Origin of the sequence: Brevundimonas sp. (genome assembly GCF_041911375.1) — a bacterium.
Classification (GTDB): Bacteria; Pseudomonadota; Alphaproteobacteria; order Caulobacterales; family Caulobacteraceae; genus Brevundimonas.
Map to the genome: position 1 here is coordinate 1 of NZ_JAYRPA010000043.1, position 43,396 is coordinate 43,396.

At 68.4% G+C, this 43,396-nt stretch carries 45 protein-coding genes; 32 read left to right on the top strand and 13 right to left on the bottom strand.

From position 1 onward, the window contains the following. The coding region (locus tag ACE3PU_RS08550; protein WP_374388791.1) for an NTP transferase domain-containing protein at nucleotides 1-161 on the bottom strand (161 nt) is incomplete at its 3' end. 64 nt (nucleotides 162-225) lie between these two features. Between ACE3PU_RS08550 and dusB the strand changes: the two genes are divergently transcribed. From dusB to ACE3PU_RS08585, 7 genes are all read left to right on the top strand, one after another. After that, nucleotides 226-1,281, top strand: coding sequence for a tRNA dihydrouridine synthase DusB (gene dusB, locus ACE3PU_RS08555; protein ID WP_374388701.1), 1,056 nt, complete (start codon nucleotides 226-228; stop codon nucleotides 1,279-1,281). Continuing rightward, the gene (locus ACE3PU_RS08560; protein WP_374388703.1) at nucleotides 1,278-3,542 is read left to right on the top strand and encodes an ATP-binding protein; all 2,265 of its coding nucleotides are present in this window, start codon (nucleotides 1,278-1,280) and stop codon (nucleotides 3,540-3,542) included. Before dusB ends, ACE3PU_RS08560 begins: the two co-directional genes overlap by 4 nt. Before the next feature lie 9 nt (nucleotides 3,543-3,551). Further along, nucleotides 3,552-4,958, top strand: a complete 1,407-nt coding sequence (locus tag ACE3PU_RS08565; protein ID WP_374388706.1) for a sigma-54-dependent transcriptional regulator — start codon at nucleotides 3,552-3,554, stop codon at nucleotides 4,956-4,958. Then, the gene (locus ACE3PU_RS08570; RefSeq protein ID WP_374388708.1) at nucleotides 4,958-5,821 is read left to right on the top strand and encodes a D-amino-acid transaminase; all 864 of its coding nucleotides are present in this window, start codon (nucleotides 4,958-4,960) and stop codon (nucleotides 5,819-5,821) included. The genes ACE3PU_RS08565 and ACE3PU_RS08570 overlap by 1 nt, the downstream gene beginning before the upstream one ends. 104 nt (nucleotides 5,822-5,925) lie before the next feature. Beyond that, nucleotides 5,926-6,171: an RNA chaperone Hfq gene (gene hfq / locus ACE3PU_RS08575; protein ID WP_003164861.1), complete on the top strand. Its 246-nt coding sequence runs from the start codon at nucleotides 5,926-5,928 to the stop codon at nucleotides 6,169-6,171. Then, the gene (gene hflX, locus ACE3PU_RS08580) at nucleotides 6,172-7,485 is read left to right on the top strand and encodes a GTPase HflX (RefSeq protein WP_374388710.1); all 1,314 of its coding nucleotides are present in this window, start codon (nucleotides 6,172-6,174) and stop codon (nucleotides 7,483-7,485) included. It begins immediately after the preceding gene. A 3-nt stretch (nucleotides 7,486-7,488) separates the two neighbouring features. Further along, the gene (locus tag ACE3PU_RS08585; RefSeq protein ID WP_374388712.1) at nucleotides 7,489-9,126 is read left to right on the top strand and encodes a Na+/H+ antiporter; all 1,638 of its coding nucleotides are present in this window, start codon (nucleotides 7,489-7,491) and stop codon (nucleotides 9,124-9,126) included. A 4-nt stretch (nucleotides 9,127-9,130) separates the two neighbouring features. On the opposite strand, the gene ACE3PU_RS08590 is transcribed toward ACE3PU_RS08585, so the two are convergent. Genes ACE3PU_RS08590 through ACE3PU_RS08600 form a run of 3 tightly spaced genes read right to left on the bottom strand, consistent with a single transcriptional unit; the run spans nucleotide 9,131 to nucleotide 11,915 of the window. Next, entirely contained in the window at nucleotides 9,131-9,787 is a 657-nt protein-coding gene (locus ACE3PU_RS08590) for an HAD family hydrolase (protein WP_374388716.1), read from the bottom strand. Further along, entirely contained in the window at nucleotides 9,784-10,572 is a 789-nt protein-coding gene (mazG, locus tag ACE3PU_RS08595) for a nucleoside triphosphate pyrophosphohydrolase (protein WP_374388719.1), read from the bottom strand. Before mazG ends, ACE3PU_RS08590 begins: the two co-directional genes overlap by 4 nt. Then, on the bottom strand, nucleotides 10,569-11,915 hold the full coding sequence (locus ACE3PU_RS08600; RefSeq protein WP_374388721.1) for an MFS transporter: 1,347 nt from the start codon (nucleotides 11,913-11,915) through the stop codon (nucleotides 10,569-10,571). Before ACE3PU_RS08600 ends, mazG begins: the two co-directional genes overlap by 4 nt. 121 nt (nucleotides 11,916-12,036) lie before the next feature. Between ACE3PU_RS08600 and ACE3PU_RS08605 the strand changes: the two genes are divergently transcribed. From ACE3PU_RS08605 to ygiD, 4 genes are all read left to right on the top strand, one after another. Further along, nucleotides 12,037-12,882 carry a D-alanyl-D-alanine carboxypeptidase family protein gene (locus tag ACE3PU_RS08605; RefSeq protein ID WP_374388723.1) on the top strand — a complete coding sequence of 282 codons (846 nt, stop codon included), beginning with the start codon at nucleotides 12,037-12,039 and terminating at the stop codon, nucleotides 12,880-12,882. Continuing rightward, nucleotides 12,858-13,316 carry a hypothetical protein gene (locus ACE3PU_RS08610; protein WP_374388725.1) on the top strand — a complete coding sequence of 153 codons (459 nt, stop codon included), beginning with the start codon at nucleotides 12,858-12,860 and terminating at the stop codon, nucleotides 13,314-13,316. The genes ACE3PU_RS08605 and ACE3PU_RS08610 overlap by 25 nt, the downstream gene beginning before the upstream one ends. A 98-nt stretch (nucleotides 13,317-13,414) precedes the next feature. Continuing rightward, nucleotides 13,415-14,017, top strand: coding sequence for an NAD(P)H:quinone oxidoreductase (wrbA, locus tag ACE3PU_RS08615; RefSeq protein ID WP_374388727.1), 603 nt, complete (start codon nucleotides 13,415-13,417; stop codon nucleotides 14,015-14,017). Between the two features lie 6 nt (nucleotides 14,018-14,023). Continuing rightward, nucleotides 14,024-14,782 carry a 4,5-DOPA dioxygenase extradiol gene (gene ygiD, locus ACE3PU_RS08620; protein ID WP_374388730.1) on the top strand — a complete coding sequence of 253 codons (759 nt, stop codon included), beginning with the start codon at nucleotides 14,024-14,026 and terminating at the stop codon, nucleotides 14,780-14,782. On the opposite strand, the gene ACE3PU_RS08625 is transcribed toward ygiD, so the two are convergent. Then, nucleotides 14,783-16,336: an AMP-binding protein gene (locus ACE3PU_RS08625; RefSeq protein ID WP_374388732.1), complete on the bottom strand. Its 1,554-nt coding sequence runs from the start codon at nucleotides 16,334-16,336 to the stop codon at nucleotides 14,783-14,785. It abuts the gene before it with no gap. 172 nt (nucleotides 16,337-16,508) lie between these two features. On the opposite strand from ACE3PU_RS08625, the gene lipA reads away from it, so the two are divergent. The 14 genes from lipA to lpdA all read left to right on the top strand — a co-directional run bounded on the left by lipA (nucleotide 16,509) and on the right by lpdA (nucleotide 28,685). Then, the gene (lipA, locus tag ACE3PU_RS08630) at nucleotides 16,509-17,471 is read left to right on the top strand and encodes a lipoyl synthase (protein WP_374388734.1); all 963 of its coding nucleotides are present in this window, start codon (nucleotides 16,509-16,511) and stop codon (nucleotides 17,469-17,471) included. A gap of 7 nt (nucleotides 17,472-17,478) precedes the next feature. Further along, nucleotides 17,479-17,931, top strand: a complete 453-nt coding sequence (locus ACE3PU_RS08635; RefSeq protein WP_374388736.1) for a type II toxin-antitoxin system RatA family toxin — start codon at nucleotides 17,479-17,481, stop codon at nucleotides 17,929-17,931. Further along, a complete protein-coding gene (locus ACE3PU_RS08640; RefSeq protein ID WP_374388738.1) occupies nucleotides 17,928-19,043 on the top strand; it encodes an NAD(P)/FAD-dependent oxidoreductase in 1,116 nt (371 codons plus the stop codon). The genes ACE3PU_RS08635 and ACE3PU_RS08640 overlap by 4 nt, the downstream gene beginning before the upstream one ends. After that, a complete protein-coding gene (locus ACE3PU_RS08645; protein WP_374388740.1) occupies nucleotides 19,040-19,600 on the top strand; it encodes a sugar O-acetyltransferase in 561 nt (186 codons plus the stop codon). The genes ACE3PU_RS08640 and ACE3PU_RS08645 overlap by 4 nt, the downstream gene beginning before the upstream one ends. A gap of 144 nt (nucleotides 19,601-19,744) precedes the next feature. After that, nucleotides 19,745-19,927, top strand: a complete 183-nt coding sequence (gene rpmF, locus ACE3PU_RS08650) for a 50S ribosomal protein L32 (protein WP_054765894.1) — start codon at nucleotides 19,745-19,747, stop codon at nucleotides 19,925-19,927. Nucleotides 19,928-20,039: 112 nt separating this feature from the next. Beyond that, a complete protein-coding gene (locus ACE3PU_RS08655) occupies nucleotides 20,040-20,657 on the top strand; it encodes a hypothetical protein (RefSeq protein ID WP_374388743.1) in 618 nt (205 codons plus the stop codon). A gap of 149 nt (nucleotides 20,658-20,806) precedes the next feature. Then, a complete protein-coding gene (gene eno / locus ACE3PU_RS08660) occupies nucleotides 20,807-22,087 on the top strand; it encodes a phosphopyruvate hydratase (RefSeq protein ID WP_374388745.1) in 1,281 nt (426 codons plus the stop codon). A gap of 214 nt (nucleotides 22,088-22,301) precedes the next feature. Next, nucleotides 22,302-22,622 carry a septum formation initiator family protein gene (locus ACE3PU_RS08665; protein ID WP_374388747.1) on the top strand — a complete coding sequence of 107 codons (321 nt, stop codon included), beginning with the start codon at nucleotides 22,302-22,304 and terminating at the stop codon, nucleotides 22,620-22,622. Nucleotides 22,623-22,747: 125 nt separating this feature from the next. Beyond that, on the top strand, nucleotides 22,748-23,776 hold the full coding sequence (pdhA, locus tag ACE3PU_RS08670) for a pyruvate dehydrogenase (acetyl-transferring) E1 component subunit alpha (RefSeq protein ID WP_374388749.1): 1,029 nt from the start codon (nucleotides 22,748-22,750) through the stop codon (nucleotides 23,774-23,776). Nucleotides 23,777-23,779: 3 nt separating this feature from the next. Next, a complete protein-coding gene (locus tag ACE3PU_RS08675; protein ID WP_374388751.1) occupies nucleotides 23,780-25,156 on the top strand; it encodes a pyruvate dehydrogenase complex E1 component subunit beta in 1,377 nt (458 codons plus the stop codon). Beyond that, nucleotides 25,153-25,470, top strand: coding sequence for a DUF5076 domain-containing protein (locus ACE3PU_RS08680; RefSeq protein ID WP_374388753.1), 318 nt, complete (start codon nucleotides 25,153-25,155; stop codon nucleotides 25,468-25,470). Before ACE3PU_RS08675 ends, ACE3PU_RS08680 begins: the two co-directional genes overlap by 4 nt. Beyond that, nucleotides 25,470-26,786 (top strand): pyruvate dehydrogenase complex dihydrolipoamide acetyltransferase, encoded by a 1,317-nt coding sequence (locus tag ACE3PU_RS08685; protein WP_374388755.1) that lies wholly within the window; start codon nucleotides 25,470-25,472, stop codon nucleotides 26,784-26,786. Before ACE3PU_RS08680 ends, ACE3PU_RS08685 begins: the two co-directional genes overlap by 1 nt. Nucleotides 26,787-26,799: 13 nt before the next feature. Beyond that, entirely contained in the window at nucleotides 26,800-27,279 is a 480-nt protein-coding gene (locus tag ACE3PU_RS08690) for a glutathione peroxidase (RefSeq protein WP_374388757.1), read from the top strand. A 2-nt stretch (nucleotides 27,280-27,281) separates the two neighbouring features. After that, complete coding sequence (gene lpdA, locus ACE3PU_RS08695) at nucleotides 27,282-28,685, top strand: dihydrolipoyl dehydrogenase (RefSeq protein ID WP_374388759.1); 1,404 nt, start codon at nucleotides 27,282-27,284, stop codon at nucleotides 28,683-28,685. A gap of 2 nt (nucleotides 28,686-28,687) precedes the next feature. On the opposite strand, the gene ACE3PU_RS08700 is transcribed toward lpdA, so the two are convergent. The 4 genes from ACE3PU_RS08700 to ftsY all read right to left on the bottom strand — a co-directional run bounded on the left by ACE3PU_RS08700 (nucleotide 28,688) and on the right by ftsY (nucleotide 32,390). After that, nucleotides 28,688-30,016, bottom strand: coding sequence for a mannanase (locus tag ACE3PU_RS08700; RefSeq protein ID WP_374388761.1), 1,329 nt, complete (start codon nucleotides 30,014-30,016; stop codon nucleotides 28,688-28,690). Between the two features lie 75 nt (nucleotides 30,017-30,091). Next, nucleotides 30,092-30,709, bottom strand: a complete 618-nt coding sequence (locus ACE3PU_RS08705) for a MarR family winged helix-turn-helix transcriptional regulator (protein WP_374388763.1) — start codon at nucleotides 30,707-30,709, stop codon at nucleotides 30,092-30,094. An 89-nt stretch (nucleotides 30,710-30,798) separates the two neighbouring features. Continuing rightward, nucleotides 30,799-31,452: an inner membrane-spanning protein YciB gene (locus ACE3PU_RS08710; protein ID WP_374388765.1), complete on the bottom strand. Its 654-nt coding sequence runs from the start codon at nucleotides 31,450-31,452 to the stop codon at nucleotides 30,799-30,801. Between the two features lie 2 nt (nucleotides 31,453-31,454). Then, nucleotides 31,455-32,390, bottom strand: a complete 936-nt coding sequence (gene ftsY / locus ACE3PU_RS08715) for a signal recognition particle-docking protein FtsY (protein ID WP_374388767.1) — start codon at nucleotides 32,388-32,390, stop codon at nucleotides 31,455-31,457. A gap of 421 nt (nucleotides 32,391-32,811) precedes the next feature. Here ftsY and ACE3PU_RS08720 point away from each other — a divergent pair, with 421 nt between their 5' ends. From ACE3PU_RS08720 to ACE3PU_RS08730, 3 genes are all read left to right on the top strand, one after another. After that, complete coding sequence (locus ACE3PU_RS08720; protein ID WP_374388769.1) at nucleotides 32,812-33,126, top strand: YdeI/OmpD-associated family protein; 315 nt, start codon at nucleotides 32,812-32,814, stop codon at nucleotides 33,124-33,126. Between the two features lie 128 nt (nucleotides 33,127-33,254). Continuing rightward, the gene (locus ACE3PU_RS08725; RefSeq protein WP_374388771.1) at nucleotides 33,255-33,542 is read left to right on the top strand and encodes a hypothetical protein; all 288 of its coding nucleotides are present in this window, start codon (nucleotides 33,255-33,257) and stop codon (nucleotides 33,540-33,542) included. A gap of 182 nt (nucleotides 33,543-33,724) precedes the next feature. Next, complete coding sequence (locus tag ACE3PU_RS08730; RefSeq protein ID WP_374388773.1) at nucleotides 33,725-35,770, top strand: NAD(+) synthase; 2,046 nt, start codon at nucleotides 33,725-33,727, stop codon at nucleotides 35,768-35,770. 6 nt (nucleotides 35,771-35,776) lie between these two features. On the opposite strand, the gene ACE3PU_RS08735 is transcribed toward ACE3PU_RS08730, so the two are convergent. Then, nucleotides 35,777-38,170, bottom strand: a complete 2,394-nt coding sequence (locus tag ACE3PU_RS08735; RefSeq protein ID WP_374388775.1) for an ATP-dependent helicase — start codon at nucleotides 38,168-38,170, stop codon at nucleotides 35,777-35,779. Nucleotides 38,171-38,288: 118 nt separating this feature from the next. Here ACE3PU_RS08735 and ACE3PU_RS08740 point away from each other — a divergent pair, with 118 nt between their 5' ends. Continuing rightward, on the top strand, nucleotides 38,289-38,513 hold the full coding sequence (locus ACE3PU_RS08740; RefSeq protein ID WP_374388777.1) for a hypothetical protein: 225 nt from the start codon (nucleotides 38,289-38,291) through the stop codon (nucleotides 38,511-38,513). Between the two features lie 9 nt (nucleotides 38,514-38,522). Here the strand turns inward: ACE3PU_RS08740 and ACE3PU_RS08745 are convergent, their stop codons facing one another. From ACE3PU_RS08745 to ACE3PU_RS08755, 3 genes are read right to left on the bottom strand one after another with little or no spacing between them, the layout of a single operon-like run. Beyond that, a complete protein-coding gene (locus ACE3PU_RS08745) occupies nucleotides 38,523-39,320 on the bottom strand; it encodes a TrmH family RNA methyltransferase (RefSeq protein ID WP_374388779.1) in 798 nt (265 codons plus the stop codon). Then, nucleotides 39,317-40,213, bottom strand: a complete 897-nt coding sequence (locus ACE3PU_RS08750; protein WP_374388781.1) for a class I SAM-dependent methyltransferase — start codon at nucleotides 40,211-40,213, stop codon at nucleotides 39,317-39,319. The genes ACE3PU_RS08745 and ACE3PU_RS08750 overlap by 4 nt, the downstream gene beginning before the upstream one ends. Nucleotides 40,214-40,231: 18 nt before the next feature. Continuing rightward, the gene (locus ACE3PU_RS08755; protein ID WP_374388783.1) at nucleotides 40,232-41,641 is read right to left on the bottom strand and encodes a glycosyltransferase; all 1,410 of its coding nucleotides are present in this window, start codon (nucleotides 41,639-41,641) and stop codon (nucleotides 40,232-40,234) included. Nucleotides 41,642-41,758: 117 nt separating this feature from the next. Here ACE3PU_RS08755 and ACE3PU_RS08760 point away from each other — a divergent pair, with 117 nt between their 5' ends. The 3 genes from ACE3PU_RS08760 to ACE3PU_RS08770 all read left to right on the top strand — a co-directional run. Then, nucleotides 41,759-42,379 (top strand): TetR/AcrR family transcriptional regulator, encoded by a 621-nt coding sequence (locus ACE3PU_RS08760; protein WP_374388785.1) that lies wholly within the window; start codon nucleotides 41,759-41,761, stop codon nucleotides 42,377-42,379. Beyond that, nucleotides 42,376-43,173, top strand: coding sequence for an ABC transporter substrate-binding protein (locus ACE3PU_RS08765; protein ID WP_374388787.1), 798 nt, complete (start codon nucleotides 42,376-42,378; stop codon nucleotides 43,171-43,173). Before ACE3PU_RS08760 ends, ACE3PU_RS08765 begins: the two co-directional genes overlap by 4 nt. Beyond that, a partial coding sequence (locus ACE3PU_RS08770) for an iron chelate uptake ABC transporter family permease subunit (protein WP_374388789.1) occupies nucleotides 43,170-43,396 on the top strand: 227 nt, incomplete at its 3' end. The genes ACE3PU_RS08765 and ACE3PU_RS08770, both read left to right, overlap by 4 nt.

A 43,396-nucleotide genomic window follows, 5' to 3' on the forward strand; every position in this document is an offset into this window, starting at 1 on the left:
GCGCCGGCCGCGACCACCACGACCAGTTCGCCCGCGCCGGCCGCCAGCAGGGTCTCGGCCGACCAGCGCAGCACGGGCTTGCCGCCCAGCGGCCTCCACTGCTTCTCGCCTCCCGCGCGGGAGCCCGAGCCGGCGGCGACGATGATGGCGGAAAAGGTCATGCCGGCCTTCTAAGCGCCGCGGTCCTGCTTGACGAGAGGGTGTCGAATGCGGCGAAAGGCGCGGATGAGCAGAACCCTCCAGATCGGCGCCGTGACCGTGCCCGGCCAGGTGCTGATGGCGCCGATGACGGGCGTCACCGACCTGCCGTTCCGGTTGCTGGCTTCCCGGCTGGGCGCAGCCTATGTCGCGACGGAAATGGTGGCGGCCAGGGAGCTGGCCCGCGCCCGCCCGGACGTGGTGCGCCGCGCCGCCGTGGGCGAGGGCCTGCCGCTGACGGTCATCCAGCTGGTCGGGCGCGATCCCGAGGCCATGGGTGAAGGCGCGCGCGTGGCCGAGAAGGCCGGCGCCGACATCGTCGATCTGAACTTCGGCTGTCCGGCCAAGGAGGTGACGGGCTCCGCCGCCGGGTCCGCCCTGATGCGGACGCCGGACCTGGCCTGTCGCATCATGGAGGCGGCCGTGCGGGCGACGACGCGGCCCGTCACCGTCAAGATGCGCCTGGGCTGGGACGACGACAGCCGCAACGCCGCGGACCTCGCCCGCCGCGCCGAAGAGATCGGGGTGAAGGCCGTGACCGTGCACGGCCGCACCCGCAAGCAGTTCTACACCGGTCAGGCCGATTGGGACGCGGTGGGAGAGGTCAAGGCGGCGGTCGGCGTGCCGGTCATCGTCAACGGCGACATCATCACGGCCGAACAGGCGCGGGAGGCGTTGGACCGATCGGGCGCGGACGGCCTGATGCTGGGACGCGGCGTCTATGGGCGCCCGTGGCTGGCGGCGCATCTGGAGCGGGCGCTGATCGACGGCGTGGCCCTGGCCGAGCCGGACCGCGAGGAAAGGCTGGCGATCGTGGTCGAGCACCTGCGCGCGTCGGTCGCCTTCTATGGTTTGCCGCTGGGCCTGCGCATGTTCCGCAAGCACCTGGGCTGGTACATCGAACAGGCCCCCTGGCCGGCCGATCCGCAACACCGCCGCGAGGCTAAGGCAAGAATTTGCCGGATCGACGATCCCCAAGCCGTAGAGGCGGCGATGGCGGCGCTTTGGCGACGGAATATGCCGCGGGTCGGCGAGTCCTCTGTTGAAATCGCGCCACAGTTTGTGGAGAGTGCCGTGGCATGACGGATACGCCCTCCAGCCCGGCTCCTCGCGCCGACCTCGCGTCGGGAGACGAGCCGTTCTGGGGACGGCTGGATTCGGAGCGGGCGCGGGCGGCGTTCGGCCTGGCCTATATCGTGGCCATGGCCGCGACCGCGGCGTCGGTCTGGCTGACCGCCATCGCGCCGGGCGCCGACGGCGGGGCCGGATCATCCGGCCGGCTGGCACTGGGCGTCCTGATCGCCAATCTGGTCCTGATCGCCGTCCTGGCCTTCGTCATCGGCCGGCGGGTGCTGGCCCTCGCGCGCGGGGCCTATGAGGCGGGTTCGCGCCTTCACCTGCGTTTCGTCGCCCTGTTCTCGATGGTGGCGGTGATCCCGGCGGTGCTGATCGCCCTGGTGTTCGGGGTTCTGGTCAACCGCGGCGTCGATCAGTGGTTCAGCCAGAACGTCAAGGCCTCGGTCGAGAACGGCGCCGACATCGGCCGGGCCTATATCGCCGACGTGGGCAAGGGACTGGAGCGCGACCTGGGGACCATCACCAACGAGCTGGGCGGCGTCCGATCCGCCTTCGGCAACCGCATCCAGTTCAACGGCGCCCTGGCCCAGATCGCCGACTTCTTCGACTATCCGGCCATCTACATCCTGGACGGTAACGGTCAGGTTCTGGCCCAGGCCGAGCGACCCGGCGCGCCGCCCTATCTCGCCCCGCCGAAATCCGCCCTGGAGGTCGCCGCCGAGGGCGCCGAGGCGCCGGTCGAGGTCACCGAGAACCCCGACACCGTTCGCGCCGTCTATCCCCTGCCGGAATACGGCGACGCCTATCTCTATGTCGTGCGTCCGCTGGCGCCGGGCCTCGTCGCCCAGATGCGCACGGCCCTCGACGCTATCCAGAGCTACCGGGAGGCTCAGGAAAGCCGCGCCCGCATCCAGTCGGCCTTCATCCTCAGCTATCTGGAGACGGCGCTGCTGGTCCTGGTCGGCGCCGTGTGGATGGCCATGTCGGCCGCCAGCAGCATCTCCGCGCCCATCGGTCGTCTGGTCAAGGCGGCGGACCAGGTCGCCGGCGGCGACTTCAGCGCGCGCGTGGACGGGGAGGGCGCCCCGGCCGAGATCGCGGACCTTTCGGCCGCCTTCAACCGCATGACGGGCGACCTGCAGGCCCAGCAGACCGCCCTGAAGGCCGCCAGCGACGAGGCCCAGGACCGCAGCCGCTTCATCGAGACGGTGCTGTCCGGCGTCAGCGCGGGGGTCATCGGCCTGGACCGCCACGGCCGCATCTCCGCGATCAACGACAGCGCCCTTCAACTGCTGCACATCGACGGCGCGGAGGTGCTGGGCCATGAGCTGGCCACCCTGTCGCCGGAACTCAGCGACCTGGTCCGACGGGCCGAGGCGCATATTGAAGAGGATATCGACGTCAGTCGCGACGGCGAGACGCGGCGGCTGCGCGTCCGGATCGAAGGCGGGCAGGGCGGCGAGATGGTCCTGACCTTCGATGACATCACTCGGCTTGTCACCGCCCAGCGGAACGCGGCCTGGCGTGACGTGGCGCGCCGCATCGCGCACGAGATCAAGAATCCGCTGACCCCGATCCAGCTGTCGGCCGAGCGGCTGAAGCGCAAGTACCGGTCCCGGATCGGCGAGGATGTGGAGGTGTTCGACCGCTGCACCGACACCATCATTCGCCAGGTCGGCGACATCGGCCGGATGGTGGACGAGTTTTCGTCTTTCGCGCGCATGCCGGCGCCGCGCTTCGCGCCCGAGAACCCGGCGGAGATGCTGCGCGAGGCGGTCTTTGCGCAGCGCGTAGCGGCGCCCGACATCGTCGTGGGTCTGACCGAGCCCTTGCCCAAGGCGACGCTGCAATGCGACGGCCGCATGGTCGGCCAGGCGCTGATCAACATTCTGAAGAACGCCGGCGAGTCCGTCGCGGCGCGTCGTCTGGCCGCCGGCGAACCTGCGGCGAACGATGGCGCCGGCGTTCTGGCGTCGCTGACGGTGAACGACGGCCTGGCGACATTCGTGATCGAGGACGACGGCGTCGGTCTGCCGGCCAAGGACCGCGATCGTCTGACCGAACCCTACGTCACAACGCGCGAGAAGGGGACGGGCCTTGGCCTGGCCATCGTCAAGCGCATCTGCGAGGACCATGGCGGCGAGCTGAAGCTGGCCGACGCGGAGACGCTGCGCGGCGCGCGCGTGTGCCTGATCTTCCCCCTGAACCCACCCGGCAAGACCGTCGGCGGGACGGAGCGCAAGCTCCAGACCGTCGCCGCCGAATAGCGAGGCAAGATGCGACCTACCGGTTCCGACATTCTGGTCGTCGACGACGAGGCGGATATCCGCGACCTGGTTTCGGGTCTTCTGGAGGACGAAGGCCATTCCGTGCGTGTAGCCTCCAACTCCGACGAGGCCTTGGCCGCCATCCGGGCGCGAAAGCCTTCCTTGGCCATCCTGGACATCTGGATGCAGGGCGGCGGGCTGGACGGGCTGGAGCTGCTGGAGGTGGTCAAGGAAATCGATCCCGACCTGCCGGTGGTGATGATCTCGGGCCACGGCAATATCGAGACGGCGGTGACGGCGTTGAAGCGCGGCGCCTACGACTTCATCGAAAAGCCCTTCAAGTCCGATCGGCTTGTGGTCGTGGTCGAGCGGGCCATCGAGGCCGCAACCCTCAAGCGGGAGAACCGTCGCCTGCGCGCGGCGACCATGACGCCGTCGGGCCTGATCGGTAAGTCCCAGGCCGCCCAGGCGCTGCGCAGCACCATCGGCAAGGTGGCGCAGGCCAACAGCCGCGTGCTGATCTCCGGGCCCGCCGGATCGGGAAAGGAGCTGGTGGCGCGCCAGATCCATGAGGGCAGCCCTCGGGCCAGGGCCGAGTTCGTCGCCATCTCCGCCGCCGGCATGACGCCCGAACGCCTGGATGTGGAGCTTTTCGGCGAGGAAGGTCAGGACGGCCGGCCGCGCAAGATCGGGGTGTTCGAGCGCGCCCACAACGGCACGCTTTATCTTGACGAGATCAGCGACATGCCGCGTGAAAGCCAGAGCCGCGTGCTGCGCGTCCTGGTGGACCAGCGCTTCCGTCGGGTGGGAGGCGAGCAGGACGTTCAGGTCGACGTGCGCGTCATCACCTCCACCTCTCGAGACTTGAAAGCCGAGATCGCCGAGGGACGGTTCCGCGAGGACCTGTTTCACCGGCTGAACGTGGTGCCGATCCGCGTGCCCGCCCTGTCCGAGCGGCGCGAGGACATCGCCGAGTTGATCGAATATTTCGTCGACACCATCAGCGCTTCCCAAGGCCTGCCGAGGCGGATCGTCGGCGACGACGCGGTGGCCGTGCTGCAGGTTCACCCATGGCCGGGCAACATTCGTCAGCTCCGGAACAATATCGAGCGGCTGCTGATCCTGGCGACCGGCGATCCGGGTGAGCCCATCACGGCCGACATGCTGCCGCAGGAGGTGGCGACGTCGAACGGGGCGACGCCGTCGCTGGGCGCCGAACGGACGATAGCCCTGCCGCTGCGCGAGGCGCGGGAAGTCTTCGAGCGGGAGTATCTGGCGGCGCAGATCATGCGGTTCGGCGGCAACATCTCCCGCACCGCGGCCTTCATCGGCATGGAGCGGTCGGCGCTGCACAGAAAACTGAAGTCGCTGGGCGTCTCGCCCGCCCGCGGCGGTGAAGAGGAAGAGACCGCCTGATGTCCCGCGTCGCCTACGTCAACGGAACCTACAGCCCGCACGGCGAGGCCGTCGTCCATATCGAAGATCGCGGCTTCCAGTTCGCCGACGGCGTCTATGAGGTGTGGTCGGTGTTCGACGGCCGGATGGCCGATTTCGACGGCCACATGACCCGGCTTCACCGCAGCCTGAACGAGCTGCGGATCGACATCCCGATGTCGGTGGCGGCCCTGACGCAGGTGCTGCGCGAGACGATCCGCCGGAACCGGGTCGTCAATGGGATCGTCTATCTTCAGGTCACGCGCGGCACGGCGCGGCGCGACCATCCGTTTCCCGCGCCGGGCACGCCGCCCAGCGTCATCGTCACGGCCAAGTCGATCCCCCTGTCGCGCGGCGACGCCCAGGCCAAGAAGGGAGTCGCGATCCTGACGCAACCGGACATCCGTTGGGGCCGATGCGACATCAAGACCGTGGGGCTTCTGCCGAACGTGCTGGCCAAGCAGGCGGCGCGCGAGGCGGGAGCCTACGAGGCCTGGATGGTCGACGAGATGGGACTGGTGACCGAGGGCTCGTCGACCAACGCATGGATCGTGGACGAGCACGGCAAGCTGCGCACCCGCGACACCCAGGCCAACATCCTGAAGGGGATCACCCGCACCGCCATCATGGATCTGATCGCCGAGCACGGGGTGGAGCTGGACGAACGGCCGTTCAGCGTCGAGGAGGCCAAGCGGGCGCGCGAGGCGTTTTTCACCGCCGCCGGCGCCTTCGTCACCCCGGCCGTCTCGATCGACGGGACGCGCATCGGCGACGGCAAGCCGGGCCCGATCACCACAAGGCTGCGTCAGCTCTATCTTGAACGGGCGCGCCGCGACGCCATTTAGGGCGTTGCCCGAGCGGGGAAGCGGCGGCTAAGGTCGTCGTCGGCTCCTTCGGCCCAGACGTCGCTCTCTTCGCGGCGAACAACCAAGAACAGGAAAAACCTGCCATGTCGCAAGACAAACGCCAGAACCTTCAGGACACCTTCCTCAACTCGGTCCGCAAGACCAAGACGCCGCTGACCATCTTTCTGGTGAACGGCGTCAAGCTGCAGGGCATCGTGACCTGGTTCGACAACTTCTGTGTGCTGCTGCGCCGCGATGGCCAGTCCCAGCTGGTGTACAAGCACGCCATCTCCACCATCATGCCGTCCGCGCCCGTGCAGCTGTACGAGCCCGACGCCGAAGAAGACTGATTGACCCAAAAACTCATTGATCACGCCGCCCCGGTTCAGCGAGCGGTCGTCATCCATCCCGACGGACGGTCGGACTCGCCGCGTCTGGCGCAGGAGCGGCTGGAAGAGGCGTCCGGCCTGGCCCGCGCGCTCGACCTGGACATCCAGGCCGAGGAGATCGTGCGTGTGCGCAAGGTCGCGCCCGCCACCCTGTTCGGCTCCGGCAAGGTCGAGGAACTGGCGGCCCTGATGCGCGCGGCCGAGGCCCATGTCGCCATCATCGACGACGCCCTGACCCCAGTGCAGCAGCGCAATCTGGAGAAGGAATGGGAGGTGAAGGTCATCGACCGCACCGGCCTGATCCTGGAAATCTTCGGACGACGCGCCCGCACCAAGGAAGGCCGGCTTCAGGTGGAGCTGGCGCGTCTGGACTATGAGCGGTCGCGCCTGGTTCGAACCTGGACCCACCTTGAACGCCAGCGCGGCGGCACCGGATCGACGGGCGGCCCGGGCGAAACCCAGATCGAGCTGGACCGGCGCCTGATCGCCGACCGTATCGTCAAGCTGAAGGCCGAGCTGGAAGAGGTGCGCCGCACGCGCGGCCTGCACCGGAAACAGCGCCAGAAGGTTCCGTTTCCGACCATCGCCCTGGTCGGCTACACCAACGCTGGCAAGTCGACGCTGTTCAATCGCCTGACGGGGTCCGAGGTGTTCGCCAAGGACCTGCTGTTCGCCACCCTGGACACGACGCAGCGGACCATTCGCCTGCCGCAAGGCCGGCCCGCGATCGTGGCCGACACCGTCGGCTTCATCTCCGACCTTCCTCACGAACTGGTCGAGAGCTTCCGCGCCACGCTGGAGGAGGTGGGCGAAGCCGACCTGATCCTGCACGTGCGCGACATCGCCTCGCCCGACAGCGCCGCTCAGGCGGCGGACGTCGAGGCGGTGCTGAAACAGATCGAGACGCCGGAGGGCAAGACGCGCCGGGTGCTGGAGGTCTGGAACAAGATCGACCTGCTGGACGAAGACGCCCGCGAAACGGTGCTGGGCCAGGCCGAGCGCCACCGGCGCGACGGAACCGCCGTCGCCGTCTCGGCCTGGACAGGCGAGGGGATCGAGCCGCTGCGCGAGACCATCGCCGGCCTGATCGACGACGATCCCGAAACCCGCCTTACGATCCAGCCTGAACAGGGCGAGGCGCTGGCCTGGCTGTACGAGCATGGACGGGTGACATTCCGGGACACGGACGAGCTTGGCCGTACTCACGTCACGGTCCGGCTGCATCCTGCGGCGCTCGGGCGATTCGAGCGCCTCTACCCCGACCTGGCCGGCTGACCCATGCATCTGATCGAGACCGTACTGCTTCTGCTTCTGGCCGTGGTGGTGTCGGGCTCGATCGCGCGGATCACCCGCATCGCGCTTCCGCTGGTCCAGATCGGACTGGGCGCGGTCATCGTGCTGGCCACGGGCAAGACGGTCGATCTGGAACCCGACATCTTCTTCCTGCTGTTCCTGCCCCCGCTGCTGTTCCTCGACGGCTGGCGGATCCCCAAGGAGGACCTGTTCCGCGACCGGGCGGTCATCCTTGAGCTGGCTCTGGGCCTGGTGATCTTCACCGTCGTCGGCCTGGGATTCATGATCTGGTGGATGATCCCGGAGATGCCGCTGGCGGTGGCTTTCGCCTTGGCGGCGATCCTGTCGCCGACCGACCCGATCGCGGTCCAGGCCATCGCCGCCCGCGCTCCGATCCCAAAACGGCTGATGCACATCCTGGAGGGCGAGTCGCTTCTGAACGACGCAACGGGCCTGACCTGCATGCGCATCGCCGTGATCGCGGCGACGACGGGGGTCTTCTCCCTGACACACGCCATCGGGAACTTCGCCTGGCTTGCGCTGGCGGGCGTGGCGTCCGGGGTGCTGGTGACGCTGGCCATCAGCACGGCCAAGGGATGGATCAGCAAGCGTTGGGGCGAGGATGTAGGCGCGCAGATCCTGATCAGCCTGCTGATCCCCTTCGCCGCCTATCTGGTGGCGGAGGAACTGCGCGCGTCCGGCATCCTGGCGGCGGTCGCGGCGGGCATCACCATGAGCTTCACCGAACGCGGCGGCGTCGGCGGCCAGTCGCTGGCGATGACGCGCATTCGTCGCGGCGTGGTCTGGGACACCGTCCAGTTCGTGGCCAACGGCATCATCTTCGTCATCCTGGGCGAGCAGATGCCGTCGATCATGGCGCGCGCGGCCGAGGTGGTCGCGGGCACCAGCCGGCCCGAGGTGTGGTGGCTGGCGGTCTATGTCTTCGCCATCGTCGCGGCGCTGGCGGCGTTGCGCTTCCTGTGGGTGTGGACGTCGCTGAAGCTGACGCTGTTCCGACGCCGCCATCGTGGCCCGCCGCCCAAGGTCGGCCTGCGTCTGACCATGGTGATGTCGCTGGCCGGGGTGCGCGGGGCGATCACCTTGGCGGGCATCCTGACCCTGCCGTTCGTGCTGGCGGACGGGTCGCCCATGCCGTCGCGCAATCTGGCCATCTTCCTGGCGGCGGGGGTGATCATCGTGTCGCTGCTGGTGGCCACCTTCGCCCTGCCGCGCTTGTTGAAGGATGTCGAGCTGCCGCCTGAGCCGTCGCACGAGCGGGAAGAGGACCGCGGCCGGGTCGCCGCCGCCTCGGCCGCCCTGCGCGCCATCGAGGACGTGTCCCACGCCATGGCCGAAGGCAAGCCCAACCCCGACCTCTATTCCGACATCGCCAGCCGGATCATGGAGGTCTATCGCCACCGCGTTGAGACCCACACGCGCACGGACGAGGATGACGCGGTCCTGGCCCGCAAGATCGACGATGTGGAGCGCCGGCTGCGGCTGGCGGGTCTGGCGGCCGAGCGCGAAGAACTGGGCCGAATGGCGCGGGCCCGTCAGATCGACGAGGTCACGGCGCGCAAGATGATCCGCGAAGTGGACCTGCAGGAACTGCGCTACCTCTAGGGGATCAGTGATCCATCAGGGCGGACACCGCGGCGTAGCTGTCGGCCAGGTGATGCGCGCCTCGGGCCGCCAGGCGCTCGGCGTGCCCCTCACGGACATGGGCGCCGGCGGTCAGGCCCACCACCGTCATTCCGGCCGCCACCCCGGCGGTGACGCCGGCCTCGCTGTCCTCGATGACCAGGGCGCGTGCGGGGTCGACGTTCATGCTGCGGGCGGCGTGCAGGAAGATGTCCGGGTGCGGCTTGCCGCGTTCGACGTTCAGGCCGGTGAAGACGGCGCCGTCGAAATGGTCCTTCAGGCCGAACAGCTCCAGGCCGACGCCGATCCAGTCGGGGCCGCTGGACGAGGCGATGCAGCGGGCCTCGGCGCGCGTGGCGATGAAGTCGATCAGGCCCGGGACAGGTTTGAGGTGAGACGGCGCGCGGGCGCGGCACGTCGCGAACCAGTTGGTGTGGAAGTCCTCGGGACAGGCGCGGCCCAGCGCGGCCTCGACCACGGGACGATTGTCGCGCCACCGCTTGCCCGTATAGGCGGCCAGCACCTGGTCCAGCGTGGTCGGCAGGCCGATGGCGGTCAGCTGTTCGGCCATGACGGTGCTGTTCAGCACTTCGCTGTCCGCCACCACGCCGTCGTAGTCGAAGATGATCAGGTCGTAGGTCACGCGGCCGGCTTCTCGGCGGCCTTTGCGGCGTTCCAGAGGCCGTCCATCTCCTCCAGCGTCGATTGTTCGGGCGTGCGGCCGTCCTTGGCCAGCTCGGCCTCGATGAAGCCGAAACGGCGAACGAATTTGGCGTTGGCTGCGCGCAGCGCGTCTTCCGGCTCGACGTCCAGCTTGCGCGCCAGATTGGCCACGACGAACAGCAGGTCGCCCAGCTCCTCGCGCGCCTTGTCCTTGTCGCCGGCGGCGATCTCGACGCGCAGCTCCTCGACCTCTTCGGCCAGCTTGTCGAACACCTCGTCGGTGGACGGCCAGTCAAAGCCGACGCGGCCCGCGCGCTTGGTCAGCTTTGCCGCGCGCGTGAGGGCGGGCAGGCCGACAGGCACGTCGTCCAGCACGCCGGGCTTCTGCCGATCCTTGCGCTCGGCGGCCTTGATGGCCTCCCAGGCGACGGTCTGTTCCTTCGACGACCGCTGCGCTTCGTTGCCGAACACGTGGGGATGGCGACGTTCCAGCTTCTCGGCGATGGCGGTGACGACATCGTCGAAGGCGAACAGACCCTGTTCCTCGGCCATGCGGGCATGGAAGACGACCTGGAACAGCAGGTCGCCCAGCTCTCCCTTCAGCTCGCCCAGGTCGTTACGCTCGATGGCGTCGGCGACCTCATAGGCCTCCTCGATCGTATAGGGGGCGATGGTGGCGAAGGTCTGCTCCACGTCCCAGGGGCAGCCGCCGTCAGGGTCGCGCAGCTTGGCCATTATCCCCAGCAGTCGGTCGATGGGTCTCAAGCGGGGGCTCCGTCGCGGGCTTCGAGTTGGGCGCGGATGGCGTCATGGCGCGCGGCCGTCAAGGGATAGCCCTTCAGGACCCAGGCGGCGGCGACCATCAGCACCGCGGGAAGGGCGATGAACAGCACCTGCAGCGCCAGCAGCGCCTCCGGCCCGTTTCCGCCCGGCGCCGCATCGGGGCGGAAGCCGATGATCTGGAGCAAGGCGTAGGGGACCAGGGCGAAGACGTGACCCAGCTTGGTCGTCGCCGACAGGATGGAGAACATCAGGCCGGTCCGGTCCACGCCTGTCTCCAGCCGCACCTCGTCGCCGGCGTCCGCCATCATGGCGCGCAGCAGCAGCAGGTTGGCGGCGTAGGGCAGGCCCGCGACGAACATGGCCGCCGCGCTCAACAGGAAGTTCCCGCCCGGCAGCAGGGTGGCCCCGACATAGGCGGCCGCGAAAATCAGGCTGGAGACCGCCAGGGCCCGGTCCTTGCCTATGCGCACCGCCAGCCATGTCCAGATCGGCGCGCCGAACAGGCCGGCGATGAAATAGACCAGCATCAGCAGCGACGCCTGGGCGTGGTCGTAGCCCTTGATCCAGCCGAAGAAGAAGAACACCAGCGCGCCGGTGACGCCGGGCGCGACGCCCAGCAGCAGGTCGGCGGCCAGCAGCTTGCGCACCGTCTTCAGACGGAAGAGCGCCAGATAGGCCGAGACGCCGCCGTGCGGCTGGGCGCCTGGATTGACGGGTTCGGGCACTGCCAGCATGGCCAGGCCGAAGGTCAGGGGCAGGGCGATGATGATGGCCCAGCCCATGATCCGGACGCCGTCGGCATAGTCGCCGAGGCCCGTCTGGATCACCACCGTCGGCAGAACCAGGATCAGGATCACCCCGATGATGTTGAACACCTGCCACCAGCCGTAGATGCGGCTGCGCTGGTCGTACTGCGGCGCCAGCACCGCCGCCCAGCCGAGCTGGCCCAGCGTGCCGATCGAGAAGCCCAGGTAGAGCACCAGCAGCCAGACGAAGAGATAGGCCGGGGGCGCGCCGGGCTGGACCAGGACGAACATCATCAGCGCGGCCAGCATCAGGATGGGAACGGAGACCATCATCCACGGCCGATAGCGACCCAGGCGCGTCCGTGTCCGGTCCATCCCCCAGCCGATGAAGGGGTCGAAGACGATGTCGATCAGCCGCACCGCCATGAACATGGCGGCGACCACGCCCAGCTCCAGCCCGACATGGGTGGCGTAGAACTCCGGCAGGGTGACCGGCAAGGCCACGCCGAAGGCCGCCAGCGGCAGGCAGGGGCCGGAGAAGGCGGCCAACACGGCGTTCGAGCGGCGGGGTGCGGTCATGCGGGCGGTCCGGCCAGGCCGCGAGTCGGCCCGCGCCAGCATTGCAGCTTTGGCGACGAACCACACCCTTGCCCGACGGGATCGGTTCAGGCTCAGTCGCCTCATGCCCTTTCGAATCCTCGTGGCCGCGATCGGACTTGCGGCGATCATCCTGACCGCCGGTCAGGCGCGCGCCCAGACCGATCCCTGCCAGACCAACGCCGACGTCTGGGCCGGGCAGGCCTTCGCCAACGGCGTGTCCGTGTATTCGCTGGAGTGGGCGCCGTTCGGCCCGGCGGAATGGGGTTGGGAGACCTATCTGCCGCTGATCCAGCGCGAGCTGAAGACCGGCTGTGCGCCCGGCACGCCGATCTTCGCCTCCCACATGGCGGCGTTTCAACAGACGCACGGCCTGGCCCCGACAGGCCTGTTCGACGCGGAGACCTTCCAGGTCTTTCGCGGGCTGTGGCAGGAGCGTCGGCCTTTCGTGATGGCGCGCGTGCGGGGGGAGTGTCCCAATCCGCCTCCGATCAGCCAGCTGGGCTATCTGGTCGAGTCCGAGGAGCACGCCGATCGCCTGACCCGCCTGCTGCGGCGCGATGTTCTGGACGCCTATCGCCGCATGATCGCCGAGGCCCGTGCGCAGGTTCCGGACGTCGCCGCCGATCCCGAACTGCTTCAGATATTCTCCGGCTTCCGTGATCCGGAGGCCGACGCCGCGCGATGCGTCCAGTTCGGCAACTGCGACGGCCTGCGCCGCGCGGTCTGTTCGCCCCATCGCACGGGAACGGCGGTCGATCTGTATGTCGGGCGCATCGTCGGCCTGGGCGTGGATTCGACCGACCCGGTCAGCCGCCAGCACATGGCCAAGGGCGCGACCTATCGCTGGCTGGTCGAGAACGCTGGCCGTTTCGGCTTCGTCCCCTATGTCTATGAGCCGTGGCACTGGGAGTATGTCGAGCCGTGGCGAGAGCCCTCCGCGCCCTGACCCAGGGCGAGATCGCATTGGCGCACGAAGCATTCGGCCAGGCGATACGCCTGGACACCGTGCGGCTGATCGCCTGGCCCTTCGCACGCGCCTTTGTCGCGGGCCGCTGGTTCGGCCGCGACTGGATCGTCTGGCCGCACCGCGCGCTGGCCGAGGACTTCACAAAGGCCCCCGTACGGACGCAGGGCGTTCTGGTCCATGAACTGACCCACGTCTGGCAGGCGCAACAGGGCGTCAACCTGCTGCTGGCCAAGCTGAAGGCGGGCGACCGCCGCGAGAGCTACGCCTACAGCGCCGACGCCGAATGCCGCTGGGACGCCTTGAACATCGAGCAGCAGGCGATGGTGATGGAGCACCGGTTTCGTCTCAGCCGGGGCGAACAGGCGCCCGGCAGCGCGGATTTCTACGCCACGATCTGCCCGTTCGGGCGTTGAGACCGCCAAGGGGCTTGCGCTCGTCGGGCGTCATCGCCAAGTTGGCAACGGTTGCTGTTGCAAATAGCGACCGTATTTGTTCAACGGAGCGCTTCCCCATGCCCAAGATTCTTGTCCTCTATCACTCCACCTATGGCCACATCGAAACGATGGCCCAGGCCGTCGCCGAGGGCGCGCGGGAAGTCGAGGGCGCCATCGTGGACATCAAGCGCGTTCCTGAAACCGTGCCGGAAGATCTGGCGAAGGCCTCGGGCTACAAGCTGGATCAGGCGGCGCCGATCGCCAAGATCGACGACCTGAAGGACTATGACGCCATCATCATTGGCGCCGGCACGCGCTTCGGCTCGGCCGCTTCGCAGATGCGCGCCTTCCTGGACCAGGCCGGCGGCCTGTGGTTCTCAGGGGCGCTGATCGGCAAGATCGGCGGCGCCTTCACCGCCACGGCGACGCAGCACGGCGGTCAGGAAACCACGTTCCAGGGTCTGCACAACTTCTTCATGCACCACGGCATGCCCGTGGTGGGCCTGCCCTATTCGTTCCAGGCGCAGATGACGCTGGACGCGGTCCAAGGCGGCTCGCCCTACGGCGCGACGACGATCACCGGCGGCGACGGCTCGCGCATGCCCAGCGACGTCGAACTGGACGGCGCCAGGTTCCAGGGGCGGCATATCGCCGAGCTCGCCAAGAAGCTGCACGGCTGATCCTCGATGCGCCAGCCCGCCGTCTTCTTCGGCCACGGTTCGCCCATGAACGCGCTTGGCGGTCCATTCGGGACCGCCTGGCGCGAGCTGGGCGAGGCGATCGGCAAGCCCAAGGGGGTCGTGATGATCTCGGCCCACTGGGAGACGCGCGGGTTGGGCGTCACCGCCCAGGACAATCCCGAAACCATCCACGATTTCGGAAACTTCCCTCGGGAACTTCACGAGATGCAGTATCCCGCGCCCGGCTCGCCGGAACTGGCGGCGCAAGTCTCGCGGCTGACCGGCGCGGTCCAGACGAGGCAATGGGGCTTGGACCACGGAACTTGGTCGGTGCTGTGCCACGTCTGGCCGGAAGCGGACGTGCCGGTGGTTCAGCTTTCGCTGAACCGCGACCTGACGGCGCGCCAGCACTACGACCTGGCCAGGGCCCTGCGGCCTCTGCGCGACGAGGGGATCGTCATCGCCGGCTCCGGCGACTTCGTGCACAACCTGCGCACCTGGAAGCGCGAGGCGGGGGCCCAGCCTTATGGTTGGGCGACCAGTTTCAACGAAGCGGTCAAGCACGCCTTCACGATCGGCGACCACCAGGCGCTGATCAACTGGATCGGGCTGGCGGAGGACGCCCAACTCAGCGTCCCGACCGACGAGCACTTTCTGCCCGTCCTCTACGTCGCCGCGCAGCAGCATGCGGGCGAACCCGTCAGCTTCTTCAACGACCAGATCGACGGCGGTTCGATCTCGATGACGGGCGTGCGGATCGGCTGATCAGGCGGCCTTGTCGGTCTCGACCATCTTCTGGATCGCGACATAGTCGGTCTTGCCGGTGCCTAGAACGGGCACCTCGGCGACCTTGACGATCTTCTTGGGCACGATCAGCTCGGGGGCGCCGTTCTCGCGCGCCCATTCGGCCAGCGGCGCGACCTCGGCCGCAGCGTGGTCGGTGACCAGCACCAGCTTCTCGCCCTTGCGGCTGTCGGGGATGGAGACGACGGCGTGGCGCTGTTCGGGCCAGACCGCGCCGGCGATGCCTTCGACCGCCGTCAGCGAGACCATCTCGCCGCCGATCTTCGCGAACCGCTTGGCGCGTCCCTTGATGGTGACATAGCCGTCGGCGTCCACGTCGACGATGTCGCCAGTGTCCAGCCACCCGTCCTCGACCGGTTCCCATTCCAGCGGCTCGGCGCCGGTGACGTAGCCGGACATGACGTTCGGGCCCTTCAGGAACAGCCGCCCGCCGGCGTCGATTCCCTCGACCGGCTCCAGCTTCCACTCCAGGCCCGGCAGGATCTGACCGACCGTGCCCGGGGCGTTGCGGTCCGGGTGGTTCACGGCGACCACGGGCGAAGCCTCGGTCGCGCCATAGCCTTCCAGCAGCTCCACGCCGCCGAACTTGCTGTTGAACATGGCGCGGGTCTCCTCGCGCACCTTCTCGGCGCCGGCGACCGCGAACTGAAGCGTGGCGAAATCGTCGGGTTCGGCCACGCGGGCGTACTGGCTCAGGAAGGTGTCGGTGGCGAACAGGATCGACGCCTTCACCTGGGGCAGCAGGTCGGTGATCTGCTTGGCGTGCAGGGGGGAGGGGTATTCGAACGCCTTCATTCCCTGCAACAGCGGCAGGATGACTCCGCCCGTCAGGCCGAAGCAGTGGAAGGTCGGCAGGGGGTTGAACATCACCCACTCCGGCTTCAGGTCGATGTGCGCCGCCACCTGGCGGGCGTTGGCGACCAGATTGCGCTGGCTCAGCACCACGCCCTTCGGCGTGCCGAAACTGCCGGAGGTGAACAGCACCACGCCCGGCGCGTCCGGATCGGTCTTGACGCGGAACCGCTTGGGAACCGCGCCGGCGGCCAGTCCGTACAGCTTGTCGGCCAGGCCGATCGTCTTGCGCACGTCGTCCAGCCAGACGATGTCCGCGACCGTCTTCAGTTCATCGACAAGGTCTTCAAGCTTGGCCTGTTCGATGAAGCGCCGGGCGGTCAGCACCTTCTTGACCCCGGCGGTCCGGATCGCGGCCTTGAGGTTCGCTTCGCCTGCCGTGAAGTTCAGCATCACCGGCACGCGGCCGTGCGCGTGCAGTCCGAAGAAGGTGACGACCACGCCCATCGACGACGGCAGCAGGATGGCGACCCGCTCGCCCTTCTCGGTCATGTTCGCGATCTTGCGGCCCAGCACGAAGGCGGCGCGGATCAGGCCGGTGTAGGTGAGAGGGTGACGGTCCTGGTCCTCCAGTATCTCCTTGTCGCCGAACCGCGTGCGCGCCTCGATCAGGGCGTCGATCAGCGACTCTTGGTACAGCGAGGGATCCAGGGCCTGGCGCAAACGCGTCTCCTACGGAGGGCGCGACGGGCCCTCTCTGTTGTCAGGGCGACCGTCATTAATGAGGCCGCGCGGACTTGAAAAGATGTGTTACCCCGCGTGAGTTCCGGCAAGGGCGGCGATCTGTAACCGGCCGTGCCTTGCCTTCGCCCCCCGGAAAGCCGAAATACCGGCCATGGTCACCCTGATCGACACCCTTCAGCGTAAGCCGTCGGAGCTGCGCCACCCGGAAAAGCAGAACCGTCCGGAGACGGTCGTCCTGAAGAAGCCGGACTGGCTGCGGGTCAAGGCGCCGGGCTCGGGCCAGTATAATGCGACGAAGGAGATCGTCCGCTCCAAGGGGCTGGTCACCGTCTGCGAAGAGGCGGCCTGCCCGAACATCGGCGAGTGCTGGAGCCAGAAGCACGCCACCCTGATGATCATGGGCGACACCTGCACGCGGGCCTGCGCCTTCTGCAACGTCAAGACCGGCCTGCCCCAGGCGCTGGACCCGGAAGAGCCGGCCAAGGTCGGCCTGGCCGTCCAGCAGATGGGCCTGAACCACGTCGTCATCACCTCGGTCGACCGCGACGACGTGTCCGACGGCGGCGCGGCCCACTTCGCCGAAGTGGTGCGCCAGATCCGTATTCAGGCGCCGCAGACGACCATCGAAATCCTGACGCCCGACTTCCTGCGGAAAGACGGCGCCGCCGAGGTGATGATCGACGCCAAGCCTGACGTCTTCAACCACAACCTCGAGACGGTCCCGCGCCTGTATCTGAAGATCCGGCCGGGCGCCCGCTACTTCCACTCGCTGCGCCTGCTGCAGATGGTCAAGGAGCGCGACCCGAACCAGTTCACCAAGTCCGGCATCATGGTCGGCCTGGGCGAAACCAAGGAGGAGGTCATGCAGGTCATGGATGACATGCGCTCCGCCGGCGTCGACTTCATCACCATCGGCCAGTACCTGCAGCCGACGCGCAAACACGCCGCCATCGACCGGTTCGTGACCCCGGAAGAGTTCAAGGCCTATGAGGCGATCGCCCGGGCCAAGGGCTTCCTGATGGTGTCGTCCTCACCGCTGACGCGTTCGTCGCACCACGCCGGCGACGATTTCGCGCGGCTGAAGGCGGCCCGCGAGGCGCAGCTGCGTCGCTAAGCCCCGCATGGCCGTCCACCGCGTCACGCGCATCCTCCCGTATGCGCCCCAGCAGCTTGCCGACCTTGTCGCCGACGTGCGCGCCTACCCGGACTTTGTGCCGTGGGTGACGTCGATGCGGGTCTGGAACGAACGCCCGGAAGGCGAGGGCGTCAGCGTCGTCGATGCAGAGGCGTCCGTCGGCTTCTCCTTCCTGAAGGAGCGGTTCTCGACCTGGGTCCGACATGACCGCAATGCGCCCAAGGTCGAGGTCGGTCTGCTGCGGGGTCCGTTCCGGCACCTGAAGAACCGCTGGGAGTTCCAGCCGCATCCCGAAGGAACGCGGCTGGAGTTCATGATCGACTTCGCCTTCAAGTCGAAGATGCTGGACCTGATGCTGCACGCGAACTTCGACCGAGCGGTGGAAAAGCTGATCGGCTGTTTCGAAGCCGAGGCGCAGCGGAGGTATGGCGGCCGATGAGTTTCGATTTCGACGCGACCGTCGTGGGCGCCGGGGCTGTGGGCCTGGCCTGCGGTCGGGCGCTGTCGAAGCGAGGCCTGACGGTGCTGGTGCTGGAGAAGGAAGGCCACATCGGCCAAGGCGTCTCCTCGCGCAACTCCGAAGTCATCCACGGCGGCCTCTACTATCCCACCGGGTCGCTGAAGGCGAAGTTCTGCGTCGAAGGCCGGCGGGCGCTCTATGCCTTCCTGGAAAGCCGCAAGATCGACTACCGAAAGTGCGGCAAGCTGGTGGTGGCGACCGAGGAGGCCGAGGTCGGGCGGATCGAGGCCATCTTCGACCAGGCGACGACCAACGACGTCGAGGGGCTGGCGCATCTGACCGGCGCCCAGGCCCGCGCGCTGGAGCCGGCGCTGAACGCCCACGCCGCGATCCTGTCGCCCGAAAGCGGGGTGTTCGACAGCCACGGCTATATGCTGGCCCTGCAGGGCGAGATCGAGGACGCGGGCGGGGCGGTGGTCGTCTCCGCGCCGTTCGACGGCGCCGAGCCTTTGCCGGGCGGAGGCTTCGCCGTTCGTGTGGGCGGGGAGGGGGCCATGGCCGTCACCAGCCGCCTGCTGGTCACCGCGCCGGGCCTGTCGGCCCAGGCCGTGGCGTCGATGATCGACGGCTATCCCTCCACGGCCGTCCCGGCGGGCCATTACGGCAAGGGGGTCTATTTCCGGCTGACGGGCAAGGCGCCGTTCGAGCGGCTGATCTATCCGCCCCCCATCGCCGGGGCCCTGGGCACCCACTATCGCAAGGATCTGGGCGGGCAGGGGGTGTTCGGCCCTGACCTGGCCTACGTTGAGACCGAGGACTATTCGGTCGATCCGGCAAAGGCGGACGCGTTCGCCCACTATATCCGCCGCTTCTGGCCCGGTCTGCCCGATGGCGCCCTGACGCCGGACTACGCGGGCATACGGCCCAAGCTTCATGGGCCGGACGAGCCGCAGCCGGACTTCCAACTGCACGGCCGCGAGCACCACGGCATCGACGGTCTGATGGCCCTGTTCGGCATAGAGAGCCCAGGCCTGACCAGTTCGCTGGCCATCGGCGAGGCCGTGGCGGCGGCCCTGACGGAGGCGGCTTGACCGAGCGCGAGAAAATGCTTGCGGGCCTGCCGTACGATCCGGGCGACCCGGACCTGCGGGAGGGTCGCGCGCGGGCGGTGGCCCTGACCATCGCCATCAACGCCGAGCCGGATCGGGACCGACGGCGCGACCTGGTGAATGCGCTGGTGAAGGCGTCGGACGCCCGCGCCGTGATCATGCCGGGCTTCTTCTGCGATTACGGCGTCAACATCCACCTGGGCGCCAACGCCTTCGTCAACGCCAACGGCGTTTTTCTGGACTGCGCGGAAATCCGCATCGGCGACAACTTTCAGGCGGGACCGGGCGTGCAACTGCTGACGCCGGAGCATCCGCTGGACGCTGTCGAACGGCGCGGCAAGGAAACGGCAAGGCCGATCACCATCGGCGACGATGTGTGGATCGGCGGCGGCGCCATCGTGCTGGCCGGCGTCGTCATTGGCGACCGCGCGGTGATCGGCGCGGGTTCGGTGGTGACGCGGGACGTGCCGCCGGACGTCGTGGTGGTGGGAAATCCGGCGCGGATCGTCCGCCGCCTGACCTCGGCTGAAACGCCTTGAAATCGTCCGGCGCTTCATGCATAAGCCGCGCCTCGCGTGGCGGTCCGCTCCTTCCTGTGTGGAAGGCAAGGGCCGCCGCTATCGTTTTCGCGCCTGACAGGCTTCGGCTCTGGGCGGCGCCCGACCTAGAAGATTGAGACGGACATGGCCGTTCCGAAGCGCAAAGTATCTCCCTCGCGTCGCAACATGCGCCGCGCCCACGACGCCCTGACCTCGAACGTCTACGTCGAGGACAAGGACACCGGCGAGCTGAAGCGCCCGCACCACATCGACCTGAAGACCGGCACCTATCGCGGCCGCCAGGTCCTGACGCCGAAGGAAGACTAGTCTTCCACGGTCTCCCGGTTTCGGCCGGGCGCGATGATTCTCACGGCGCGCGGTGACCCGCGCGCCGTTTTCGTGCGTTCTCTGCGGCAAGCTTTACCGGAGAACGCCGTCCATGATCCGTTTCGCCGCCGCCAGCGCCCTGGCCCTGCTGACCCTTTCGGCCTGCGACAGTCCCGAGGAGCCGGCCGCGCCTGCGACGCCGCCGCGTACGGCCGACGCCGCGCCTGCTCCGACCGCGCCGCCCGTCGCCGACAATGTCCTGACGGCCCAGGGTCTGGGGCCCGCCCGGATCGGCATGACCGTCGCCGACCTGACCGCGGTCTGGGGCGCGGACGCCAATCCTGGCGCTGTCGGCGGCGCCGATCCCGAAACGTGCGACCAGTATCACCCCGCCAATGCGCCGGCCGGCGTCACCGTCATGACCCAGAACGGCGTGCTGACGCGAATCACCCTGATGCGCGACGCCGCGATCAGGACGGACCGGGGATTCGGGCTGGGCGACACCGCCCTGGCGGTGAAGGAAGCCTATGGCGGCGCCATCGTCGCCCAGCCTCACAAGTACGAAGCCGCCCCGGCGGAGGACCTCTTCGCCTGGAGCAGCGGCGGATCGACCGCCTATGTGACTGATCCGGCGGCGCGCGGCGTGCGTTATGAAGTCGGGTCTGACGGCAAGGTGAAGATGATCCACGCCGGCGACCCGTCGATCCAACTGGTCGAGGGCTGCGCCTAGAGCGAAATCGGCTGAGTTCGACGGAGTTCAGCTCGGCGTGGGATGCCGCCGCCATAAGGTGATGCCGATCGGGCTCTAGGATTGGCGTTTGGCGGCGAGGCGGCTAAACCGCTCCGACCATCCTCCCGCCAAAAGCCAGAGACCCAGCCATGACCGACATCGCCGACATCGTCGCCCGCCAGATCCTCGACAGCCGGGGCAATCCGACGGTGGAAGTCGATGTGATCCTGGACGACGGCTCGTTCGGGCGCGCCGCCGTGCCGTCGGGCGCGTCCACCGGCGCCCACGAAGCGGTCGAGCTGCGCGACGGCGACAAGGACCTTTGGGGCGGCAAGGGCGTGCAGAAGGCGGTCGACGCCGTCAACGGCGAGATCTTCGACGCCCTGTCCGGCATGGACGCCGAGGATCAGCGCCGCATCGACGAGGCGATGATCACCCTGGACGGCACCCCGAACAAGGGTCGCCTGGGCGCCAACGCCATCCTGGGCGTCTCGCTGGCGGTGGCCAAGGCCAGCGCCATTTCGGCCGGCCTGCCCCTGCACCGTTACCTGGGCGGCGTTTCGGCCCGCGTCCTGCCGACGCCGATGATGAACATCATCAATGGCGGCGCCCACGCCGACAATCCGATCGACATCCAGGAATTCATGATCCTGCCGACGGGCGCCGAGACCTTCTCGGACGGCCTGCGCATGGGCGCGGAGATCTTCCACGCCCTGAAGAAGCAGTTGAAGGACGCCGGTCACAACACCAACGTCGGCGACGAGGGCGGCTTCGCCCCGAACCTGGCCTCGGCCGAAGAGGCGCTCAGCTTCATCACCAAGGCGGGTCAGGCCGCCGGCTACCTGGCCGGCGAGGATTTTCACCTGGGCCTGGACGTCGCCTCGACCGAGTTCTTCAAGGAGGGCAAGTACGTCATGGCCGGCGAAGGCAAGACTGTCGACGCCGAGGGCATGGCGGCCTATCTGGTCGATCTGTGCGAGCGCTTCCCGATCGTCTCGATCGAGGACGGGATGGCCGAAGACGACTTCGACGGCTGGCGTCTGCTGACCGAGCGCCTGGGCGACCGGGTCCAGCTGGTGGGCGACGACCTGTTCGTCACCAATCCGGTTCGCCTGGCCGCCGGCATCGGCGAGGGTCTGGCGAATTCGATCCTGATCAAGGTCAACCAGATCGGCACCCTGTCGGAGACCCTGGACGCCGTGGATATGGCCCATCGCGCGGGCTATACCGCCGTGATGAGCCACCGCTCGGGCGAGACCGAGGATTCCACCATCGCCGACCTGGCGGTCGCCACCAACTGCGGACAGATCAAGACCGGCTCGCTGGCGCGTTCGGACCGGGTCGCCAAATACAACCAGCTGCTCCGCCTTGAAGAAATGCTGGGCGACCAAGGCGTCTATTTCGGCGACGGCATGCTGCTGAGCCGCTGACGACCGATCGTCCGGGGGCAGACGGGCCGCAAGGCGCGGCCCGTCCATCTCCGCGTCCTAGGCGCTGCAGGATCGCCGATTGGGATTCTCCCAAATTCTTCAAAGCTGAAGTACGCGAATCTTACCGCCAAGCTACGATTCGTTAGGCATTCAAGGGCACAGTTTGACAACTGTGTTCACGCGCTCAGAAGGAGCGTTGGTGTTGCCGGAACGGATGAAACCTTACCGCCTGTCTCTCGCCCTCCTGCTGCTGGTCGCCTACCTGGGCGTCCAGGCGCTCACGGGCGAGCGCGGTCTGTTGAGCGGCCATGCGCGCGACACCCTGCTGATCCAGCGGGAGGCGCAGCTCGCCGCCCTGACCGAACAGCGACGCGACCTCGAGACACGCGTCCGCTACCTGCGCTCCGACAGTCTGTCCAAGGACCTTTTGGAAGAACGTGCGCGCGCCGTGCTGGGCTTTTCCGATCCGCGTGACTATGTGATCCGCGTCTCGAGCGAGACGGCCCCTGTAGCGACGCAATCGGCGCATTCCTGACGCGTCTTGAACTATTGTTACAGCTTGGCGGGGCCGCTTTGCGTTTCGGGAACGAAGGCTGCTAAAGCCGCCTTCCGTAACGATAAGTTGGCTTCGGTTCCCGGGGCCTAGCCGGGAGATGCCGGATGGCGAAAGCCCCAGCCAAAGCCGCTCAGACCAGTGCGCCTGACAAGATTCCAAACACGCCATCGGCGTCCAAGGAGGATCTCCTCCGCTACTATCGCGAGATGGTCCTGATCCGGCGCTTCGAGGAGCGCGCGGGCCAGCTGTACGGCATGGGTCTGATCGGCGGCTTCTGCCACCTGTACATCGGCCAGGAGGCCGTCGCGGTGGGCGTTCAGGAGAGCGTCAAACAGGGCCACGACAAGATCATCACCGGCTACCGCGACCACGGCCACATGCTGGCCGCCGGCATGGACCCCAAGGAAGTCATGGCCGAGCTGACCGGCCGCATCGGCGGCTCGTCCAAGGGCAAGGGCGGCTCGATGCACATGTTTGACGTGCCGACCGGTTTCTACGGCGGTCACGGCATCGTCGGCGCCCAGGTGGCGTTGGGCACGGGCCTGGCCTTCGCGGGCAAGTATCGCGGCGACGACTCGGTCGCCTTCATCTATTTCGGCGACGGCGCGGCCAACCAGGGTCAGGTCTACGAGAGCTTCAACATGGCCCAGCTGTGGAAGCTGCCGGCCATCTACATCATTGAGAACAATCAGTACGCCATGGGCACCTCGATCGAGCGGGCCTCGGCGACGACCCAGCTCAGCCAGCGCGGCGCCAGCTTCGGCATTCCGGGCGAGCAGGTCGACGGCATGGACGTGATCGCCGTGCGCGACGCGGTCAAGAAGGCGGTCGAACGCGCCCGCGCCGGCGAGGGGCCTTACATCCTCGAGGTCAAGACCTACCGTTATCGCGGTCACTCGATGTCCGACCCCGCCAAGTACCGGACCAAGGAAGAGGTCGACGAGGTCAAGAAGACCCGCGACCCGATCGACCACATCAAGACCCTGCTGTCGGCCGCCAAGGCGAACGAGGAGGAGCTGAAGGCGATCGACAACGAAATCAAGGCGATCGTCGCCGAAGCTGTTCAATTCGCTCAAGAGAGCCCGGAGCCCGATCCGTCCGAGCTCTACACCGACGTCTACGTGGAGGCCTGATCCGTGACCGACATCCTGATGCCGGCGCTGTCCCCCACGATGGAAGAGGGCACGCTGACCAAGTGGCACATCAAGGCGGGCGACACCGTGTCGGCCGGCCAGGTGATCGCCGAGATCGAGACCGACAAGGCCACGATGGAAGTCGAGGCCGTCGACGAGGGCGAGGTGCTGGAGATCCTCGTCGCCGAAGGCTCCGAGAACGTGAAGGTCAATACGCCGATCGCGCGCCTGGCGGGCGAAGACGGCGCCGCCGCTCCTGCGCCCAAGGCCGACGCCCCCACGGCCGAAGTCGCCCCGAAGGCGACGGCGGAGGGCAAGACCGGCGATCCCGAGAAGGCGCCGGCCCAGACCTCGACGCCCAAGGTCGAACTGCGTGACCCGGAAATCCCGGCCGACGCCAAGCTGGTCAAGACGACCATCCGCGACGCCCTGCGCGACGCCATGGCTGAGGAAATGCGGCGCGACGACAAGGTCTTCCTGATCGGCGAGGAAGTCGCCCAGTATCAGGGCGCCTACAAGGTCAGCCGTGAGCTGCTGCAGGAGTTCGGCGACCAGCGCGTCGTCGACACCCCGATCACCGAGCACGGCTTCGCCGGCCTGGGCGTCGGGGCGGCCATGGCGGGCCTGAAGCCGATCGTCGAGTTCATGACGTTCAACTTCGCCATGCAGGCGATCGACCACATCATCAACTCGGCCGCCAAGACGCTGTACATGTCGGGCGGCCAGATCCGGGCGCCCATCGTGTTTCGCGGTCCGAACGGCGCGGCCAGCCGCGTGGCGGCCCAGCACAGCCAGGACTATTCCGCCTGGTACGCGCAGGTGCCCGGCCTGAAGGTCATCGCCCCCTATGACGCGGCCGACGCCAAGGGCCTGCTGAAGGCGGCCATCCGCGATCCGAACCCGGTCGTCTTCCTCGAACACGAGATGATGTACGGCCTGGAGTTCGACGTGCCGGAGGTCGAGGACTATGTCCTGCCGATCGGCAAGGCCAAGGTGCGCCGCGAGGGCAAGGACGTGACCATCACGGCTCACAGCCGCATGGTCGGTTTCGCCCTGCAAGCCGCCGAGAAGCTGGCGGAAGAGGGGATCGAGTGCGAGGTCGTCGACCTGCGCACCCTGCGCCCGCTGGACACCGACACCATCATCGAGAGCGTCAAGAAGACCAACCGTCTGGTCTCGGCCGAAGAGGGCTGGGGTCCGATGGGCGTCGGCGCCGAGGTGGTGGCCCGCGTCATCGAGCACGCCTTCGACTATCTGGACGCCCCGCCGCTGCGGGTGCACCAGGAGGACGTTCCGCTGCCCTACGCCGCCAATCTGGAAGCTCTGTCGCTGCCGGGCGTGGACAAGATCATCGCGGCCGTGAAGCAGGTGACGGCGTGACCGAGGCGTCGGAATTCATGCTCACGACGCCCGAGAGCGTCGCGGCTGATCCCAAGGCCATAGAAGTGTTGCGCATGTGGTGGTCGAAGGACGAGCCGGTGATGTCGGTCAAACCCGCCTTCAACGATCCGATCCAGTTCGGCCGCCTGCTGGCCTACGCCGCGCGTCACATGGCGCATGGCTATGCCGTTCGTCACAATCACGATGAAACTGCGGCCTACCACCGCATCCTCGAAGGCCTCAGCGAAGTGGTGAAGGCGAACGACGTCCGCACCGTCGCCGAACCGACTACGCAAACCGGGGGGAAAGCCTGATGACCGATATTCTGATGCCGGCTCTGTCTCCGACGATGGAGGAGGGCGTCCTCGCCAAGTGGCACGTCAAGGTCGGCGACGTCGTGTCCGCCGGGGACGTGATCGCCGAGATCGAGACCGACAAGGCCACCATGGAAGTCGAGGCCGTGGATGAGGGCGAAGTCACCGACATCCTGGTCGCCGAGGGGACCGAAGGGGTCAAGGTCAACACTCCGATCGCCCGTCTGAAGGACGAGGGCGGGGCCGCGGCGCCCAAGCCGGCCGCCCAGGCCGCGCCCGAAAAGCCCGCGCCCGCCGGTCACGAAAGCGGTCAGGGCGTGGCGACGCCCGAGGGCGTGAAATCCGCCGAGGCCGTCCTGCTGCCCAAGAGCGCGCCGGCGCCGAAGTCCGACGGCGGCCAGCGTATCTTCGCCTCGCCCCTGGCGCGCCGCATCGCCGCCCAGAACGGCGTTGACCTGAAGGCGATCAAGGGCACCGGTCCGCACGGGCGCATCGTCAAGCGCGACGTGGAAGGCGCGCCGAAGGGCGCGGCCCAACCGGCGGCCTCGACGGCGACCGCCGCAGCCGCGACTTCAGGGATCGAGCCGCGCAAGGTTCAGTCCCTGGCGCAGATGGGCATCCCCGACGGCAGCTACGACCTGATTCCGTTGGACGGCATGAAGAAGGCCGTGGCCCGTCGCATGGTCGACAGCATCCAGAACGTGCCGCACTTCCCGCTGTTCATCGACTGCGAGATCGACCAGCTGATGGCCGTCCGGGCCAAGGTCAACAAGATGCTGGAGCCGCAGGGGATCAAGGTCTCCGTCAACGACTTCGTCATCAAGGCCGCCGCGCTGGCGCTGAAGATGGTGCCGGAGGCGAACGCCTCCTACACGCCCGAGGGCATCGCCATGCACCACAACGCCGATGTCTCGATGGCCGTGGCCATCGACGGCGGCCTGATCACCCCGATCATCAGGAAGGCCGAGACCAAGGGCCTGGCGCAGATCGCGACCGAGTCCAAGGACCTGGCCAAGCGCGCCCGTGAACGCAAGCTGAAGCCGGAAGAGTTCCAGGGCGGCACCTTCTCGGTGTCCAACCTGGGCATGTTCGGCATCAAGCAGTTCACCTCGATCATCAACGAGCCCCAAGGCTGCATCATGAGCGTGGGCGCGGGCGAACAGCGTCCGGTCGTCAAGGACGGTCAGATCGTGCCGGCCACCGTCATGACCGTGACCCTGACCTGCGATCACCGCGTGGTGGACGGCGCGACCGGCGCCCGCTTCCTGCAGGCGTTCAAGCCGCTGATCGAAGATCCCGTCGCGATGCTGGCGTAGGGGAGCGGAAGTCATGACCTCGGTCTATGACTTCTCCGCCCGCGCCATCGACGGCGCGGACGTGTCGCTGGACCGCTTCCGTGGTCAGGCGCTGCTGATCGTGAACACGGCGTCGAAATGCGGCTTCACCGGCCAGTATGACGGTCTGGAGAAGCTGCACCGGACGTTCGCCGACCGGCCGTTCGAGGTGCTGGGCTTTCCCTGCAACCAGTTCGGCAATCAGGAGCCGGGCCGGGCGGCGGAGATCGCCGCCTTCTGCGCCACCAGCTTCGACGTGACCTTTCCCCTGTTCGACAAGGTCGAGGTCAACGGCCCGAAGCGGCATCCGCTCTACGCCTGGCTGACCGAGCAGAAGCGCGGCTTCCTCGGCTCCAAGGCGATCAAGTGGAACTTCACCAAGTTCCTGACCGACCGCGAGGGGCGCGTTGTCGCGCGCTACTCGCCCCAGACTGAACCCGAGGCCATCAAGGCCGACATCGAGAAGTTGCTCTGATCATGGCTGCTGAATTCGACCTCATCGTCATCGGTTCCGGCCCCGGCGGCTACGTCGCCGCGATCCGCGCCAGCCAGCTGGGCCTGAAGACCGCCATCGTGGAACGCGAAAATCTGGGCGGCATCTGCCTGAACTGGGGCTGCATCCCGACCAAGGCGCTGCTGAAGTCCGGCGAGAAGTACGAGAGCCTGTCGCACCTGAAGGAGTACGGCCTGGACGTCTCCGGCGCCTCGTTCGACTTCGACGCCATCATCAAGCGGTCGCGCGGCGTCGCGGCCCAGATGAACAAGGGCGTCGCCTTCCTGATGAAGAAGCACAAGATCGAGGTGATCGAGGGCTCGGCGAAGGTCGAAAAGGGAGCGCCCGCCAAGGTGGTCATCGCGCTGAACGCCGGCGGTTCCCGCACGGTCGAGGCGAAGTCGGTCATCCTGGCGCTCGGCGCCCGCGCCCGCGCCCTGCCGCAGATCGGGCTGGAGGCCGACGGCGACAAGATCTGGGCCTATCGCGAGGCCCTGGCTCCCAAGCGCCTGCCCAAGTCCTTCGTGGTCATCGGTTCGGGCGCCATCGGCTTGGAGTTCGCCAGCTTCTACCGCGCCCTCGGCGCTGACGTGACCGTCGTCGAGGCGGTCGAGCGCATCATGCCGGTCGAGGACGAGGAGATCGCCAAGACCGCGCAGAAGGCCTTCGAGAAGCGCGGCATCAAGTTCCGCGTCGGCGCCAAGGTCGGCAAGGTCACCAAGACCACCAGCGGCGTGAAGGTGGACGTCGAGGTCGGCGGCAAGGCTGAGACCCTGGAAGCCGAAGTCTGCATCTCGGCCGTCGGCATCACGGCGAACACCGACGGCGTCGGCCTGGAGGCGCTGGGCGTCGAACTGGACCGCGGCCATATCAAGACCAACGGCAACTGCGAGACCAGCGTGAAGGGCGTCTACGCCATCGGCGACTGCGCCGGCTCGCCCTGGCTGGCGCACAAGGCCATGCACGAGGGCGTTCACGCCGCCGAGGTCATCGCCGGGCACAAGGGCCCGCATCTGGATTCGCCGATCGCCGGCTGCACCTACACCCAGCCGCAGGTGGCCTCCGTCGGCCTGACGGAGCAGGGCGCCCGCGCCGCCAACCGCGAGGTCAAGATCGGCCGCTTCCCATTCCGCGTGAACGGCAAGGCCGTGGCCGCGGGCGAGGTGGAGGGCCTGGTCAAGGTGATCTTCGACGCCAAGACCGGCGCGCTGCTGGGCGCACACATGATCGGCCACGAGGTGACCGAGATGATCCAGGGCTATGTCACCGCCATCACCATGGAGGCGACCGAAGCCGAGATGCAGGGCACGGTCTATCCTCACCCGACCATGTCCGAGGCCATGCACGAGGCGTCGCTGGACGCCTACGGCCGGATGCTGCACCTCTAGGATCAGGCCCGAACGGCGGCCAGGGCGGCGGCGTGGGCTCTCACCTCGGCCCGCAACGCCTCGTCGGTGTCGAACACGCCGTACCAGCCCTGGGGCTCATGCGGCGGGTCGCCAAGCCAGGCGTCGTCGCCGGCCCTGAACCGATGATCGGCGTGGCGCGGGCGGCCTTCGCCGCTCCAGGCCCAGAAGTTCGACCCGACCAGCGGGCCGCCCTTGCGCACGCTGTCGAGCACCGCGGCGTGGACGTCGCGGTAAAAACCCTCGCGATAGGTCGACGGCGCGTCGGGTTCGTAGCGGTTGCGGTCGCGCGGATAGCCGAACTCCTCGATCACCAGCGGCTTGCCCAGCGCTTCGGCCATGGCGACATGCTGGTCGATGTAGTCGCGCGCCAGGCGGCGGGCCTCCGCGTCGGTCCCGCCCATGTCGTTCAGCTTCAGCCAACCCCAGTTGCCCGGCCAGATGTGGGCGGTGACATAGTCGATGTCGGGCGAGCGATGGGTGTCCAGCACGATGTCCCGGCTCTCGCCTGATCCCTTCAGGCCCTCGCTGCCGGTGGAGACCAGCTGGCGCGGAGCCAGCGACTTGATCAGCCGCGCCGTGCCGGCGATCCAGGCCTGGAATGCGGGCTGGTTGGCGCGGACCTTCTCCAGGTCGCCCGCTGCCCGGGGTTCGTTGGCCAACTGCCAGGCCATGATGGCGGGATCGTCGGCGTAGCGGCGGCCGGTGACGGTGTTGGTCCGCCCCACAACGGCGCGAACATAGTCGTGATAGAGGGCCACGGCGTCGTCGCTGACGTAGAAGCCGGCGTTGAAGTCGGCGAAGGCGGGCCAGGGATGGGCCGGGTCGTTCATGTTGATGTAGCGGCCGCCGTTGACCCACGAGAGGTAGGTCATCATGCCGCCTGACCACTCCCAGAAGTTGGTCAGGTAGAGCACCGCCTTCATGTCGCGTCGGGCCATTTCCGCCAGGACGTGGTCCAGGCCGACCAGCAGAGCTTCGTTGAAGGCGTCGCGGTCGCGGAAGGCGGGGCGGACCGAGTTGCGCAGCGGCGAGAGCTCGGCGCAGGCGGCCAGGCGCAGATTGGTCACGCCGTCGCCGGCCAGGACGTCAAGCTCTCGCGAGAGCCGGGCGCGGTCGCCCGCCTGACCCGCCATGCCCAGCCAGGCGGCGTACCAGACGTTCGCCCCGACGAAGCGGTAGGGGCGGCCGTCGATCGTCAGCGCGGCGCCGTCGCGGGCGACGAAGCCCCGGGGCGTCGCGCGGGGCTGGCCGAGGGCCGGCGTGGCGGCCAGGGCGGCCAAGGACGCCAGCGTCATGCGCCTGTCGATCATGATCCACCCTCCCGGCGCCGGTCCGTGACGCGACGAGAGCTTGGCCGATGGCGGGGGCCGGGTCGAGTCCTCCGGTCAGGCGGCCTCGACCGCCTTGAGCTTGGGCTTCCTGGGCTTGTCGGCCTTGAGGCGCTTGGGCTGGGCCTTGCGGGACGCCTTTTCAGCCTTCCTGGCTTCCTTCTCGGCCAGCTTCTGGGCCTTCTTCAGCGCCTTGGCCTCGGCCTTGGCGGCGTCGGGCGCGGCGTCGGCGGCGGCGGCCAGTTCGGCCAGCTGGTTCAGGAAGGCGTCGCGCTGGCCCTTGGGCAGCAGGGCCATGATCCGCTTGTCCGCCGCCTCGACCAGCGGACGCGCGGCCTCGAGCCGGGCCGCGCCCTCGGCCGACAGCCGCACCGCCTTGGCGCGGGCGTCCAGCGTCGAGCGCTCGCGCTCCAGCAGGCCCTTGGCGGTCATGCGGGTGACCAGGTCGGCCAGGGTCGAGCGGTCGATGCCGGTCATGCGGACCAGTTCGGTCTGGGTCAGGCCGGCCTTCATGGAGGCGGCTTCCAGCACCGCGAACTGGCGCTGGGTCAGACCGTCGGGCCCGGTCTCCTCGGCATAGACGTCGAGCGCCAGCTGCAGCGCGCGATGCATCAGGTGGCTGGGCGAGGTCGCCAGCGGACCGACCTTCCTAGGCAGCTTACCGGACTTGACCACGCGACACCCCCCAATCGTTTCGTCCGAACACGTACCAGCGGTGCTTTACGGTTTGACGCGAGACTTGCGTCGGTTCTGCGACAGTTCCTTTACAGGCCAGGGTCGGGAGAGATGGGGCCGGGCTCTTCGTCCCTGATCATGTTCTTCATGATCAGGGGCACCTGCGACAGGCCGAACAGGGAGGCGGCGATCCAGAGCACGCCGCGGAAGCTGGTCCAGACGTCGTTGGGATTGGGCGTCGCCCAGCCGAAGGCGTGCCAGATCGCGGCGACGGCGGTGGGGCTGCGGAACACCTCGTTCAGGATGGCGACGGCCAGGAAGTAGAGGCCATAGCGCAGGGTCAGGGTGCGCCAGGCGGCGTCGTTGACGCGGATGGCCGAGCCCAGCAGCATCTTGAACGGATACTTCCGCAGCGGCAGCGAGCCCAGCAGGACCACGGCCAGCAGGCCGTTCTGAACCGTCAGCTTCAGCTTCACGAACAGGTCGTCGTGGGTGAAGATGGTCAGCAGGCCGAAGATCAGGGCGAACAGGCCGGTGATCAGGGGCAGGGGGGCGAACCGCCGCTCCAGCGCGAAGCCGACCGCCAGGGCGACGGCCGACGCGCCGACCAGCACCCAGGTGGCCAGGATCATGTCGCGCGTGACGAAGTAGCTGACCATGAAGGCGGCCAGGGCGCCGAAGTCGACCAGCTGGCGAATCCACTGGCGGTTCTTCGGGGCGGAGGTCTGGGGGGCGTCGCTCATGATCAGTCCGCCAGCCCCACCAGCGAGCGGGAAAAGGCGCGGGCGTCGAAGGGCTGCAGATCCTCGACCCCTTCGCCCACGCCGATCAGCATCAGGGGGGCGTCGGACGCCTGGGCGACCGGCACCAGGACGCCGCCGCGCGCGGTGCCGTCCAGCTTGGTCATGACGATGCCGGTGACGAAGGCGGTGCGGCCGAAAATCTGTTCCTGGGCCAAGGCGTTGCGGCCCACGGTGGCGTCCAGCACCAGCAGGGTGTCATGCGGCGCGTCCGGATCGACCTTCTTCAGCACCCGCACGATCTTGAGCAGCTCGTCCATCAGCGCGGACTTGTTCTGCAGGCGGCCGGCGGTGTCGATCAGGACGACGTCGAACCCTTCCTGCCTGGCCTTGGCGTAGGCGTCGAAGGCCAGGCCCGCGGCGTCGGCGCCGTCACGACGGCTCTCGAAATGGGCGCCGGCGCGTTCGGCCCAGACCTTGAGCTGTTCGCGCGCGGCGGCGCGGAAGGTGTCGCCGGCGACGATCATCACCTTGGCGCCCTTGCCCGTCAGGTCGGCGGCGATCTTGCCCAGCGTCGTGGTCTTGCCCGAGCCGTTCACGCCCACGAACAGCACCACATAGGGCTTGGGTCCGTTCAGCGGGTCGAAGGTGGCCTGGCGCGGCGACAGCTCGGCGGCGACGGCCTCGGCCAGGGCCTCCTTGACCTCGTGTTCCTGGGCGTCCTTGCCGAACTTCAGCGCGCGGAAGCGTTCGACGATGCGGGCGGAGGCGGCCGGGCCCAAATCGCTTTCCAGCAGGTGCTCTTCCAGCTGCTCCAGCGAAGCCTCGGACAGGGGCTCCTTCACGAAGGCGGAGACGACCTGGTCGGTCATCTGTTTCGAGGAGCGGGAGAGGCCCTGAGAGAGGCGCTGGAACCAGCCTTTTTTCGGCGTGTCGGTCATGGGATGGCTTTAGCGGGGGAGAGGGCGGACGTCATCCGCATTCGGCCGCATTCGGACGGGGCGGGGCGGATTCAGACTCGGCCGATGAAAAACACCGTATGAATAGTGCGAAAGGTGTGAAATCCGCTTCTCCCTGGTCCGCGCCGTTGGCCGGCTCCATCATACAGCGGGTGCGGGCGCCGGTAGGGAAGTCGCCCCTTGGAATCGACAAGTCATTGAAATGACGAGGTCGACACCAGCGTCAATGGGAGGGTTGCGGCGGAATTCGGACCCGCGCACCGTCATCTTGCGCTCGGCGACGTCGGCGGGGGCCGCGGCTTGAAGCGACGGGCCGATGCGTGGACATTGCGTCGTCCCGCAGACGGGTGCGGGGCTGTCGCGTCGTCGCCGAAGCGTCGGCGGGCGAATTCCTGGAGGCGTCATGACGCGTGATTTTCCGCAGGGGGTGGTGCACGTGGCGGGCGCGGACCTGGAAGCCGCACTGCGGTCGGATCCCGACGTCTTCGAGTTGTGGCGCGGCCTGACGCCGCTGGGCCGCAACGAGTTCATCTGCTGGGTCGACGACGCCAAACAGGCCAAGACCCGCCAGCGCAGAATCGAGCGAACTGCGGAGGAACTGCGCGAGGGCAAGAAGCGCCCCTGCTGCTGGCCCGGCTGCATCCATCGAACCGACAAGGCGCCCAGCCGGTGGCAGCAGGCGGTCCTGATTGAGCGCAAGGGGAAGGGCGGGGGTTAGTCGCTTACGGCTTATCGCCTGGCGGGCAACGTCTGGGTTGGGCGGGACGCGTATCGCCACTGTCCACCCGTTGCGGACATTGATGCGAGGCGTACGTTGAGACGAGTGGTTGCTATCGAGCGAGTTTGATGAAGACGATTCTGCTCATCTGCATTGCGGGAATCCTGTCGGGCTGCGCATCGCTTGATCCAGTAGCTCGATGCCAGCGAGAGGCGGAGAAGGTCGGGTTGGCTCTGGGCGATCCCGATCCCACCCAAGAAGAAGCCGTTCACGCCGTGATGAGAGTCGGAGGCGAGAACGTGTATAGGGTGGACGTCTGGCCGGAGGATGAGGGGCGCGAACGAGTGTCGTGCATGTCCCTCGAAGGACGGGCAGTGTTGCTCAGCGTAGGCGACACCACCGTCTGGGGTCGTTGAGCCGGCGATTCGGTGGTCCAATGAGCTAGCCCGGCCCGGCTACTAACTTGAACGTCCGTTCACCACCCATTGCGGACCTTCGAAATGTCCGGGCGCGGCCTGGGTGGACGAACGATTCCCGTCGTTCATCATTCCCGACTATACGAGACCGACCGGCGCGCGCCGGAGCAGCGGACGATCCCATGGCCGAGACCCATCCCTTCCATTCGCCCCGGACCCACGGCTTCGTGCGGGTGGCGGCGGCGACGCCGGTCAGCCATGTCGGCGACCCCAGGGCCAATGCCGAGGAGCATCTGGCCCTGATCCGCGAGGCGGCGGGGGAAGGGTGCGACCTGGTGGTGTTTCCCGAGCTGTCGCTGTCGGCCTATGCGATCGACGACCTGCACATGCAGGCGGCGCTGCTGGACGAGGTCGCGCGCCAGATCGCGGTGCTGGCCGCCGCGACCGGCGACAGCGGCATCGTCGCCGTGGTCGGCGCGCCGATCCGCAACGGCGATGCGCTATACAACTGCGCCGTGGTGCTGGGCGGGGGCGAGGTGCTGGGCGTCGTGCCCAAGACCTATCTACCCAACTACCGGGAATATTACGAGAAACGCTGGTTCGCCCCGGCGCCGGCGCGCAGCGAGGACGCGCTGCTGCTGAACGGCGAGACGGTCGATTTCGCGCCGGGCCTGGTGTTCGAGGCGGTGAACCGGCCGGGGTTCGTCTTCGCGGTGGAGGTCTGCGAGGACTTCTGGGCGCCGCTGCCGCCGTCGACGCGGGCGGCGCTGGCGGGCGCGCGGATCATCTGCAACCTGTCGGCGTCGAACATCGTCATCGGCAAGGCGGACGAGCGGGCGATGCTGTGCGCCAGCCAGTCGTCGCGGACCCTGTCGGCCTATGTCTTCACCGCCTCGGGCTGGGGCGAGAGCACCACCGACCTGGCCTGGGACGGGCAGGCGACCATTCACGAGATGGGCGCAAAGCTGGCCGAGGGCGAGCGGTTCGCCCTGGAGAGCCACCTGACCGTGGCCGATGTGGACGTGGACCGGATCGGGCTGGAGCGGCTGAGGAACGGCACCTTCTCGGACTGCGCGCGGCTGGAGGGCGAGGCGGCGACGGTCGTGCCGTTCGCGGCGCGTGAGGATCGGGTCGCCAGCGACCTGATCCGGCCGATCGACCGCTTTCCCTTCGTGCCGGACGATCCGGCGCGGCTGGACCAGGACTGCTACGAGGCCTTCAACATCCAGGTGCAGGGCCTGATGCGCCGGATGAAGGCGACGAACGGCGAACGGCTGGTGATCGGCGTGTCGGGCGGGTTGGATTCGACCCAGGCGCTGCTGGTCGCCTGTCGCGCCTTCGACCGGCTGGGCCTGTCCCGCGAGGGGATACTGGGCTTCACCATGCCAGGGTTCGCAACGTCGGAGGGGACCAAGTCGAACGCCTGGGCCCTGATGAAGGCGTTGGGCGTCACAGGGGCGGAGATCGACATCCGCCCGGCGGCCGAGCAGATGCTGAGGGATATCGGCCACGCCTTCGCGGACGGCGAGCCGGTGCACGACATCACCTTCGAGAACGTGCAGGCGGGCTTGCGGACCGACTATCTGTTCCGGCTGGCCAACCAGAACCGGGCCTTCGTGCTGGGCACGGGCGACCTGTCTGAGCTGGCGCTGGGGTGGGCGACCTATGGCGTCGGCGACCACATGAGCCACTACAACGTCAACGGCGGGGTGGCGAAGACCCTGATCCGGCACTTGATCCGCTGGGTCGCGGACAAGCAGCTGGTGGGGGCGGACGCGGCGCCGACGCTGCACGCCATCCTGGACACCGAGATTTCGCCCGAGCTGGTGCCCGCCGGCGCGGACGGCAAGATCCAGTCGACCGAGAGCACGGTCGGGCCCTATGCGCTGAACGACTTCTTCCTGTTCTATATCAGCCGGTTCGGGCTGAGTCCTTCGAAGGTGGCCTATCTGGCCGAGCAGGCGTGGGGCGACGCCGCGCGGGGCGACTGGCCCGCCGGGACGCCGGACGCCGAGAAGATCACCTTCGAACTGCCGATCATCAAGGCGTGGCTGAGGAAGTTCCTGGTGCGCTTCTTCCAGACGGCGCAGTTCAAGCGCTCGGCCCTGCCGAACGGACCGAAGGTGGTGACGGGCGGTTCGCTGTCGCCGCGCGGCGACTGGCGCGCGCCGTCGGACGGCACGGCGCGGGTGTGGCTGGACGAACTGGAGGCGAACGTGCCCGACTGACGGGCGTCAGGCCTTCTCGACGAAGGTGTCGATGACGCGTTTCTCGCCGGCTTTTTCGAAATCGACCAGCAGCTTGTTGCCCTCGATGACGCGGACGGCGCCGTAGCCGAACTTCTGATGGAAGACGCGATCGCCCTTCTTCCAGCCCGAGCTGGATTTGGGATCGGCGGTGGCGACAAGGCGGCCGTCGCCCTCGATAACCGCCTTGCGGGCCGGGATGCGGCTGGGCGTCTGGGCCGCCGTGAAGGACTGGGCGCGTTTCCAGCCGGGCGAGGAATAGCCGCTGCCGAAGGACGGCGCGTCGTCCCAGCGTGACTTGGCCTCCTTCATGCCGGCCGAGGCGCCGTAGTAGCCGGTGTCGGACTGGGCCTCGACGTGGGCGATGGGCAGTTCGTCGACGAAGCGGCTGGGCAGCTGGCTGGTCCAGCGACCATAGACCAGGCGGTTGGCGGCGAAGGAGATGCGGGCGTCCTGCTTGGCGCGGGTGACGCCGACGTAGGCCAGGCGGCGTTCCTCCTCCAGGCCCTTTTCGCCCTTTTCGTCGATGCTGCGCTGGCTGGGGAAGACGCCTTCCTCCCAGCCGGGCAGGAAGACCAGCGGGAACTCCAGCCCCTTGGCGCCGTGCAGGGTCATGATCTGAACCGCGCCGTCGCCATTGGGATCGTCGCTGTTGGCGCGCTCCAGGTCCATGACCAGCGAGACGTGCTCCAGATAGGCCTGCAGCGTCTCGAACGACTGCATCGACTGGGTCAGTTCCTTCAGGTTCTCCAGCCGCGTCTGGCCGCTGGTGCGGTCGGCCTTCTGCATGTCGGTGTAGCCGCTCTCTTCCAGCACCGTCTCCATGACCTGCCAGTGGGGCGTGGTCTCGGACAGGGCGCGCCAGCGGTCCAGGTCACGCACGAAGTTGGACAGGGCGGTGCGGGTGCGGGCCTGAAGCTCGTCGGTGTTGATCAGGCCGCGCACGGCGGTGAGGGCCGACAGGTCGTGCTGGCGGGCGATCTGCAGGATTTTCTGCACTGAGGTGTCGCCGATGCCGCGTTTGGGGACGTTGACGATCCGCTCGAAGGCCAGGTCGTCGTCCTCGGACAAGATCAGCCGCAGATAGGCGTGAGCGTCGCGAATCTCGGCCCGTTCGAAGAAGCGCGGGCCGCCGATGACGGTGTAGGGGATGGCCAGCATGACCAGCCGCTCCTCGAAGGCGCGCATCTGGAACGAGGCCCGCACCAGGATGGCCATGTCCTTGTACTTCAGGCCCGGTTGGCCGGCGTGGGGGCGGCGGGCGGTCTCGATCTCGTCGGCGATCAGGCGGGCCTCGGCCTCGCCGTCCCAGACGCCGCGCACGCGGACCTTGTCGCCGCTGTCGTCCTCGGTCCACAGGGTCTTGCCCAGCCGGTCGCGGTTGGCCGCGATCAGGCCCGAGGCCGCGCCCAGGATGTGGCTGGTCGAGCGATAGTTCCGCTCCAGCTTGATGATCTTCGCGCCCGGGAAGTCGCGTTCGAAGCGCAGGATGTTGTCCACCTCGGCCCCGCGCCAGCCGTAGATCGACTGGTCGTCGTCGCCCACGCAGCAGACGTTGCCGGTCGAGGCCGTCAGCAGACGCAGCCACAGATACTGGGCGACGTTGGTGTCCTGATACTCGTCGACCAGGATGTAGCGGAAGCGGCGGCGGTACTCCTCGGCCAGGTCGGCGTGCTGCGACAGGATGGTGATGTTGTGCAGCAGCAGGTCGCCGAAGTCGCAGGCGTTCAGCGTGCGCAGGCGCGCCTGATAGGCGGCGTAGAGGGTCTGGCCCTTGCCGTTGGCGAAGTCCTCGCCGGGCGGCAGCTTGTCGGGCGTCCAGCCGCGGTTCTTCCAGTGGTCGATCAGGCCCGACAGCGACTTGGGCGTCCAGCGCTTGGTGTCGATGTTCGCCGCCTCAAGCAGCTGCTTCAGCAGGCGCTCCTGGTCATCGGTGTCCAGGATGGTGAAGGTCGATTTCAGTCCCACCAGCTCCGCGTGGCGACGCAGGATCTGGGCGGCGATGGAGTGGAAGGTGCCCAGCCAGCGCAGGCCCTCGGCCGACGGGCCGATCAGGTGGGTGATCCGCTCGCGCATCTCGCGCGCGGCCTTGTTGGTGAAGGTGACGGCCAGAAGCTCCCAAGGCCGGGCGCGGCCCGTCGCCAGGATGTGCGCCAGCCGGGTCGTCAGAACCCGCGTCTTGCCCGTGCCCGCGCCGGCCAGGACCAGCACCGGCCCCTCGGTCGTCTCCACCGCCAGCCGCTGTTCGGGGTTCAGGCCCGACAGATAGTCGGCGGCCTCGCCCCCGGGCGGGCGGGCGCGAGCCAGGTCGGAGATGCGCGGGGCGGGCAGGTCGGTCACTTCGGAAGATACGCTCGAACGGTTCTGATTCACGCGGAACATAAGGGGCACAGAGGGCGATGTCAGGGTCGTTCGCCAAATCCCGTGACGGAACCGCGACTTTCGGGCGGTCGTTTGCTCCGCGTCGACCGACGCACGTTCAACGGACAGGAGGCCCCGAATGGTCGCTCGCTCACGTTTTTCCGTCCGCTGGGCGCTGGTGATCGCGGCCGCCACAGTCGTCATCGCCGTCGTCGTGTGGCTGCTGCTGGCGAGCAAGGCGGCGACGCCGACGGAAATCGACCTTGGCGACCCTTTGCCCGATGCGCCGACCTTGCCGCCCATCGAGCCGCCCAGCGTGCCTTCCCCCGATGCTCCGCCCCCGCCGGTCGGCAAGGCGTCCTGAACGAAGCGGCTAGAGGTCGTCGGTGGCGGCGTAGACCATGATGCCGGTGGCGATGGCCAGGTTCAGGCTGTCGGCGCGGCCCCGCATCGGGATCTTGACGTTGACGTCGCAGGCGGCGGCCAGGGCGTCGGTCAGGCCGGCCTGTTCGTTGCCCATCAGGATCAGGGACGGGCGCTGCATCACCGCCGAGCGGTGGCTGACCTTGGCGTCCAGGCGGGTGCCCACCACGCTGCCCGGCCAGGTCTTGCGCCAGGCCAGGAAGGCGTCCGCGTCCGTCCGCGTGATCGACACGGCGAAGACCGAGCCCATGGTCGCGCGCACGGCCTCGACCGAATAGGGATCGACGCAGTCGCCGATCAGGATGACGCCGCCGCAGCCGGCCGCGTCGGCGGTGCGGATGATGGTGCCCAGGTTGCCGGGATCGCGCACCTGTTCCAGGGCGACCCAGCACGGCGCGCGGTCGGGCCGCAGGCTGTCCAGCGGCGCGTAGGCCTGGTCGAAGACGCCCAGCACGGTCTGCGGATTGTCGCGGCGGCTGATCTTTTCCAGGATGGCGTGGGTGACGACGACGATCTCGCCGCCGGCCTTGATCGTTTCGGCCTTGGCGCGATCCAGCAGGGGGTGGGGGCGGGCGTCCTGGCCGACCAGCAGCATCCGGGGCGCGCGGCCCTGGTCCAGCGCCTCGCCGATGAACTTCAGCCCCTCGGCCAGGAAGGTCCCCGTCGTCTCGCGTTCCTTGCGCATGTGCAGGGCGCGCACGGCCTTGACGGTGTCGTTGGTCAGGGAGGTGATGAGGCGCTCGGTCATCGGCTCCACCGCGCGAAGAAGGACAGGCCGATGGCGCGGGCGTCGGGGCCGTCCTCCGACAGGGCCAGTTCGCCCCAGTCGATGCGACCGCCCCGGTCGTGCGTCGCCTCGGCCATCATGTGCGCCAGCGACAGGCCCGAGATGCGCGCGGCGTAGGCGTTCAGCAGCAGGAAGTCCGCATCGTCGTCCAGCAGGGCGGCGCAGTCCTTCAACAGGCCCGGCATGTCCTCGAACAGACGCCAGACCTCGCCGGTGGGGCCGCGCCCGTATTTGGGCGGGTCCAGGATGATCCCGTGATACTTCGAGCCGCGCCGGACCTCGCGGGCGACGTATTTGCGCGCGTCCTCGACGATCCAGCGGATCGGATGATCCGACAGCCCGGACAGGTCGGCGTTCTCGCGGGCGTAGGTCACGGACTTCTTGGAGGCGTCGACGTGGGTGACCTCGGCGCCCGCCGCGGCGGCGGCCAGGCTGGCGACGCCCGTATAGCCGAACAGGTTCAGGATTTTCGGGCGGTCAAGCCCGCGCACGCGGGCGTCCAGCCATTCCCAGTTGGCCGCCTGCTCCGGGAAGAAGGCCAGGTGGCGGAACGGGGTGAAGCGGCCGGTGAAGCGCACGTCGCGCCACTTCAGCGGAAAGGCGTCGATGGCGCCGTGCTTGTCGAAGCGCCAGCGGCCGGAGTCTTCCTCCTCCTGCTGCGGATCGAAGACGGCGTTGGCCGCGTCGAAGGCGGCCGGGGCGCGCGGGGACCAGAAACACTGGGGCTCGGGCCGGACGACGGTGAAGCCGCCGTACCGCTCCAGCTTCTTGCCATCGCCGGAATCCAGCAGGGCGTAGTCGGACCAGCCGCGGGTCACCAGGGTTTCGGGCGTGAGAGAGAGCTTGGGCGCCATCGTCGCGCTGATAGGCGCTCAGGCCGCCTCGCGTCCAGCGTCCTCGCACGGATCGCTGCGGTCGCGGTCGCGCTCGTGGGGCGTCTTGTCCCAGACGAAAGGCTCGGTCACCAACCGCCAGGCGGCGTGCAGGAACGCCAGGCTGAGCAGGGACCAGTAGAGCGGCGCGCCGGCCATGTCGGCCAGGCCGTAGCCCAGACCGGCCCGACGCGCGCCGACCGCGCACCCCATCCAGGCGGCGATGGCGCCCATCATCAGGACGCCGATGGCGGTCACCGGCACGGCGGGCGAGAGGCCCGAGGCCAGGCCGACAAGGACTGCGGACGCCAGCCAGGCCAGCGCCGGCGCGTGGGCAAGGGCGGAGACGATGGCGGTCCCCACGGTCATGACGAAGGCGGCCAGCCCGCGCAAACCCAGCCCGAACGGCTCGCGCGTGTGCACGCCCCAGGTCTGCATATAGCCCTTCAGCCAGCGCGTCCGCTGGGGCAGCCAGCGATCGAACGGGCCCGGCGGCGTCTCCAGCGTGGGGCTGGCGATGACGCCCAGCCGCCAGCCGTTTCGCCACAGGCGAAAGCCCAGGTCCGCATCCTCGGTGACGTTGTAGGCGTCCCACCCGCCCGCCTGTCGCAGGGCGGTCATGCGGATGTGGTTGCTGGTTCCGCCCAGCGGAAAGGGCAGGCCGAGACGGGCCATGCCCCGCAGGGTGACCTCGAACAGCGAGGCGTATTCCAGTGCGAACTGGCGATCGAGGAAGGCCGACCGCGGCGCGTGCGAGCGGTCCTTGATGCGCAGCGGCGCCTGCAGGCAACCCAGGGCGGGGTCCTGCATGAAACGGGCGGCGGCCTCCCGCAGCTGGGCGGGATGGGGCGCGTCCTCCGCATCGTAGATGGTCAGGAAGGCGCCGGTCGCCTGGGTCAGGGCGGAGTTCAGAGCGCGCGGCTTGGTCTGGGGCGCCCCTGGGGGCGCGATCAGGACCCGAAGCCAGTCGGGACGCGGCGCCGCCTCGACCGCAGCCAGGGTGGCGGCGTCATGGGCTTCCAGCACCAGAAACCCTTGCAAGCGATCGGGCGGGTAGTCGAGGCGGGCCAGGTTGGCGATCAGCTGCGGGGCGACCTCCGCCTCGTCATGAAGCGCCGCCAGAACGGTGTACCGCGGCCAGATCGGCAGCGGCGGCGCCTGAGGAATGGGCGGCAGGCTGGCGACGGCGAGGGCGAAGCGCCAGAGCGAGGTCACGACGAATCCGACCTGAAGGACGGCAACGACCAGAGCCAGGGTGAAGGCCGGCGCCGACAGCAGCGCGGCGATCGCCGCCGCAGCCAGGCCTGAGACCACAAGCATCTGGCTGCGTGTCACGCCGGAGCGGGCGGCGCTGGCGGCGACCAGCCCGCGGCTCGACCTGGCGACCGCGCCGGTCCCGTCCGCCCCCATGGTCGCCTCCCGGCTCGGCAACAATCGGTGATTGGTATGAGATACAACCCAATTGTTCAAGCGTTGGCGCCTTGGGCCGCGAATGGCTATTCAGGGGCACCGAACCGGAGTCGATCCTTGCCCGCCGCGTCGCGTTCACATCGAAAGCCCAAGGGGGAAGGCCATGCTCGCCGGGGCGAAATCCTGGCGGCCGCGGAGCGGATCTTCGTCGATCATGGCTATGAAGGCGCGACCATCCGCAAGATCGCCGATGCGGTCGGCCTGTCCTCGACAGCGCTCTACATGCATTTCGCCGACAAGGGCGAAATCCTGCAGGAGATCTGTCGCGAGGCCTTCGGCCAGCTGATCCTGGCCACGCGAGAGCTGGCGGTGATCGATTCCCCGCCGGAGGTGCGCCTGCGGCGAATGATCGAGACCTATGTCGCCTTTGGTTTCGCGCATCCGAACGCCTACCGGCTGATCTATCTGACGCGGCCGGTCGAAGCGCGGGAGGGGGCCCAGAGCATGGCCCAGGAGATGGGAGCGGGACTGTTCGAGAGTTTCGAGGCCGCCGTCGCGGAGACCGTCGCCTCGGGCCGGATGGCGGGCGATCCGGGCGTGCTGGCGCAGGCCATCTGGGCCGCCGCGCACGGCGTGGTGTCGCTGATGATCACCAAGCCCTATTTTCCGTGGGCGGAACGACAGGCGCTGGTCGACACGACCCTGGACGCGATGTTCGCCGGACTTCTGAAACCGTGAGGCTTGCGGCGGGGCTGGGCCTGGGGATCGCGCTGATCCTGGGCGGAGCGGCGCAAGCCCGGCCATTGCGGGTGATGGCGCTGGATCAGTGTGCGGACCAGTACGTCCTGGCCCTGGCCCCCGACGCCGATCTGGCGCTGTCGCCGCGGGCGGACGATCCGGACGCCTGGATGCGACGCGAGGCGCAGGGCCGCCGGCGCCTGAGACCCACGCTGGAGGCCGCCGTCGGCTTTCGACCCGATGTCGTGGTGCGTTACTGGGGCGGAGAGCCGCGCCTGCTCTCTGCGCTGGAGCGGCGGGGCGTGCGGGTGCTGACCATCGAGGACGCCACGGACTTCGACGGCGTCAGCGCCAACATCGCCCGGATCGCGGACGGTCTGGGGCAGGAGGCGCGCGGACGGCGGCTGGACCAGCGGATGCGCCGCACCCTGGCCGTCGCCGCGCCCGCCGGGCCGGACCGGCCGAAGGCGGCCTATCTGACGGCGGGGGGCTTCACCGCCGGGCCCGGCACCCTGGTCGACGCCATGATGCGCGCGGCGGGCTTCGGAAATCTGACCCTGACGCCGGGCTTTGGGCCATTGAGCGTCGAACGGATCGCGATGCGGGCGCCGGCGCGCTTCGTGCTGGGCTTCTTCGACGGGCTGCGAGCGGACTGGCGCGGACCGGGCCGCCATCCGGTGGTCCGCCGCGCCGCCGAGGGCCGGACGGCGGCGCGTCTGCCGGCGGCGGTCCTGACCTGTCCCGCCTGGTTCGCCGCCGACGGCGCGGCGATGATGGCGCGGGGGCGGCCGTGACGCGGACGCACAGGCTTTGCCTGCTGTTGATGCTGGCGCTTCTGGCGGCGACGGCGGCGGCGGTGCTGATCGGGGAGACCGCCTTCGACGCCGGCCAGTACGCCCTGGCCTTCAGCGATCCCGGATCGGGTCCGGCCGAGGTCCTGTGGCAGGTACGCGCGCCCCGCGCCGTCTGCGCCGCAGCGGTGGGCGCCGCGCTGGGGCTGGCCGGCGCGGTCATGCA

Bases quoted from the DNA above. Each gene is read 5' to 3' on its own strand.
- ACE3PU_RS08600 (WP_374388721.1), bottom strand. From the start codon at position 11,915: ATGACCGCACCCCGCCGCTCGAACGCCGTGTTGGCCGCCTTCTCCGGC.
- ACE3PU_RS08640 (WP_374388738.1), top strand. From the start codon at position 17,928: ATGAGTTTCGATTTCGACGCGACCGTCGTGGGCGCCGGGGCTGTGGGC.
- eno (WP_374388745.1), top strand. From the start codon at position 20,807: ATGACCGACATCGCCGACATCGTCGCCCGCCAGATCCTCGACAGCCGG.
- ACE3PU_RS08735 (WP_374388775.1), bottom strand. From the start codon at position 38,170: ATGTTCCGCGTGAATCAGAACCGTTCGAGCGTATCTTCCGAAGTGACC.
- ACE3PU_RS08710 (WP_374388765.1), bottom strand. From the start codon at position 31,452: ATGAGCGACGCCCCCCAGACCTCCGCCCCGAAGAACCGCCAGTGGATT.
- ACE3PU_RS08685 (WP_374388755.1), top strand. From the start codon at position 25,470: ATGACCGATATTCTGATGCCGGCTCTGTCTCCGACGATGGAGGAGGGC.
- ACE3PU_RS08565 (WP_374388706.1), top strand. From the start codon at position 3,552: ATGCGACCTACCGGTTCCGACATTCTGGTCGTCGACGACGAGGCGGAT.
- ACE3PU_RS08570 (WP_374388708.1), top strand. From the start codon at position 4,958: ATGTCCCGCGTCGCCTACGTCAACGGAACCTACAGCCCGCACGGCGAG.
- ACE3PU_RS08740 (WP_374388777.1), top strand. From the start codon at position 38,289: ATGGTCGCTCGCTCACGTTTTTCCGTCCGCTGGGCGCTGGTGATCGCG.
- ACE3PU_RS08750 (WP_374388781.1), bottom strand. From the start codon at position 40,213: ATGGCGCCCAAGCTCTCTCTCACGCCCGAAACCCTGGTGACCCGCGGC.
- ACE3PU_RS08560 (WP_374388703.1), top strand. From the start codon at position 1,278: ATGACGGATACGCCCTCCAGCCCGGCTCCTCGCGCCGACCTCGCGTCG.
- ACE3PU_RS08730 (WP_374388773.1), top strand. From the start codon at position 33,725: ATGGCCGAGACCCATCCCTTCCATTCGCCCCGGACCCACGGCTTCGTG.
- ACE3PU_RS08720 (WP_374388769.1), top strand. From the start codon at position 32,812: ATGACGCGTGATTTTCCGCAGGGGGTGGTGCACGTGGCGGGCGCGGAC.
- ACE3PU_RS08665 (WP_374388747.1), top strand. From the start codon at position 22,302: ATGAAACCTTACCGCCTGTCTCTCGCCCTCCTGCTGCTGGTCGCCTAC.
- pdhA (WP_374388749.1), top strand. From the start codon at position 22,748: ATGGCGAAAGCCCCAGCCAAAGCCGCTCAGACCAGTGCGCCTGACAAG.
- ACE3PU_RS08725 (WP_374388771.1), top strand. From the start codon at position 33,255: ATGAAGACGATTCTGCTCATCTGCATTGCGGGAATCCTGTCGGGCTGC.
- ACE3PU_RS08690 (WP_374388757.1), top strand. From the start codon at position 26,800: ATGACCTCGGTCTATGACTTCTCCGCCCGCGCCATCGACGGCGCGGAC.
- ftsY (WP_374388767.1), bottom strand. From the start codon at position 32,390: ATGACCGACACGCCGAAAAAAGGCTGGTTCCAGCGCCTCTCTCAGGGC.
- ACE3PU_RS08700 (WP_374388761.1), bottom strand. From the start codon at position 30,016: ATGATCGACAGGCGCATGACGCTGGCGTCCTTGGCCGCCCTGGCCGCC.
- hfq (WP_003164861.1), top strand. From the start codon at position 5,926: ATGTCGCAAGACAAACGCCAGAACCTTCAGGACACCTTCCTCAACTCG.
- ACE3PU_RS08655 (WP_374388743.1), top strand. From the start codon at position 20,040: ATGATCCGTTTCGCCGCCGCCAGCGCCCTGGCCCTGCTGACCCTTTCG.
- ygiD (WP_374388730.1), top strand. From the start codon at position 14,024: ATGCGCCAGCCCGCCGTCTTCTTCGGCCACGGTTCGCCCATGAACGCG.
- wrbA (WP_374388727.1), top strand. From the start codon at position 13,415: ATGCCCAAGATTCTTGTCCTCTATCACTCCACCTATGGCCACATCGAA.
- rpmF (WP_054765894.1), top strand. From the start codon at position 19,745: ATGGCCGTTCCGAAGCGCAAAGTATCTCCCTCGCGTCGCAACATGCGC.
- lpdA (WP_374388759.1), top strand. From the start codon at position 27,282: ATGGCTGCTGAATTCGACCTCATCGTCATCGGTTCCGGCCCCGGCGGC.
- ACE3PU_RS08585 (WP_374388712.1), top strand. From the start codon at position 7,489: ATGCATCTGATCGAGACCGTACTGCTTCTGCTTCTGGCCGTGGTGGTG.
- ACE3PU_RS08745 (WP_374388779.1), bottom strand. From the start codon at position 39,320: ATGACCGAGCGCCTCATCACCTCCCTGACCAACGACACCGTCAAGGCC.
- dusB (WP_374388701.1), top strand. From the start codon at position 226: ATGAGCAGAACCCTCCAGATCGGCGCCGTGACCGTGCCCGGCCAGGTG.
- ACE3PU_RS08635 (WP_374388736.1), top strand. From the start codon at position 17,479: ATGGCCGTCCACCGCGTCACGCGCATCCTCCCGTATGCGCCCCAGCAG.
- ACE3PU_RS08755 (WP_374388783.1), bottom strand. From the start codon at position 41,641: ATGGGGGCGGACGGGACCGGCGCGGTCGCCAGGTCGAGCCGCGGGCTG.
- lipA (WP_374388734.1), top strand. From the start codon at position 16,509: ATGGTCACCCTGATCGACACCCTTCAGCGTAAGCCGTCGGAGCTGCGC.